Below are 57671 nucleotides of genomic sequence, written 5' to 3' on the forward strand. Positions count from 1 at the left end.
GCATCTTCTCCTGCGATCTCGACTCGTTCGACTTCAAGGCCAGGAATGCGCAGGCGGTGATCGACGTCACCTTCAAGAAGCTCGACAAGCTCGGCAAGGGCATCATCCTGATGCACGACTTCCACAAGCATACCGCCGAAGCCCTGCCCGAGATGCTGCGCCGCCTGAAGGCCGGCGGCTACAAGGTGGTCGCGATGCGGGCCAAGTCGCCGGTGCAGTCGCTGCCGCAATATGACGAGCAGCTCGCCAAGGTCGCGAAGCTGCCGACGGTGAGCCAAAGGCCGGTCTCGAGCGTTGTGACGACAGTGTCCGAATGATCGAGGATTGCTTTCGTCAGTGACCAGGCTTCGTATCGAGGGTTACGTCATCGTGTCGGCCGACGGGAAGTTGGCCGACTCCCACAATCTGATGCCGCCGGTCCTGAAATTTCCCGGCGACGCCGCATTCTTTTCCCAGGCGCTCGACAGCGCCGATCTGATCGTCCACGGCCGCAATTCCTACGAGGACCAGCCGAACTCGCCGAAGCGCCGGCGGATCGTCGTGACCGGCAAGGTGGCGGGGTTGGCGCCTGACACGGAGAAGCCGCTCTCCACCCTATGGAACCCGGCGGGTGCCTCGTTCGAGGCCGCCTGCGAAGCCGCTGGTGTGACGACCGGGACGGTGGCCGTGATCGGCGGTCCGGTCGTGTTCGAGATGTTCTTGGACCGTTACGACACCTTCTTCCTGTCGCTCGCGCCCCACGTCTTGCTGCCCGACGGCGCCCCGTGCTTTCCCGGCGTCGGTCCCGGCCGGTCGCCGCAGCAGGTGCTGACGACGCACGGCTACACGCCCGCCAATCAGCTGATGCTCGATCCCGCCGATGACGTCAGCGTCACCGCCTGGAAACGCGCCAGCTAGCAAAGCCGTCAGATGTCGCCATAGGCGTTCTGCTCGGGCGCCTTCGGGCCCTTGCCGTAGCCGAAGATCATGAACAGCGCGCCGATGATCGAGAGATTCTTCAGTGCGTCGATCAGGGTCTTGGCGTTGTCGGGCGGGGTCTGGTTCCAGAAGTCGTGGAAATAGAAGATCGTCGCGCCGACGAAGATGATCATCAGCGCTGCAAAGAATCGCCCCAGAAAGTTCAGCGCGATCATGACGCCCGCGAGAATCTCGAAAGCGCCGGCTGCAATCGCCAGGATCTGCGGCATCGGCATTTTTGCCGCGGCCTCCAGCTGCGCCGCATAGGGTGCAAGCATCGTGGGAATCGTGACCTTGGCGGCGATGAGATCGGCGGTCGCCGGAATGCCGAACAGCTTGGTCGCGCCCGTGTAGATGAAGATCACGGCGAACAGAACGCGCCCGAACGTAATGAAACCCGGCATTCTCGCCCTCACGGATCAACTTCAAACGATGTGTCGCGCCGGCCCATCGGGCCGGATATGTGACGTCGCGAACGCTTTTCAACAATAAAGGCGGACGGAATACGACCGAAACCGGACGAATTCCGCCACACTTCGATCACGCCGACCAGCTCACGCGAACAGCGTCGGCTGCGCCCTCCCCGCCCGCTCCTGAGCCTCGACGGCGGCCACGGCCGTCATGTTGAGAATGCCACGCGCGGTCACCGACGGCGTCAGGATGTGCGCCGGCCGTGCCGGTCCGATCAGGATCGGCCCCACGGGCACCGCATCCGCGAGCACCTTGATCATCTGATAGGCGACGTTGGCGGCATCGAGGTTCGGCATGATCAGGACGTTGGCCGAGCCTTCGAGATCGGAATGCGGCAGGATCGCCTTGCGCGCGGTTGCCGACAGCGCGGTGTCGCCCTGCATCTCGCCGTCCGCCTCGAGGTCCGGCCGATGCTGCTTCAGCAGCGCAGTCGCCTGCCGCATCTTGCGCGACGAGTCGGTGTCGTAGCCGCCGAAATCAGAGTGCGAGACGAAGGCGATCTTCGGCTTGATGTTGAAGCGTGTGACGTGATTGGCCGCCAGCGAGGCCATCTCGGCGAGCTCCTCGGCGGTCGGGTTCGGCCGCACCTGGGTGTCGCCGATGAAATACGCGCCCTTGCTGGTGATGGTGAGCGCCAGCGCGGCGAAGTCGCTGACCCCCGGCATGAAGCCGATGATCTCGCGGACATGACGCAGATGGCTCATGTAGCGGCCCTCGACGCCGCAGATCATCGCATCCGCCTCGCCCCTGACGACGGCCAGCGCCGCGATCACGGTGGCGTTGGTGCGCACCACGGTGCGTGCCGCATCCGGCGTGACGCCGCGGCGGCCGGCGATCTCGATGTAGCTCTGCACATAGGAGCGGTAGCGCGGATCGTCCTCGGGGTTGACGAGATCGAAATCGGTGCCGGCCTTGATCGACAGGCCGAAGCGCTTGATACGCGCTTCCACCACGCTCGGACGGCCCACCAGAATCGGCCGCGCCAGCTTCTCCTCGAGCACGACCTGCGTCGCGCGCAGCACGCGCTCATCCTCGCCTTCAGCATAGATCACGCGCACCGGCTGCGCCTTCGCCTTCGCGAACACCGGCTTCATGATCAGGCCGGAGCGGAACGCGAAACGCTCGAGCAGCGCGGTGTATTCGTCGAAATTCTTGATCGGCCGCGTCGCGACGCCGGAGTCCATCGCGGCCTTCGCCACTGCGGGTGCGATGCGCAGGATCAGCCGCGGATCGAATGGCGAGGGGATCAGCGAGCCCGGACCAAAACCCTGCGTCTCGCCGGTGTCGAAGCCGCGGGACACCGCATCCGACGGCGGGTCCTGGGCGAGCTGTGCGATCGCGTCGACCGCCGCCTGCTTCATCGCCTCGTTGATCGCGGTGGCGCCGACGTCGAGCGCACCGCGGAAGATGAACGGGAAGCAGAGCACGTTGTTGACCTGGTTCGGGAAGTCCGAACGTCCCGTGCAGATCATCGCGTCCGGCCGCGCCGCGCGCGCCTCCTCCGGCATGATCTCAGGGTTGGGATTGGCGAGCGCCATCACCAGCGGCTTGTCGGCCATCTGTTTGACCATGTCGGGCTTCAGCACGCCGCCGGCGGAGACGCCCAGGAAGATGTCGGCGCCGCCGATCACCTCGGCCAAGGTGCGCTTGTCGGTGTTCTGCGCATAGACCGCCTTCCACGGGTCCATCAGCGTGTTGCGGCCCTCATGGACGACGCCGTCGATGTCGGTGACCCAGATGTTCTTGCGCTGCGCGCCCATCGAGACCAGCAGATTGAGGCAGGCGATCGCGGCCGCGCCCGCGCCCGACGTCACGATCTTGACCTCGGACAGCTGCTTGCCGGCCAGCGACAGCGCATTCTTGATCGCCGCGCCGACGATGATCGCAGTGCCATGCTGGTCGTCATGGAAGACCGGGATCTTCATGCGCTCCTTCAGGCGCGCCTCGATCTCAAAACACTCCGGACCCTTGATGTCCTCGAGGTTGATGCCGCCGAAAGTCGGCTCCAGCGCCGCCACCGTCTCGACCACCCGGTCGATCGTCTCGGCGTTGATCTCGATGTCGAACACGTCGATGCCGGCGAATTTCTTGAACAGAACCGCCTTGCCCTCCATGACCGGTTTGGAGGCGAGCGGGCCGATATTGCCGAGGCCGAGCACGGCGGTGCCGTTGGAAACGACGGCGACCAGGTTGGCGCGCGCGGTCAGCGTCGCCGCTTCGGCGGGGTTGTTGGCGATCTCGGTGCACGCTGCAGCAACGCCCGGCGAATAGGCGAGCGCGAGGTCGCGCTGGTTGGCGAGCGGCTTGGAGGCCTGGATCTCCAGCTTGCCGGGCCGCGGCAGGCGGTGATAGGCCAGGGCTGCGGAACGAAGATCTTCAGAATAGGACGACGACATACGTGCTCCAGCGTTTCCGACCCGGATTTTTGGTCTCTTGAGTCTCGGTCAGACGTCGGTTTTTCCGGCCGGTGGAAGCGCATGTGATGCACGTTGGGCGGCTTTCATGCAACATCCGAAACCATGTTCGCCGGCATCCCGGACCAGCGATTCCCCTGTTCGCAGAAGCACATCCCTACTCCATCGATTTCATTGAGACCATCATCCCTTGCTGCCTAAGCCTTGGGCGGAGCACATCAAATGACCCGTGTCCTGATCGGAATACTCACAGTATTAGCCCTCGGCATTGCCGGCTTCATCGGCGCCCCCTGGTACGCCCAGAATCGTGCCGAGCGCGAAGTCGACGCCAGCTTCGCCCAGATCCGGCAGAACGGCGCCACCGCAAGCCACGGCAAGGTCGCCTTCGACCTGTGGAGTCGCAAGTTGACAATCGCCGATGTCAAGGTCGAGTCGGCCGCCCAGCCGCCGGCGAGCGTCACGTTCGGCACCTTCACCGCGACCGGGCTGAGCCAGCCTGATTCCGAGCATGTCACGGCCGCCAGCATCGAGCTCGGCGACGTCACGATGACGGGCCAGATGCCCGGCCCCTCGCCGCTCCGCCTCAGCTACAAGCTGCCGCAACTGGTGGTGAAGGATTATGCCGGCCCGATCCGGTTCACCGCGCTTCCCGCCGGCGCCGGCATGCTGGAGACCTACCGGGCCCTCGCCCAGCAGTTCGTCGCGATCAGCGCCTCGTCGATCAGCGTGCCGCGCACCACCGGCACGATGGAGGGCGGCCCCTCCGCGGCCCCGGCCGAATTTACATATTCCGGGCTCACCTTCGACACCATCAAGGCCGGCCGGATCGCGAGCTACAAGCTCGACGAGGTCGCGTTCACGATGAGCCTGCAGCAGCCGGCCAGCAAATTCGCGGCGACCGCACAGCAGCCGACCGGCAAGATCGAGAAGATGCAGGGCCGCATCGTCGGCATCGTTCACCAGGACATCGACGCCAATGCGATCCTGGCCGTGCTCAATCCGGAGGCCGCCAAGGACGACCATACCTATCGGGTCTATGGCCGGGTCACGACCGGTGCCTACGAGATCAACTCCGACGCCGGCGTGCGCATGCGCATGGAGGGCCTCTCCGCCGACGAGTTCAGCGTGCGGCCATCGCGCCTGCAATTGCCGGCGCTGATCGCAGCCCTGCCCGCATCGACGGCGGCGCAGCCCACGCCCGAAGAAACACGCGAGCTCATGGAGAAGGTCGCGGGCATCTATGAAGGCATGGCGATCAAGAACGCCGAGATGCGCGGCCTCTCGATCGAGACCCCGCAGGGGCCGGTCAAGCTGGCGGCGCTGCGCTTCGACCTGCGCGAGGGCAAAGGTGACATCGCGATCGAAGGTTTTGATGGCCGCGCGCCGAACGGCCCGGTCAAGCTCGGCCGCTTCGCGCTCAAGGGCTTCGATTTCGCCAATCTGATGCATTTCGCCGCCAAATATGCCGCGACGGGCGCGAAGCCCGCCCCGACTGATGCGGTGGTGCTGTTCAAGCTGCTCGACGGCATCGAGCTGAAAGGGCTGACCGCGCCCTATAAGGCCGGCGACAAGCCGGTGCAGATCGACAATATCAGCCTCGACTGGGGCCAGTTCGTCGGCCCGATCCCGACCCAGGCGCGCCTGGTGGCCAAGATGGCCGGACCGCTCGATCCCTCCAACCCGGCGCTGCTGCCGCTCCTGGTCGCCGGCATCGACACCGCCGCCTTCGATGCCGATCTCGGCCTCGGCTGGACGGAAAGCTCCGGTGCGTTCGCGCTTCAACCCTTCAAGCTCGAGGTCAGCAACCTGCTCGCGGCGTCCGCCAACGTCTCGCTTGCGCGCGTGCCGCGCGAGGTGTTCACGATCGACCTGCAGCAGGCGACGACCGCCGCGGGGCAGATCGAGGCCGCCGGGCTGGAATTCACCTTGCGCGATCTCGGCGCGATCGACGTGCTCGTCGCCAACTACGCCCGCGGCCACAGCATCCCCCGCGACGCCGCGCGCAAGGCGCTGGTCGACAGCATCAAGGCCATCGGCTCGCAAGTCGCGGCCGACAATGCCGACGTCGTCGGCGCGGTCGATGCGATCAGCCGCTTCGTCGAGCGGCCGCGCCAGACCTTCACCCTGAAGCTCTCGCCGCGCGCCAAGGTGCCGGCCATGCAGCTCGCCCAGCTCATCGCCATCGACCCACCGAGCGCGCTGGCGCAGTTCAAGATCGAGGCCCAGACGGCGCCGTGAGCTTGGCGGGCACGCTCGGACACCTCTCTCTCCTCCGCCATTCCGGGGCGCGCAAAGCGCGGCAGTGGGATCGGATTGCGATGATATCCACTCCCGCTACACGCACAGTGCGCTCCCTCTCCCCGTTCTTCACGGGGCCACGACGAGCTTCGCTCGCGCGCCCGCATCCGCCTTCGCTCTTCGAGCTACGGCGGACAAGAGCGGGGCGAGGTGCACCGAGCAAGTCGCAGCACCCCGACACAAAACTTCGATTCCGTACTTCTCGAACCGTCGTCGATCTGCGCGGAGTCGTTGGCGTTGCCTGATGATTTTCACGATGAGATTCTCGCGAGCTAAGGGACGCGTCTCCACGATCCCGCGGCTGAAGCGCCCGAGTTGTTCCGGTCGTTCGGCCCTCTACAATCGAAGAGGGCGCAGGGAATGCCGGGTGCTGGCCGCAACCCATGGCCCGCCTGCGAAAAAAAATGCAGGCGGCAGGTACCACAGGTGCTGCCGTCAACCGGCATTCCCTGCGCGATGGGCTTTTCGGCTGCTTCGCGCTCTCCTCGGGGACCGGCTTGTTTGCCCCCGTCATCCACGCGACGCCCGAAGGCATCGGCGCGAACTTGACACCAGCATCGGGGTGTCAGGACCACACGACTTGACCGCCTGCAGCCTGCCTTTCGTCCACGCGACACGCGCGTTGCGACAGACTGCAGCCACCGCCTCCCCACCTCACGTCTCGTGACGACCGCGAACCGTCCCTCTTCATCGAGGCGGGATGGCCGGAAATGTGGAGGTGATTTGCCCGACGAGGCAAGCGAAAAAACTGCGACAGACTAACACGACGGGCAGTTTGCGCATGGTTGAAATGCAGATATTGCCCGTCGGGCAGACCCTGGGTCGACTACGCTCGACGTGATCAGGCTTGGACTAACAGCATTCGCTATTTCCCTCGCCGTCATTGCGGACCGCCCTTGCGCCAAGCCATCAGGAGCGCCGCTTCACCCTGATGCTTCCCTGCGGCCTGCACCGGATTCTCAGCTCGGCGCGGACCGATGAATTGCCGCCAATTCAACTCAAGTTCTAACGAAGCGCATAACTACTCACATCGACTCTCCCACGCGTTGCATCGAGCGGAAGCATCGCACACGCCAGGGCTGCATTATCCGGATACAGTAAGCTTTGCTTAACCCGATACCCTCTATCGTGGAAACTACGGGAAACAATCTGCAACACAGCTCGGGCCCTGTTCTGGACGACAGTCGAGGCCGATCCCGGGGACGCTGAGACGGCCAACGCCGCCAAACGAGGGTGAGGGGTCATGCTGCACGGCCTGGTGCTTCGCTATGCACGGGATCGGAAGGCCAACGTTGCGGTCATCTTCGCCCTGATGATGGTGCCCACGATCTATCTGTTGGGCATGGCGCTCGACTACACGCAGAAGCAGCGCAGACAGAACCAGCTCGATGCGGCGGCAGATGCCGCGGCGATTGCGGCCGTCAGGCCGGCGATGCTGACTGAGACCAACGCCGACGTCGTCAAGGCGACTGCGGCAGCCGTGTTTGCGGCCAAGGCCGCGCTTCCCGGCCTGACGGCGGTGCCGACACCGACGATCACCGTCGATGATTCCGGACTGCAGCGGACGATCACCGTCTCCTACGTCGCCCAATCCATCAACAATTTCCCCTCGGTGCTCGGCAGCCCGTCATGGCAGGTCTGGGGCTCGTCCAAGGCGCAGGCCTCCAGCGCGCCGAACATGAATTTCTATCTGCTGCTGGACGACTCGCCGTCGATGGCGATCGCCGCGACCCAGACCGATATCGACAACCTGATCTCCAAAACGAGCGGCCAGCCGTCCGGGTCGAAGAATTGCGGGTTTGCCTGCCACGAGACGCACCCCAACCTCGACAGCGGGGCGAACTCGTCGACCAAGGACAATCTCAGCATCGCACGTACGAACAACGTGACCCTGCGGATCGACCTCGTGGTGAACGCCGTCAAACAACTGCTCGTCGGCCCCTGGTCCTGCCTGCAGGCGGGCGTCTCCGGCGGGGTCATGCAGTGCATGTCGGCGATCAACAACACCACGTACAAGGCAGCGATCTACACGTTCGACTATAATCTGAACACGGTCCAGACGCTGACAAGTCCCTCGACCGCCGGCACACAGATCTCCAACATCCAGCTGCTGACGGTCGACCACCAGAATTGCGTCACGACCTCGGTCTGCAACACCGACTTCGGCACCGACATCTCGGGCGCGCTCACCAGCCTCAACAACATCATGCCCAACCCGGGCAGCGGCACCAATCAGTCGGGCGATACGCCGCAGGAGGTGATCTTCCTGGTGACCGACGGGGTCGAGGACAAGCTCATCGCGAAGTCGGCAAGCTGCGACCCCAACGCAACCACTCCGCTCCCGGCCGCAGGCACGCAAGTGCGCTGCCAGCAGCCGCTCAACACCGCGATATGCGACACGATCAAGGCCAAGAAAGTCCGCATCGCGATCCTCTACACCGAGTATCTGCAGCTGACGTCGGACGGCTGGTACAACAGCCGCATCGCCCAGTTCAACCTCCCGTCCTCCTCGACCGGCACGATCGCACAGCGATTGAAATCCTGCGCCTCCCCTGGCCTGTTCGCGAACGTTCAGACGGGCGGCGACATTTCGACGGCACTGACCAATCTGTTCCTGAAGGTCGCGTCGAGCACCGCCAGCCTCGTGCAGTAAGGCCCCCGTCATGATCGGAGCACGAGCAGCATCACCGGCCGGGCACCGCAACGCCTGCCGGGCCTTCGTCAGCGACAACAGAGCTGCCACCGCCGTCGAGTTCGCGCTCGTGGCTGCGCCGTTTCTGGCGCTCATCATCGCGCTCATCCAGACGTTTCTCGTGTTCTTTGCGCAGCAGCTGCTCGAATCGGTGGTCCAGCAGTCGGCCCGCATGGTCATGACCGGGCAAGTGCAGGCCCAGACCCTGACTCAGGATGCGTTCAAGCAGCAGGTCGTCTGCAAGAAGATCCTCATCTTCTTCGACTGCAACGGAGTGATGATCGACCTGCAGGTGGCCAATGCGTGGTCCTCCGCCAACACGGCGATGCCGACGCTGACGTTCGACAGCAAGGGAACCGTCACCAACACCTGGCAATACAACCCCGGAAACGCCGGCGATATCGTCGTTCTTCGGGTGATGTATGTGTGGCCCGTCGTGCTGGGACCGCTCGGCTTCAATCTGTCGAACGTCTCGAACGGCAACCGGCTGATGATGGGCTCGGCCGCCTTCCAGAATGAGCCGTCCTCTTAGAAGGAGAAAGACATGCTTGCCGGCTTTCCGCTGCACGCACGCAGGCTGTGGACCGACGTCGACGCAGTGGCCGCAACCGAGTTCGCGATCGTGCTGCCGTTCATGCTGACGCTCTATCTGGGCGGTGTGGAGCTTGGCAACGGCCTCGCCATCAGCGTCAAGGTCAGCGAAACCTCGCACAGCGTCGCCGACATGGTTTCGCAGAACACGCAGGTGACTGCGGCCCAGATGCAGAGCATTCTTCTGGCATCGACGTCGATCATGGCCCCCTATGCGGTCAAGGACGACAACGGCAACTCGCTCATCACCGTCACCGTGTCGGAAGTCTCGACCGACAAGAATGGCAATGCCACGGTGCAATGGAGCCAGTCGACCAACTCGACAGCCGCGAGGCCGGTCGGCCAGAGAATGACGTTGTCGTCCTTCACCGGCACGGGCACCACCAACGCCAACATCTCGCTGATTCTGGGCGAGGTGTCCTACAACTATAAACCCAATCTCGGATCGGGGGTCACCGGCCCGATGACGATCTCGGACAGCTACTACCTGTTTCCGCGCTGCTCGACCAACAGCCCGACCACCTCGAGCTTCCCCTTCTACGACGTGAAGTATCCGGCGTCCGCGACCTGCACCTGCATCCAGCATCTGCGACAGAAGAGCTGCTAGCGCGGTCGGAACAGACTGTTCTCGATACAAACAGCCTCGGCCCTTCCCCACATACTTTCCGAAGTTCGCAATGCGGAGCGGCGGGCGCTTCATCTCGTCACGCACGGCCTCTCGCGAGGACGCACAGCGCAAGGGAACATCAGACGACGCCGTCGAGCAGCCCTCGGCAAATATCGCTCACCGGATTACTTCCCGGTCTGCGCTACTCCAAGAAATTGCAGCAAGGAGAGGCGCGTCGGCGCGGGGCGTGCCAGCGGCCGCGCATTGACGGGGGCAAGCGACTTGGGCACTCGCGGCTTCGGCCAGCGCACGACATCGAGGCGCACGTTCGCGAGACCCGAGTCGACCATGTCCAGCGCTGCTGCGGCGGCATAGGACAAGTCGACCACACGGCCGTCGACATAGGGGCCGCGGTCGTTGATCCGCACCGTCACGGCGCGCCCGGTGTCGAGCCGCGTCACGCGCAGGCGCGTGCCGAACGGCAGGCTGCGATGCGCGGCGGTCATGGCCGTGGTGTCGAACACCTCGCCATTGGCGGTCGGCTGCGGCGCCGTGTAGTAGCTGGCGAGGCCGCGCGGCACGTAACGCGGGCGACGCGGCGGAGCGCTCGCGACCGGTGGAACGGTCGTCTGCGGGATGGGGCTTGCCTGCGGAGCCGGCTGGGCCGGTGCAGTCTGCGTCAGCGCGGCCTGCTGGCCTGCAGCACCCTTGGCGAGGCCACCGCCGACATCCGGCGACCGCGCGCAGGCGGTGAGCGTGGCGGCGAACATCGCGGCGACGAGCCGGCGGACCAGCACGGTGCCGCCTGCGGCATCGTCGGTGCGCTGATGCGACCACGACGCACCGGCCGCGTTCGCAACGCCCAATGCACGTCCGCGGCGGGTTTCCGCCATGTCTCCTCCTCCCGCACCCCAGCGAGAGAAGTCGACTAGGCAAAATCGGCCTGTTGGCGACGGAACCGTGACGACGACGGTTCAAGTCGGTGGTGCTCCGGCGATGCAATACCGGCAGCACCGCGCAACGCAGCCGCTTGCAGCTCCACTGCTGCAGCTTGGTGTTGGCACAGGTGGGCGTTGTGATAGCTAAGCATGCGGCGGTACCGTGATGGGTAGGTACCTTGTCGTGAGCGCGCGGGCGGGGCGGCAACCTCGGCGGCTGTGCCTGCCACGCCCGCGCCTCGCGCCTCATTCCAGCTCGATCGCCTGGTAGGTGCCGGTCTCGTCGAGCGAGGTGCCCCAGATCTTGTGCGAGGCCTGGTGCTCGGCGCGTCCGAAGGAGAGCGTGCTGCCGAGGCCGAGATCGATGCTCTGCATCGACTCCAGCGTGTCGACCAGCCGTTCGGTCTCGAGCGGCGTCGTCTGCTTCAGCGCCTGGATCAGGATGCTCGCCGAGATGAAGCCTTCGAGCGAGGTGTAGTCCGGCGCTTCGCCGGGGAAGTACTTCTCCAGCGCGGTCTTGTAGTCGAGCACGAGGCTCGAATAGCCGGCCACCGACGGGACGCCCTGGGTGACGATGACGCCATTGGTGTATTTGGCCCCGAGCAGCTTCAACTCGGCCGCCAGCGACGACGAGCCGACGGCGGAGATGTTGGCGTAGATCAACCCCGGAACCGCCTCGTGGGTCTTTTCGATGAACTTCGCGGCCGCGCGGTCGGTTGCGATCATGATCACGGCCTTGATCGCCGGCTTGGTCTGCGCCTTCAGCTTGCCGACGGCCTCGTCGACATCCAGCGTGCCGCGCGGAAAGCCGTAGCGGATGATCGGATCGTTGATGCCGAGCGAGCGGAACGCCTTGGCGACGCCGTTGGCGCCGTCATCGCCATAGGCATCGTTCTGCGCGAACACGGCGATCTGCTTGGCCGGGATCCGCTTCACCTTCATCAGGTAACGCACGATCGCGGCGGTTTCTTCCGCATAGCTCGCACGATAGTTGAACACGTAACGGTCGGGCGGATCGCGGCGGACGACGGCGGAGCCGCTATAGGGCGCAAAGAACAGCGCGCGGCGCTCCAGCGCATAGGGAATCGCGATCGCGTTGTTCGCCGTCCCCATGTTGCCGATGAAGCCGAACACCTGGTCCTTCTCGTAGAGCTGGGTCATTGCGCCAAGCGTCCGGGTGGGATCATAGCCGTCGTCGGCCGCAATCAGCCGCAGCTTGCGGCCGTTGATGCCGCCGGCGTCATTGGCGCGGGCGAACGCGGTCTCGATCCCGAGCTTCATCTGGCGCGCCGGCTCCTTGCGAACGCCGGAAAAGGGAATGACGGTGCCGAAGCGGATCTCGGTGTCGCTGACGCCATGCGCGAGCGGGGGCGGCAGGTTGGCGGTGGGCTGTGTCGCCGCGGCCGCAGTCGAGGGCGCCAGCGCCAGGGACAGCGTGGGAGCTGACGACTGCTGCTGGCTGAGCGACCGCTCGAGCTCCGCCAATTGGCGTTCCGCGGTCTGGCAGTTCACCTGCGAGGACGCGACCCGGCCGCGCCCCTCGGCGATGAAGCTGTTGAAGCTGCGGATCAGCCCATCGCGCTCGCCGCCATTCGAAGAGCCCTGGCGGATCACTTCGCTGAACTGATCGATGATGGTCTGGACACGTCCCTGGGCAATCTCGCGGCAGGTCGCGGCCTGGCCGACGACAGGGCCGACACGGGAGGCGAGATCACGAACGACATCGGGGGAAATGGGAGCGGCGGAAGCGGCAGGTAGGAAGAAGCAAGTTCCGAGAAGGAGCGCACACCAGCGAACGGTCATTTTGAACTATCCGTCTTCTTTTGATTGGTTGGCTATGTTCACTACATGAGTCAGACAGGTTTTCTATTAAGGACAGGTTGCATGACACCGCAACCTCCATTCGGCCGAGCCTTCTCGCTCCGCGTTTGCTGCGCGCAGCGTCGCGCCCTTGTTCGAGCTGCGTCCTACAAGACTCCGAACTAACAACGGGTGCTATCGATTGATATTCAGAATCAACGCTTTGCCGTGCTGTTCCCGGACCTGCCCCGCGTGCGCTTCAGCGACATGCGCGCGATGATCCGACGCATGCGGGCCTGCTCGCACGCGGTCAGACGACGGGCATGAAGTTATCTGCAGACTTAATCAGCGTTGACGGGAGAAGATAGAATGCGCGGGAACGCCTTGAAGGCTGGATCACCTTGCGCTGGAACCATCGCGAGGTCGGCCATTGGCCGCCCGTTCGCAGCAGCCGGCCGCGTCGCGGTGCGACGAGCCGTAGCCCGGATGAGCGAAGCGATATCCGGGGCCTCACGAGCCGTGGGGGTGAACCCGGATGTCGCTTCGCTCATCCGGGCTACGGGTCGAAGGCGCCTGCCGAACTACTTGTTCGGCAGGTTGGTCTTGATGTGCAGCTCGCGGAGCTGCTTGGTCGAGGCTTCCGACGGCGCGCCCATCAGCAGGTCCATGGCCTGCTGGTTCATCGGGAACAGCGAGATCTCGCGCAGATTGGTGGTGCCGCAGAGCAGCATGACGATGCGGTCAACGCCCGCGGCCATGCCGCCATGCGGCGGGGCGCCGTACTGGAAGGCACGGTACATGCCGCCGAAACGGTCGACGACCTCCTGCTCGCCGTAGCCGGCGATCTCGAACGCCTTCACCATCGCTTCCGGCTTGTGGTTGCGGATGCCGCCCGAGGCGATCTCGTAGCCGTTGCAGGTGATGTCGTACTGGAACGCCTTGATGGTCAGCGGGTCCTGGGTCTGCAGCGCCTCCAGGCCACCTTGCGGCATCGAGAACGGGTTGTGCGAGAAGTCGACCTTCTTGTCGTCCTCATTGTACTCATACATCGGGAAGTCGACGATCCAGGCGAGCTTGAACTGATCCTTGTCGGCGAGGTTCAGCTCATCCGAGACCTTGTTGCGGGCGAGGCCTGCGAACTTCCAGAACTTGTCAGGATCGCCGGCGACGAAGAAGGCCGCATCACCTTCCTTGGTGCCGATCTGGCTGCGGATCGCAGCGGTGCGCTCCGGACCGATGTTGTTGGCGAGCGGACCCGCGCCCTCGCCGCCCTCGCGCCACATGATGTAGCCGAGGCCGGGCTGGCCTTCGCCCTGCGCCCAGGAGTTCATGCGGTCGCAGAACGCACGTGAGCCGCCACCCGGTGCCGGGATCGCCCAGACCTGGTTCTTGGGGTCCTCGAGCATGCGCGCGAACACCTTGAAGCCGGAGCCGCGGAAGTGCTCGGAGACATCGGCCATCTCGATCGGGTTGCGCAAATCGGGCTTGTCGGAGCCGTATTTGCGGATCGCCTCGGCGAACGGGATGCGGGCCCAGTTCTTGGTCACCGGCTTGCCCTTGGCGAAATCCTCGAACACGCCGGTGATGACCGGCTCCATCGCCGCGAACACGTCCTCCTGGGTGACGAAGCTCATCTCGACGTCGAGCTGATAGAACTCGCCCGGCAGGCGGTCGGCGCGCGGGTCCTCGTCGCGGAAGCACGGCGCAATCTGGAAGTAGCGGTCGAAGCCCGACATCATCAAGAGCTGCTTGTACTGCTGCGGCGCCTGCGGCAGCGCGTAGAACTTGCCGGGATGGATGCGCGACGGCACCAGGAAGTCGCGCGCCCCCTCGGGCGAGGACGCGGTCAGGATCGGCGTCTGGAATTCGAAGAAGCCCTGCTCCTTCATCCGCCGGCGCATCGAATCGATGATGGCGCCGCGGGTCATGATGTTCTGGTGCAGCTTCTCACGGCGCAAATCGAGGAAGCGGTACTTCAGCCGGATGTCCTCAGGGTACTCCTGCTCGCCGAACACCGGCAGCGGCAGCTCCGCGGCGGGGCCCAGCACCTCGATGTCGGCGACGTAGAGCTCGACCTGCCCGGTCGGCAGCTCGGCATTGTCAGTGCCTTCGGGGCGGTGACGCACCTTGCCTTCCATGCGCACGACCCATTCCGAGCGCAGCTTCTCGGCGAGGCTGAACGCCTTGGAGTCGGGATCGACCACGCATTGGGTGATGCCGTAATGGTCGCGCAGATCGACGAACAGCACGCCGCCATGGTCGCGGATGCGATGGCACCAGCCGGACAGCCGGACCGTCTCTCCGATGTTGCTGTCGCGGAGCGCGCCGCAGGTATGGGTCCGGTAGCGATGCATGGTCGTCCTGAAACTAGATTTGAAAAGGGAATCGGCGCACGTTTGGATGGAGCTGCCTGCGCGTCCGTTTAGCCGAGCCACTTGCACACGGCAACCAACTGTCTGGGGTCAAATCGACTGAAGTCACGCTAACCTCTCAGGTTTCGACGATGTTCACAGAAAACATACCAAATGTAGTACCTTCGGGTCACAGAATGCCTTATTCAACCCAACCTGCGTCAGAATCTGAGTCTTGAGTAACCGTGCAGATCGGCGTAAATATGTTCGCCATTTGTTCTAAACCTGAGCACGGGATAGCACCCATGGAACTACACTCTTCCGATGCAATCACTATCGATGCATTCTGCGCAGCATTTGTTTCTGCGCTAGTGGCGAACGGCATTACTTCGATCAGGCCTAGAAGCGGCTCTGCCCGCCGCGGCTTCCAAGCCGTCTTGAACAAACTTGACAAAATAATTGCTGAAACTAACGATAAAGATACATTGTACGATTTGCTTAAGATACGTACCTCGCTCGCCCCAGGGCTAAGCGGGTCTTACGATAATTTCGAAGCTCATCTTCGTGGGCTTCAGACCAGCATGGTGTCCTCCCCAAATCCTGCGTTTGCTGACCTCCGTTTCAACGTCTCTCCATCATATGCTCAAAGCGCGTTAGATCGTCTCGACAAGAGATGGTCCGAGCTTGCAAAATCAGCTGCAAAAGAATTTGAAATGTTAGGGAAAGAAATGTCGGCGTCCGATGAAAGACAATACGGACTTTCCAGCACTTGATACATTCCTGGAGATCGAGAGGCTTCTCTTTCTGGGCAAGGCCCCAGAGGGGCTGCTTGATTTCGAAAAGGGGTTAAATTCCGCTTTTGATCGCTTAGGTTTCACGGACTCATACGTCACGTCTCAAACAGACAGATTTGATGATCCCAGATGGCCGGATCACGCAACCGTTGAAAAGCAAGCCGCTCATGTTTCGAAAGTAGTCAAAGATATAATTTGGGGAATGATCGAACTCGATCGTACCACAGTAGCGATCTTAGATTCACCTATACTACAGCGCCTCCGATACATTCGCCAAAACGGCTTTACATACCTTGTTTATCCGTCAGCTTCCCACGCGAGACTTGAACACTCGCTGGGTGTGCATGCGGTTGTATCAAAATACATTGCCAGCATAAACGCGAGCACGAAGCAACCGAGGCAATTTTCCGACGGACTAACGTCGCATGAGATTTGCGAAACTTTATCGCTCGATCTCAAGCATGCCGCCATTCTGCACGATATCGGGCACTTTCCTCTATCACACGTCCTGGAAAAGATCTTCGAGTCCGAGCCCATCAAGTTCCAAATCGGCGGCAGTTCGATCAGAGACTTCGAAATTTGCCTTATGAAAAAGCTCCCCAACAGCGACTCTCAACTCAGCGAGAAGCTTAGTATTGCCATATTGCTCTCACCACGATTTAAGCGATTCTACACCGCGCTCCGGAAAGACAAATGGGCCTACCTGCGAGTAGCTTGCCTAATATCTGGCACACCACTCGATCCAAACCTTCCAGGCTACAGCCAATTAATTTCAGGCTCGGTGGATTGCGACAAGGTCGACTATCTGCTGCGCGACTCGACTATGTGCAACGTTCCGGTCGCCATTGACCAAACCCGTCTTTTCCTAAGCTCGACACTGATTGAATGCACCGGAACTACAACTCAGAAACTCGCAGATAGAGGAGTATTGAATCTTCAAGACGCAGATCTTGATCGTCCAGCCCGCATACTTGTTCTTAACAGCGCTGGAGTCGATACTATCGAGGAAATCGCTTTTGCGAGAGCCACTCTCTACGAGAGAGTTTATAGACATCCGGTGACACGCAATGCAGAACGAATGCTTGCAGTGGCAATATTCAACGCAGCAATCGAGACGGAGGACGAGGATTGGAGTGAAGTCCTCACTTCGTTTACCGAAACCGACGATACGCTTTTAGACAGACTCCTCAAAACAAAATGCACGTCTGCCCAGCAGCTAGCTCAAAAACTGAGAGGACGAAACCTACCAAAGCGGGCCTTTGCATTTTCTCCAGACTTCTACGCTCCGATAGTACCGTACGTTAGCATATTTTCTGGATTGAGCGCAGCAGACGCCGCGCCATTTTATCACCACGAAGTCACTTCCAAGGACCCGTTTCACGAAATAGTACAGGGGCTAAAAGAGAAATCTAAAACATTTAGGTCCAGCAAAATCCATTTGGAACTCGAACAACGCATTGCCCACGAAGCTCTGATCATTGCAAGCGAACTAAGCAAAAAGGGAACTGCCACGCCTGTGGGCACCCCAATTGTTTTCTTCATCCCCCTCCCCGACCACAGCTCAACGCCAACTTCCTGCGCTATATTTACTCACGAAGGCGAACTCGAAAGCTCTGGAGACTACTCGCGAGCCCAGCAGTTGATTAGCGCGAAGGAAATTGGTCGCTCAATCGGCTTTGTAAACTGCTCTCCCGACTGGGCCGAAATCGTATTTCTCGCTGCCCAGCGCGTTTTGTATGACTATTTTGGAAACGATATCGGGCAAATGGATATAGATCTGCGATTCGGAAAAATCTCCGATAGCTCGCACGCGCGACTTGTCCAAGTCCGAGTTCTAAAGCGATTTTACATTGCGGAGAGCTTAGCAGCTCGCCGCTGCCGACTTGATCGCAAGACTTTAACGTCCTATCGTGAAAAGCTTTCCAAAACGGGGTACTACGACAAGAAGCCTCGTTTAGCGGTCCCAGAGAGACGCACGACGAATATCGAGGATATTGCCGATCGCTTCAAAGAGTTTTCTGGGCAGTACAATTGGCAGGTAACCGTCGAAACAGTTCGCCAGTTTTTGAATCAGTTCCCACCAAGATTCCGGGAGGATGCCCGCAGACTTTTGGCTTCTCTTAGTTTTCTCAATCGGGAGACCGCGAGCGCCTTGCTACAAGAAGCGGTTGAAAAGACAATACAAGCCATTCGTCAAGACGACGAAGCCCAAACGATTCATTTAGTTCCGCTTGCAGGCACCAGCGCTCATATGGCGCTCGAGCTTCTTAAGCAGGAATTTCGGCAAGACCTGCGCCTCATCGGAATTAGAATTCACAAGTCTGTCCATGAGATGCTCGGCGTTGCCAAGCCCGGAGAGAATGTCATATTTGTTGATGACAATATTAGTTCCGGCACGCAGTTTTCGGCGCAACTGCTCAGGTGGCTCGGCCTACAAGACAAGAGCGATAAGGCCGAGGTCCGCAAAGAAGCAGGCATCGAGTTTTTCGAGCTTGATGATAATGCCAAATCTCGGCTGCGAGAGCTGAAAGTTAGACTATGCACTTGCGTAGGTAAGGATGATAGTTACGGCAATGTAGAACGACACTTAGCTTTTGTTGACGCTGGCCTGAAATTTCTGGGACTGTCCTACGGGAGAGCATTGGCAGCTGACCCGCTTAGTCCGACTGAAATTGCCCCAGCTTTCTTGGATTTCTTACGTCACGTTGGAGAGGAATGTATTCGCTCGGTTTCCGAACTCCCAGTCATTGACGACGTCTGTCGATCCAAAGCTCTCGGCTATGGAAACACTCAAGGTCGAACCGTTACGCTTTGGAACGTGCCAACTTCGACATTTACTGCGCTGTGGTGCCCTGGGATTGTGGATGATGAACCTTGGTTTCCCTTATTTGTAAGACGCGGCTATGCGGATAGGCTGGTGGTTGCATAACATAGCTTCAGCCGTGTCAAAATAGCACTCTAAGGGTATCGAAAAGCACGCCCATGTGCTTATTTGCCATCGATGACTGTGCATTTCCCCTTCCAGAACTCCTACGCCGCGCTGCCGGACAATTTCTTTGCCCGGGTGGCGCCGACCCCCGTCGCCGCGCCCCGGCTGATCAAGCTCAATCGGCCGCTGGCCGAGGAGCTCGGGCTCGATCCGAAACAGCTGGAGACGGCCGAGGGGGCCGAGATCCTGGCCGGCAAGACCGTGCCCGAGGGGGCCGAGCCGATCGCGATGGCCTATGCCGGACACCAGTTCGGACATTTCGTGCCGCAGCTCGGCGACGGCCGGGCGATCCTGCTCGGCGAGGTCGTCGACCGCAACGGCGTCCGCCGCGACATCCAGCTCAAGGGCTCCGGCCCCACCCCGTTCTCCCGCCGCGGCGATGGCCGCGCGGCGCTGGGACCGGTGCTGCGCGAATACATCGTCAGCGAGGCGATGGCCGCGCTGGGCATCCCGACCACCCGCTCGCTGGCGGCCGTCGTGACCGGCGAGCAGGTCAACCGCGGCATCGCCCTGCCCGGCGCCGTGCTGACGCGGGTCGCCACCAGCCATATCCGGGTCGGCACCTTCCAGTATTTCGCGGCGCGCCAGGATACCGAGGCGGTGCGCCGGCTCGCCGACCACGTCATCAGCCGGCACTATCCGGATCTCGCCGGCACCGAGCGGCCGTATCACGCTTTGCTCGACGCGGTGATCGCGCGGCAGGCCAAGCTGATCGCGGACTGGCTGCTGATCGGCTTCATCCATGGCGTCATGAACACCGACAACACGTCGGTCTCGGGCGAGACCATCGATTACGGCCCATGCGCCTTCATGGACAGCTATGATCCGAAGCAGGTGTTCTCCTCGATCGACGAGTTCGGCCGCTACGCCTTCGCCAATCAGCCGCGCATCGCGATGTGGAACCTGACCCGGCTGGCCGAATGCCTGCTGCCGCTGTTCTCCGACGACAAGGATCAGGCGATCAAGGACGCCGAAGCCGCGCTCGACGGTTTTGCCACTGATTTCACCGATGCGCATCAGGCGGGGCTGCGCCGCAAGCTCGGCCTGTTCACGCAACGCGAGGGCGATCAGCCGCTGGCGCAGGCGCTGTTCGACGCGATGGCCAACGCCAAGGCCGACTTCACCCTGACCTTCCGCCGCCTCAGCGATGCCGCCGGCAGCGGTGATCTCAGCGAGGTCCGCGCCCTGTTCGAGGATCCCGCAGGCTTCGACGAATGGGCACAGCGCTGGCGGCAGCGGCTTGCCGAGGAGCCGCAGACCCCGGCCGAGCGGCGCGAGGCCATGCGCAAGGTCAATCCGGCCTTCATCCCGCGCAACCATCGCATCGAGGCGGTGATCACGGCAGCGGTCGAGAACGACGACTACAGGCCGTTCGAGGAGCTGCATGCCGTGCTGGCCAAGCCCTATGACGACCAGCCGGCATTCGCGACCTACACCGAGCCGCCCCAGCCGGAGGAGCGCGTGCTGCAGACCTTCTGCGGCACCTGACACGCAGTCTTAACCTCGCGTCCACCATCGCCTGTACCGCGCCCGGGTCGTTAAGAAACGCTCAACGCAGCCCCGACAAGTTGAAGCAACAGGTCGGGGAGGTCGCGAACGTGGACGCGCTGGTGTTCGAATTCATGGGTCTGGCGATGATCGCCTTGTGCCTGATCGTGCTCGCCGTGCCCTCGGCGCGTCGGCCCTCGGGCCGGGTCAGGCATCACTGAACAGCGTTCTCGGCCGGGCGGCGGCAGGCCCCGCGTCAACCATAGAGCGATCAGCCGACGCTTCGGCGCTTGCCTTCGCGCCCGATTGGGCCGACAAGCGCAACGAATTTATTCCCCGCCCTTTGCCGACACCCTTGACTTGTCAGCGTTTTCGGACGACGGCGTAAGAGCCTCGTCATGGATCGTTCATGGACTTGATCACCACCACCGCGGACCTCGCAGCCGCCTGCGCCCGCCTCGCCCAGCACCCGGTCATCACCGTCGATACCGAGTTCCTGCGGGAAACCACCTACTACCCCCTGCTCTGCGTCGTGCAGCTGGCCAGCCCGGACGAGGCCGTGGTGATCGACGCCCTCGCCGACGGCATCGATCTCAAATCGTTCTTCGAGCTGATGGCCAATGAGAAGGTCCTCAAGGTCTTCCACGCTGCGCGGCAGGACATCGAGATCATCTGGCACCGTGCCGGCATCGTGCCGCATCCGATCTTCGACACCCAGGTCGCCGCAATGGTGCTGGGGTACGGCGACAGCATCGCCTATGACCAGCTGGTCGAGCGCATCACCGGACACCGCCCCGACAAGACCCACCGCTTCACCGACTGGTCGCGCCGGCCGCTGACCAAGGAGCAGGCGCATTACGCCGAGGCCGACGTCACCCATCTGCGCGACGTGTTCGCCGCACTCGACGCCGATCTGAAGAAGCGCGGCCGCAGCGACTGGGTCAGCGAGGAGATGGAGATCCTGACCTCGCCCAAGACCTATGATTTCCATCCCGAGCGCGCCTGGGAGCGGCTGAAGACGCGGGTCCGCAAGCCCAAGGAGCTCGCGGTGCTGATCGAGGTCGCAGCCTGGCGCGAGCAGGAGGCGCAGAGCCGCGACGTGCCACGCAGCCGCGTCATGAAGGACGACGCGGTCGGCGACATCGCCACCCACGCCCCGACCTCGATCGAGAAGCTCGGCAATCTGCGCTCGCTGCCCAAGGGCTTCGAGCGCTCGAAATGGGGCTCCGACATCGTCGCCGCCGTGCAGCGCGGCCTGGCCCGCGATCTCGCGGCGCTGCCCAAGCTGGAAAAGCCGCGCAACAACTCCAATGGCGCTGCGATCGTCGAGCTGCTCAAGGTGCTGCTGCGCATGACCTCGGAGCGCCACGCAGTGGCGAGCAAGGTCATCGCCACCGTCGATGATCTCGAGCAGATCGCCGGCGACGACAATGCCGAAGTTGCTGCGCTGCAGGGCTGGCGCCGCGAGCTGTTCGGCGAGGCCGCGCTGGCGCTGAAGCACGGCAAGCTCGCGCTCGCGATCGAAAAGGGCCGCGTCGTCCGGGTCGACCGCCCCTGACGCACGGGCCGCCACGATCGGCCGCGTCTCAGGGAGTTGACTCAGTTGATTGCGGAGCGCACCACACGCTGTGGTGGTGCCGCAGATCATTCGGGGCTGGCCTGCCCCCTCAACTCCGCCTCTATTGTCTGAGACACCTCAACCAGAGCCATCGACAAAATGTAGACGCTCGTCGGCAGGTCGAGCTGACGCGCCCTCGCGATGGCCGCCCGGAGGTTGCTCGCCAGCTCTCTGAGCTCTTCCTCTCGGGTCATGTCGCGTTCTCGTTCCTGGAGCTGCCGCGTGAGCAAAGACGATTGCGAACCGCCGGAACAGAAGCTGTTGCGCCTGCTCAGCGAGAATCCCGTCGACCTGCCCGTCGTCGAGGCCCTGCGCCTCGTCGTGGCTTTCAACAAGATCAGCAATCCGGCCGACCGACGCATGGTCATCGATCTGGCCGAACGACTCGCCGCAGGATGATACCGCTAATCAGTGGCGCGGTCACACCGCGAGCCGGCCGCTGGCACCAATAAGCTCAGCGCTGTCGAGAACACCGGCGAAATTGCTGATCACCTTGGTGACGACCAGCTTGTAGGAGGCGACGTCGCCGACGCAGGCCTGGCGGCAGGCCACCGCATCGGCGATCACCTGATAACGGTGGCTGCGGTGGAAGCCGTCGACGACCGTGGAGAGGACCGTCTCGTCGAGCGAGAAGCCGAGCAGGACGCAACGCATGCTGCGCATGTTCGACATGTACTCGGCAAACCGCGCCGAGCTGTAGGCCGACGGCAGCGGGTGCTCGAACGCGAGCTCACCCGGCCTGGGTTTGAAGTCGTCGAGCCAGTTGGTCAGGTTCGAGGCCGGATTGAACCAGGCCGCCTGCGCGATCCGCTTGAGATGGATGACCGGCCAGAGATTGTCGCGCCAGAGCGCGATCAACTGCCGGCACCGTGCCATGATGACGTCGCCATCGGCGATCAGGTGCTTGCGCCCTTCCGCGAGATATTCGCACTGCAGATCCGCGCACACCAGAACCGGCGGATCCGCCTCGGTCACACCGAACAGATCGCGGCTCGACATCACGGTCTCGCTGCAGCGAAGTCACGCAGCGGCGAGGACGCCGGCCGGCCGGCAGAGAGATCGAGCACACCCGGCCGATCCCAATCGCCTTCGGGACGGATGATCAGATAGGGATCGCTGTCCAGCGTGATCGCGTCGTCGCACGGCGCGAGGTCCAGCACCATCTCGGTATAGGAGAAATCGGAGAAGGTGAGCTTGCGATTGTGACCCAGCGGCTTCGCGCCGAAATGCGCCCAGAAGTCGATCAGGCGATCCTGGGCATGACCGTACGCCTTCTTGAAGCCCTTGCGGCGGCAATAATCGAGCGCCTCGCGGACCAGCTTGAACGACAGCCGCGAGCGCCGATATTGATGGCGCACGGCAAGCCGCTCGACCTTGGCGAAGTCGCCGAAGAAGCGCACGCGCACGCATCCTGCCGGTTCCCTGCCGACAAATCCGATGAAGTGCGCCGCAACCAGATCGTTGCCGTCGAACTCTTCCTCCATCGGGCAGTCCTGCTCGGTGAGATAGACTGCCGACCGGATCGCAGTGACGAGCATGAGATCGTTCGGATCGCGCGCGATGCGCACCGTGATCGCGCGTGGATTCGATTTTGCCGCTCTGGCCGAACTAATGCCCTGCATCCGCAACACTCCTTTGTGCAAAATTCCCGACCGACTGGATCGACGGCGCAATCACCGCCGGCAGCCTGTTCCATGGCCGCTGGTAGCGCCAGAGATCCGGCTGAAAGCTTGGAACCGGCTCGAATCCGAGTGCTCCGAGCAACGCGCGCCCTTGCGGACTGGACGGTTGCGCGTAGTAATCGGCTGCATGAAACCGCGGCCCGCGCAGCACCTGCGCGACGTTGCCGAGCCCGATCGCTCCGCGTCCCTGCGCGACCAGCGCCCAGACGTAGATCGCCGCAGCCGGCTCGTCCGGCCGCGCCAGATATTTGCGCGGAGGATCGTTCAAATTGAACTCTTCCAGAAGCAGCGCGTCGAGACCCGCACAATTCAGGTAGAGAAAGGCGATGCCGCCGAGCAGCTTCCCGCCGCGGCAGAGCACGAAAATCGAGTTCGGATCGTGCCGCAAGAACTCCGCGAGCTCGCGTTCCGACGCCCGCACGCCCGGTATTTCGCGCCTCGCCATCGCCGCAAGCTCGCCGAGTTTCTCGGGCGTGACCGCCCCCACCGTAATCAGATCAGTCCGCGGCAATGCGTCCAGCTGATGTCGCAGTGTGAATTCTGTGCTTCCGCGCTGCGGTTTCTGCATCTATGTTTCCAGCTTGGCTTTGATGACGTCATCATACTTGTCGGGGCTGGAGTGTATGCGGCAACATTTGCATCGGGGTGCTGCATCTACGCAGCGCAGGAAATCTGACGAAACGCTTAATGCCTCGTGGGAAGATTTAAGAGCATTTCTCCTTTGTACGCGGCACCAGAGCTTCAGGAATGCAGCGGACGTTCTCGGGCTGACCGGCACGACGCTGATGCGCAAGATCGACCGGCTCGAGGACGAGCTCGGTTGCAAGCTCTTCATCCGCGATCAATCCGGCCTGTCGCTCAGCGACGAGGGACGATCGCTGCTGTTCGACGTGGAGCAGATGGAGCGACTGAGCTTCAACATCTTCCGGCGCGCCTCGCTCTCGACCGACACGCAAGGATCGGTGCGTGTCGCCGTGACCGAAGGCCCCGGCAATTTCTGGATCCTGCCGCGGCTGATCGACTTTCAGAAGACCTATCGCAGGATCACGGTCGACCTGAGCTGCGCGATGCAGCAGGCCGATGTCTCGCGCCTCGAGGCCGACATCTCGATCCAGTTCGAACGGCCGACCAACCCGGAGGTGATCGTCACAAAGCTCGGCCGACTGCACATCTATGGCTTCGTTTCAGAGGCCTATCGTGACGCGCATGGCCTGCCGACGTCGCTGGCGGATCTCAGGAACCATCGGATCATCAAGCAGCACGGCGTGCAGCTCGACGAGACCGGCTATGCGCGCATCCTCGGTCTGGAGTCGCTCGAAGGCATCGTCGGCATTTCCACCAATTCGAGCGTGGCCGTGCTCTATGCCGTCGAACGTGGCGCCGGCATCGGCTTTCTGCCGACATCGGCGATCGCGCTTGGCGCGCCGCTCGTTCCCGTCGATCTCGGCATCAACTACCACATGGATCTGTGGCTGACCTATCACAAGGAATTCCGCAGCTCCGACCGTCACAAGGTGGTCATCGACTGGCTGAAGCGCATCTTCGATCCGAAGGTCCACGCCTGCTTCCGCGACGAGTTCATCCATCCCGTCGATCTGGTGCCGCTGATGGCGGAGACGCGCGACATCGTCGGCTTCAACGGTTACGTCGCGCCGAAACCGGTCTGACGACTACCACTTGAGCTCGAAGCCGAGCGTGCCCTGATGCGACTGCAGCGCCGAGCGCAATTTCGCATCGTAGTTCAGATAGACGCGCGCCGTGCCGCTCAGGGACAGTGACAGCGCAGCCCCGGTGTCGGCGCCATGGCGTCCCTCGCCGAGCCCTTGCAGCGTGATGTTCTGCGTGCCGAGGCTGACGGTCACCGCGCCGAGATTCTGCGCAAAATTATCGACGAACTTGCCGTAGGCCGAGACGTCGAGGATCCTGCCATCGACGACGAAGTAGTGGCCGATCTCGGCGCCGGCAAGAACGCGGCCGCGCTCCAGCGACGTGCCGCTGACCGACAGCGGATCGAGACCGCCCGCCTCCTGGAACGCCGCAGTCGTCGCGCGCGCATATTCGAAGGCGAGCTTCGGGACCACCCGGCTTTCGCCGAAGCTCCAGTAGTAATCGAGCTCGCTGAGCACGCCGGTGATATGGGCGCCATAGGCCGACGTCGTGGCACCAAGGCTGGTCTCGCGCCGCGCGTTGACGCCGCCAAAGCCGTGGACGATGGCGATCGCCCAGGTCCAGGGGCCCTGGTCGACCGAAGCGTTGAAGCCGAGCTGGGTCAGATCGAGCGTTGCCGATTGCAGCGCCAGCGGCACGTCGACGCGAGTCCTGCTCTGGTCGACGGACAGCCCGACATTCACACCGGGCACAAGGCGCATGCCGATACCGGCGACACCGCCCCATGTCGTTCTCTTGTCGCCGACGAAATCGCCCTGTGCGCTGGAGCGGGCCGTCACACCATAGGTTTCGCCCCAGCTGCGGAAGCGAGGTTGCTCCGCGGCCTCGGGGGCACCGCCACCGCCGGGGTTGCTCCGCAACAGCCGGCTGCTGCCTTGGGTGGCATCGCGGCCCAGCCGCTGCAGGAACTGGGATCCGAGATCCAACACGGATCGGCCGGTCGAGAGATCGGAATTGATCGCGCCCGGAACCGGGCTTGGCAATGGACTTGGCGATGGACTCGGCGTGGGCGTCGGGCTCGCAGTCACGATCGGCAGACTAGCGGCCTGCGCCGCGCACGGTGCGGGAACGAAGGCAACACCAAAGGCCCCGACGAGCAGCATCGCACCGCACGCATCGGTGCATGATCGCCCGCCCAGCCTGGCTCGAGATGACCCACGCATCGATGCCCGCCCGCCGCCCGCTCAAATTCGCCTAAAATATTGCCGCAACGATTTGCCCGCAGTTCCCGTTTGCGGTCAATCAAGATCGCGACTGCGGCGGCCGCCGTGCAAGCATTTGTGGTTCCACCGCCACAACCTCGCAACTGCAGCAGCAGTGCCAGCCGCGACTCCGCGACGCGTTCTCATCAGTTTGCCAAACTTGATATCGCCAGAAAATCGTGGTGCAATCCCCTGACAATCGGATTGGCCGTTCGACTGTGCGTTTCGTGACTTCGAAAATTGAGCAGATCCCGGGAAGCCGTTTGTGGCGTGGCACGCGATGAGCGTGGCCGCGTCTTTTTTTCGTCTAGACGAGGAGACAGCTATGCCGACCTACAAAGGCAGCGTGAAATGGTTCAACCCGACCAAAGGATATGGGTTCATCAAACCGGCCGGCAGTGACAAGGACGTTTTCGTCCACATCTCGGCTGTCGAGCGCGCGGGGTTGACGACCCTCAACGAAAACCAGGCCGTGGAATACGATCTGGTCGAGAGTCGCGGCAAGGCGTCGGCCGAGAACCTGAAGCTCTCGTGAGCCTGATCCAGGCGGGATGCGCCGCTATGCGCGCGTTCCGAAGCAACCAACGAGACCCGCGCAACGCTCGCGCGCCGCGGATGACCAGACTTCGTCAGCCTTGATGTGCCCCCGGCTTCGCCGGGGATTTTTTTGTGCCGCTGGAACTACGAGACCATCGGCCAGATCAGAGAGTGATCGGCCCGCTCCACCGACGACGTCCGGCAGAGACCGTCTTCTAGCCGCACGAGGTCCTTGGCCAACAGCTTCAGCGCCTCGGGATAGATGCGATGCTCGACGCCGAGAATGCGCGTCGACAGCGTGTCGGGCGTGTCGTTGTCCCTGACCACGACGGCGCCCTGCATCACGATCGGACCCGCGTCGGTCTCTGGAATGACGAAATGCACGGTCGCGCCCGAAAGCTTGACGCCGGCACGGAGCGCCTGGCCATGCGGATCAAGCCCCGGAAACGACGGCAGCAGCGAGGGATGAATGTTCAGCATCCGGCCATACCAGCGCTGCACGAACTCCGCCGTGAACAGGCGCATGAATCCGGCCAGGCAGATGATCTCGATGCCGCGCGCATCGAGCGCCTGCTGCAATTTGGCTTCGAACCCGGCGCGGTCCTTGCCGAACGGCTTGCTCTCGATGATTTCGACCGCGACGCCGCTCTCCTGCGCTTTCTGCAGCCCGGCCGCATCGGCACGGTTCGAGATCACGACCGCGATCTCGGCCGGAAAATCCGGCTGCATCGCCGCGCGCAGCAGCGCGGCCATGTTCGACCCACGGCCGGAAATCAGGATCGCGACGCGGCGCTTCATCGGTTCACTCGTCTTAGAGGGCGAGATCGAGGGCGCCGCTATAGAGCACGCGCTGATCGCCGCTCGCGGGGACGACTTCGCCAAGCCGCGCGACGTGTTCACCACTCGCGGTGAGCACCTCGGTGACAGCCTCGACCGCGTCGGCCTTGACGATCGCGATCATGCCGATCCCGCAATTGAACGTCCGCAACAGCTCGAGTTCGGCAATGCCGCCCTGCTCGGCCAGCCATTTGAACACCGGCAGCACGGGCAGATGCGTGAGGTCGATCGAGACACCGAGATGTTTCGGCAGCACGCGCGGGATGTTGTCGGTGAAGCCGCCGCCCGTGATGTGCGCCAGCCCCTTCACCGCGCCGGTCTCGCGGATCGCACGCAGGCACGACTTCACATAGAGCCGCGTCGGTGTCAGCAGCGCTGCACCCAGGGTCAGGACCGGCGCGAACGGCGCCGGCGCCTCGAAGCCCAGGCCCGACTGCGCCACGATCTTGCGCACCAGCGAATACCCATTGGAGTGCACACCGGACGAGGCGAGCCCCAGCACGACGTCACCGGGCGCGATGTCGGGCGACGGCAACAGCGTGCCGCGCTCGGCCGCGCCGACCGCGAAGCCGGCGAGATCGTAATCGCCATCCTTGTACAGGCCCGGCATTTCCGCCGTCTCGCCACCGATCAGGGCACAGCCGGACTCGCGGCAGCCTTCCGCGACGCCTGCGACGATCGAGGCGGTGGCCTCAGGGTCGAGCTTGCCGCAGGCAAAGTAGTCGAGGAAGAACAGCGGCTCGGCACCCTGCACCACGAGGTCGTTGACCGACATGGCGACCAGATCGATGCCGATGCCGGCGTGCAGCCCGGTCTCGATCGCGATCTTGACCTTGGTCCCAACGCCGTCGGTGGCCGCGACCAGGACCGGATCCTTGAAGCCGGCGGCCTTGAGGTCGAACAGCCCGCCAAAGCCGCCGATCTCGGCGTCGGCGCCGGCGCGGGCGGTGGCGCGCACCATCGGCTTGATCAGATCGACCAGACGGTTTCCGGCATCGATATCGACGCCCGAATCTGCATAAGTGAGCCCGTTCTTGCGCTCGGTCATGGTAAAAACCCCTAATCTGGCCGCTGGTTACGTCGGAATCCGGCCGTGCGCAATGGCTCGCAAGGGGCTCGTCCCCATACTATCTAGGAACAGGACCGGTTCACCCCGCTTCGGAATCGGATCGGAATTTGATCGAATTGTCGTCGGGACGTGCTGCGTGACCATTCCCCACAGTATCCCCAATCTGATTACACTTGGCCGAATCCTGCTGGTTCCGATCGTCGTCTGGGCCATCGCCGCCGGCGAGATGGAAATCGCGTTCCTGGTCTTCGTCGTTGCCGGCGTGAGCGATGCCGTGGACGGCTTCCTGGCCAAGCGCTTCAACCTGCGCTCGGAGCTTGGCGCGCTGCTCGATCCGCTCGCCGACAAGGCCCTGCTGGTGTCGATCTTCGTCACGCTCGGCATCTGGGGCGCGATCCCGCGCTGGATCGTGATCCTGGTGGTCTCGCGCGACATCATGATCGTCGCCGCCGTGATCGTGTCCTGGCTGTTCGACCGGCCGGTCGCGATGAAGCCATTGATGGTCTCCAAGCTGAACACGGCCGCCCAGGTGGGATTCGCAGCGCTGGTGCTCGCGTCGCTCAGCTTCGGCTTCGAGCCGAAACCTTATGACGTCGTGCTGATGGTGCTGGTCACAGCCTTTACCCTCGTATCGGTCGGACTTTATCTGGTCGAATGGGTGCGCCACATGAACACCATCGAAGTTCGGTGAGCCGTCGGGCTAACCCTGCGCCTTCACGCGCGATACCATACGGAGCACATCAAACTTGGCCGGCCACATTCCCCCACGTCAATTGGCCCTCGCGCTGCCGCACGCGGAAAGCCTGACGCGGGACAATTTCCTCGAAGGCCCAGGCAACGCGGCCGGGCTGGCCCTGGTCGACGCCTGGCCGGAATGGCCGGCGCGGACGATGTTCGTGGTCGGTCCCGACGGATCCGGCAAGAGCCATCTGGCCGCGATCTGGGCCGAACGCTCCGGCGCCCGCTCGCTGTCGGCACATGCCCTCGAGGCAAACGCCGTTCCCGGAGCGCTCGCCACCGGCGCGCTGGTGCTCGAGGATCTCACGGCGGCCGATCTCGACGAACGGGCGCTGTTTCACCTGCTGAACCTGGCCCGCCAGGACGAAGCCTTCGTGCTGATCACCGCGCGCGAGACCCCGGTCGCCCTGCCGATCGCGCTGGCCGATCTGCGGTCACGGCTGCGTGCGGTCCCCGTGGTCACGCTGCTGCCGCCGGATGACCAGCTGTTCCGCGCGCTGATCGTCAAGCTGGCCGCGGACCGGCAATTGGCGATCGACGAGACGGTCGTCAGCTACCTCGCCACCCGCATCGAACGCTCCTACGCTGCGGCACGTGAGACCATCGCGCTGCTGGACAACGAGTCCCTGAGGCTGGGACGGCCGGTCACTCGGGCGCTCGCGGCCGAGCTGCTCCGCATGGCGTGAGCCGGCGGGACCGCTGCCATCTTGACGCCGAATGCCGGCGGAACCCCAATGGTGCCGGCAACGTCATCCCTTGGTTATCGAGATTGGGCTACGGTCGGCCATCGCGACCTGATTGATATGGATCGAATTCTTATGGATACCGAGCAAGTTACTGAGATTTCAGAGAAAGAATCGATCGCGGTGCCGTCGAGCGAGATCGCCTCGAGCCCGGAGCGATTCATCAACCGGGAACTGTCCTGGCTGCATTTCAATCGTCGCGTGCTGGAGGAATCCGTCAATCCGCGCCATCCGGCGCTCGAGCGGGTGCGCTTCCTGTCGATTTCCGCCAACAACCTTGATGAATTCTTCATGGTGCGCGTTGCCGGCATCCGCGCCCAGGTCCGCGAGGGCATCGCCGAGCGCAGCCCCGACGGGCTGACGCCGACCGAGCAGCTGAAACTGATCAACGAGACGGTGTCGCAGCTCGCCATCGACCAGCAGGCGATCTGGCGCGACCTGCGAAAATTTCTCGGCGAGCTCGGCATCGTGCTGGTCGACGGCCAGGACGTCACCAAGAGCGAGCGCGCCTGGATCGAGGACCACTTCCTCGCCAACATCTTCCCGCTGCTGACGCCGCTCGCGATCGATCCGGCCCATCCCTTCCCGTTCATCCCGAGCCTCGGCTTCACCGTGGCGCTGCAGCTGATCCGCTCCGCCGACGGGCGTCCAATGAACGCCCTGATCCGCATGCCCGGCAAGATCGACCGCTTCATCCGCTTCCCCGGCTCCAAGGACGGCGTGATCCGCGTCATCACCCTGGAGCAGGCGACCGGCCTGTTCATCGGCCGGCTGTTTCCGGGCTACACGGTGAAGGGCCAGGGCGCCTTCCGGATCATCCGCGACTCCGAAATCGAGATCGAGGAAGAAGCCGAAGACCTGGTGCGGCTGTTCGAAACGGCGCTGAAGCGGCGGCGCCGCGGCTCGGTGATCCGGCTCGAGATCGAGGCCAACATGCCGGAGGAGCTGCGCCGCTTCGTGCAGAATGCGCTGTCCACGACCGACGACGAGGTGTTCCTGGTCGACGGCGTGCTGGCGATGAACGAGCTGTCGCAGCTGACCCGGGTCGACCGTCCCGACCTCGAATTCGCGCCCTACGTGCCGCGTCATCCCGAGCGCGTCCGCGACCATGGTGGCGACATCTTCGCCGCCATCCGGCAGAAGGACCTGATCGTCCATCATCCTTACGAATCGTTCGACGTCGTCGTGCAGTTCCTGCAGCAGGCGGCGCGCGATCCCGACGTGGTCGCGATCAAGCAGACGCTGTACCGCACCTCCAACAACTCGCCGATCGTGCGCACGCTTGTGGAAGCGGCCGAGGCCGGCAAGTCGGTGACGGCGCAGGTCGAGCTCAAGGCGCGCTTCGACGAGGAGGCCAACATCCGCTGGGCGCGCGACCTGGAGCGCGCCGGCGTGCAGGTGGTCTACGGCTTCCTGGAGCTGAAGACCCATGCCAAGCTGTCGATGGTCGTGCGCCGCGAGGGCGGCAGCCTGACGACCTACGTCCACACCGGCACCGGCAACTATCACCCGGTGACGGCGCGCATCTACACCGACCTGTCCTACTTCACCTCCGATCCCGTGATCGGGCGCGACGTGACGCGGGTGTTCAACTACATCACCGGCTATGCCGAGCCGATCGACATCGAGAAGATGGCGGTGTCGCCGCTCACGCTTCGCAAGCGCATGATCGAGCACATTCACGGCGAGACCAGTTTTGCCCGCCAGGGCAAGCCGGCCGTGATCTGGATGAAGATGAACTCGCTGGTCGATCCGGACATCATCGACGCGCTGTATGAGGCCTCGCAGGCCGGCGTCTCGATCGACCTGATCGTGCGCGGCATCTGCTGCCTGCGTCCCGGTCTGCCTGGACTGTCGGAGAATATTCGCGTCAAATCGGTGATCGGGCGCTTCCTCGAGCATGGCCGCATCTACTGCTTTGGTATGGGTCAGGGCCTGCCGAGCGCCAAGGCCGCGGTCTACATCTCCTCGGCCGACATGATGCCGCGCAATCTCGACCGCCGCGTCGAGGTGCTGTGTCCCCTGCAGAATCCGACGGTGCATCAGCAGGTTCTGGAGCAGATCATGGTCGCGAACCTGAAGGACACCGAGCAGAGCTGGCAATTGTTGCCGGATGGGTCGTCAACGCGTATGAAGGCCGCGAAGGGCGAGGAGCCGTTCAACCTGCACAATTACTTCATGACGAATCCGAGTCTGTCCGGCCGTGGAAAGTCGCTCAAGGAATCATCGCCGCGCCGGCTCACGCGCCGGAATGAACGCAATCCTTCGTCGTAGCGGCGCCCCTCATCAGGGGACGACACGGTGAAACGGCCTGCTCCGAGGGCCGCCAGCGTTGGCGTCATCGACATCGGCTCGAACTCCGTCCGTCTTGTCGTCTATCAGGCGATGGAGCGCAGCCTCGTCACCGTGTTCAACGAGAAGGCGCTGTGCGGTCTCGGCCGCGAGGTCCAGACCACCGGCCTGCTTGCAACCGATGCCGTCGACAAGGCGCTGACCGCGCTGAAGCGGTTCCGTGCGCTGTGCAAGGTGCAGAAGGTCGGCGAGGTCCACGCCATCGCGACGGCCGCCTGCCGCGACGCCTCGAACGGCCCGGACTTCATCGCCAGGGCCGAGAAGATCTGCGGCGCGCCGATCCAGATCCTCACCGGCCCCGAGGAGGCACGCTATTCGGCGCTCGGCGTCATCTCCGGCATCCACAAGCCGGACGGCATCGTCGGTGATCTCGGCGGCGGCTCGCTCGAGCTGATCGACGTCCGCGGCCACCAGGTGCGCAGCGGCGTCACCCTGCCGCTCGGCAGCCTGGCGCTGCAGGATCTCGCCGAGAAGTCGCTCAAGAAGGCGCAGCGGATCGCCAGCGAGGCGCTGACAGACCTGCCGCAATTGCTGGCCGGCCAGAACCGCACCTTCTATGCGGTCGGCGGCACCTGGCGCGCGCTGGCGCGCATCCACATCATCCAGAGCGGCTATCCGCTCGGCGTCATGCACGGCTATGCGATCCCCGCCACCGACGCGCTGGCCTTCGTCCGCCGGCTGCGCCGGCTCGTCGCCGCCGACATGCTGGCCGACATCGAAGCCGTGGCTGAGGCGCGCCGTCCCCTGCTCGCCTACGCCGCGCTGGTGCTGGAGCACGTCATCCGCGTCGCCAAGCCGACCACGGTGGTGTTCTCCACCTTCGGGGTACGCGAGGGCTTGCTCTACTCCAAGCTGCCCGATGCCGAACGGGCCCAGGACGGGCTGCTGTGCGCGGCCCAGGGTCTCAACGAGCTGCTGTCGCGCTCGGCCCAGCATGCCCGCGAACTGATGGAGTGGACCGACCGCCTGTTTCGCGTGGTGCATATCCGCGAGACCGAGGAGGAGCGCCGGCTGCGTCACGCCGCCTGCCTGATGTCCGACATCGGCTGGCGCATGCACCCCGACCATCGCGGCGAGCAGACCTACGGCATCATCCTCAACGGCAATTTCGGCTCGATCAGCCATGAGGGCCGCATCTTCGCCGCGCTGTCGGTGTTCTTCCGCTACGAGGGATTGGGCAACGAGGCGAAGCCGCCTGCCCTCACCGAGCAGCTGAGCCCGGCCCAGATCGATCGCGCGCGCCTCCTGGGCACCGCGTTTCGCGTCGCGCATCTGATCTCGGCCGCGCGGCCGGGCGTGCTGCCCGCCACCCATTTCCGCACCCAGGACCGCAAGCTGATGCTGGTGTTCGAGCATCAGATGGTCGACCTCGTCGCCGATCGCGTCGGCGGCCGCTTCAAGCAGCTCGCGCGGCTGGTCGGACGCTCAGGCTCGATCGTGCGGAGCTGACAGCGCCGGCGGCGCTAATTCGGCAAGGGACTCTGCGCTGGCGGATACTGCATCAGCAGCGCTTCGCCGAGCACGTTCTGCTCGTCCTTCGGAATCGCGAACCGGATGCTGAAGCCGTCGGGGGTCGCAAGCGTGATGATGCGCTGGGTCTGGTCGGTCGATTGCTCGATGCTCCACGACGCCAACGGATAGGCATAGCGCAGCGCCTGATCGCCGTAACGTGTGCGCAAGGCCAGCTCCAGAAGGCCCGGCAGCGTCATGACCAGCGCGCCGGCCTGGCTGACCGACAGGCTGAGCGCGGCCGGTCGTCCGGCGGCGTCCTCGAACCCCAGCGAGATCGTCTCGCCGTCGTCGACGACCTCGCAGATCGTCAGCGCCTTGGCCCGCAACTCCATCGCGCACTCCGCATCAATTCACCGTTATTTCCACATAACTATATCGAAAATCGCGGCCGCGTCCAGCGCGTCGGCAGCGAGGCGGTAATGGCGCTGCTATATTTATCGTGATATAGCTTTGCATATAACGTGGCCGAAGCGCCGCATTTTGCAGGGAGAGCGATACCCATGAGCGACTATCATCTTCTCATCGGCGGCACGCTGGTGCCGGGCGACACGACCATGCCGGTGCTCAATCCGGCCACCGAGGAGGTGCTGGCGCAGTGCCCGCGCGCCTCCAAGGAACAGCTTGATCAGGCGGTCGCCGCCGCCAAGGCCGCCTTCCCCACCTGGGCCGCGACGCCGATCGAGGAGCGGCGCCGGCTGATTGGCAAGATGGCCGACATGATCGAGGCCAATTCGGGCGAGCTGGCGCGAATCCTGACCAGCGAACAGGGCAAGCCGCTGGCAGACGCCACCGGCGAGGTGCTCGGCATGGCTGCATTCTTCCGCTATCTCGCCTCGCTCGAATTGCCGATGCGGGTGATCGAGAGTTCGGGCGACCGGCAGGTCGAAGCCTATCGTCGTCCCCTCGGCGTGGTCGGCGCCATCATCCCCTGGAACTATCCGCTGCTGATCCTGGGCTTCAAGCTGCCGCCGGCCCTGCTCGCCGGCAACACGCTGGTAGTCAAGCCGGCACCGACGACCCCGCTCTCGACCCTGAAGTTCGCCGAGCTCGTCAAGGACGTGCTGCCGACGGGCGTGCTCAACGTCGTCACCGACGCCAACGATCTCGGCGACGCCATGACGAGACACCCCGACATCCGCAAGATCTCCTTCACCGGCTCGACCGTGACCGGGCAGAAGGTGATGGCGAGCGCTGCCCAGACCCTGAAGCGGATCACCTTGGAGCTCGGCGGCAACGATGCCGGCATCGTCCTCGACGACGTCGACCCGAAGAAGGTCGCGCCCGGCATCTTCGAAGGCGCCTTCCAGAACTCCGGACAGGTCTGCCTCGCGATCAAGCGGCTCTATGTTCATGAGAGCGTCTATGACGACATCTGCAACGAGCTGGTGGCAATCGCCAAGAACACCGTGGTCGACGACGGCTCGAAACAGGGCACCAAGCTCGGGCCGCTGCAGAACAAGATGCAGTACGAGAAGGTGAAGACGTTCCTCGACGACGCCCACAAGAACGGCAAGGTCATCGCCGGCGGCGCGGCGATGGATCGTCCCGGCTATTTCATCGAGCCGACGATCGTGCGCGACATCAAGGAAGGCTCCAGGCTGGTCGACGAGGAGCAGTTCGGGCCGGTGCTGCCAGTGATCAAATACTCCAATCCCGACGACGTGATCCGCCGCGCCAACGGCACCAGCTACGGCCTCGGCGCTTCGGTCTGGTCGTCCGATCCGAAGCGCGCACACGACATCGCCACGCAGATCGACGCCGGCACGGTCTGGATCAACAAGCATCTCGACATGGCGCCGCACATCCCGTTCGGCGGCGCCAAGCAGTCAGGCATCGGCACCGAATTCGCCGAGGAAGGGCTCGCCGAGTTCACCCAGCTGCAGATCATCAACGGACCGGGCGCGACGGCCTGAGCCAAGGGAGGCCGCAGGCTGGCGTCCGCGGTCTCCTCCACCGAACGTGGTCCGCCGCGATTTGACCTGGGAGCGCACGATGTTCGATGCCGAATGTGATCTTGCCGCTCTGGTCTATGGCCACGGCGATGACCCAGACATCGTCTTGGGCAACTTTGCCGCGGCGCTCCAGGCCCGCGGCGTGCGCGTCGTCGGCCTCGTGCAGCGGGTGCGGAGATGCCTCGACGAGCACGAGATTGCAGCAACGCTGGTGCACAGCGGCGCCGAGATTCCGCTGCTGCAGCAACTCGGACGCCACGCCGGCGGCTGCCGTCTCGACGTCGGCCAGTTGCTCCAGGCTGGCTCAGCGGTCTCGGGAGCACTGAACGAAGGCGCCGATCTTCTGATCATCAATCGCTTCGGCCGACAGGAAAGCGAAGGCAAGGGCCTGACCTACCTGATCGAGCAAGCGCTGAGCGCAGACATTCCCGTCGTCATTGCCGTCCCCCGCTTCAGATTTGCGGACTGGATCAGGTTTGCGCAAGGCATGAGCGTCCGCCTGTCCTGTGACCGGCATGCACTGGACGATTGGTGGCGGAGCGTATCTCGGCGGTACGCTGCATTCGACGAGGTCCGACCGACCGTCTGCGAGGTTTTCAAGTAGTCACGACGATCGTTCTGACCATGCGAGGCCCCGCCTCATCCCGCCCGAAATACCGACTGTCGCTCTGGCACCTTGGCGAAGAGGCTTGCCGCCACAACGTCTGCCCAATTTTCGAGCAGCCCTCCTAAATCGCACCGGAAGCTATATTAGATACGATATAGCTAGTTGAGTTATATGGAGAATTTCCGGGATAGCGATTGACGCCCGGCGACGGAGCGATAAATGTCGCCGCGCGCCAACGCGACGGAAGCAGCCCCCTCCGAGCCTGTGGCGCCACGAACAGGCGTGCGTTTCACGGATCGCCCGCGATCGATGGCCGGAATTGAGCTCACGGCTACGGAATCCAGGGAACGGTCAAGAGGCAGCGGGCAAGCCCGCCTTGCGCGGCTGTACTGTTATCGACGAACAAAAAGGATCATTCGCAATGGCAACCACGACGGCCGAGCTGGAGGTGCTGTTGATGCAGCGCTCGCTCACCGACCCCCAATTGATCGCGGCGGCGGAGACAGCAGCTGACTTCCGCATCCTTCCCGATGCCACCGTGATCAAGATCGGCGGCCAGAGCATGATCGACCGCGGCCGCGCCGCCGTCTATCCGCTGGTCGACGAGATCGTCGCCGCCCGCAAGACGCACAAGATGCTGATCGGGACCGGGGCCGGCACCCGCGCCCGCCACCTCTATTCGATCGCCGCTGGCCTGAACCTGCCCGCCGGCGTGCTGTCGCAGCTCGGTGCCTCCGTCGCCGACCAGAACGCGGCCATGCTCGGACAGCTGCTCGCCAAGCACGGCATCTCGGCGGTGGAAGGCGCTGGCCTCTCCGCCGTACCGCTGTATCTCGCCGAAGTGAACGCAGTCGTCTTCAGCGGCATGCCGCCCTACGGCCTGTGGATGCGCCCGTCTGCCGACGGCGTCATCCCGCCCTACCGCACCGATGCCGGCTGCTTCCTGGTCGCCGAGCAGTTCGGCTGCAAGGCGATGATCTATGTGAAGGACGAGAACGGGCTCTACACTGCCAATCCGAAGACTGAGAAAAACGCCACTTTCATCCCGAAGATCTCGGTCGCCGAGATGAAGGCGAAGGGTCTCGCCGATTCCATCCTCGAATTTCCGATGCTCGACCTCTTGGAAGCCGCGCGCCACGTGCGCGAGGTGCAGATCGTCAACGGCCTCGTCCCCGGCAATCTGACCCGCGCGCTCGCCGGCGAGCACGTCGGCACCATCATCACCGCGAGCTGAGAGACCGATCGCCATGGCTGAGACCACCAACACCATCAAGCACGTCGCCTCGCCGCTCGCGCGCCAGACCCTGCTCGACAACAAGCTCACCCGTCCCGTCGCCGGCAAGCGCCCAATCGCGCTCCTCCCCTGGCTGCAGGTCGTCAAGATCGGCGGCCGCGCGATCATGGACCGCGGCGCCGAGGCTATCCTGCCGCTGGTCGAGGAGATCAGGAAGCTCCTGCCCGAGCACCGCCTGCTGATCCTGACCGGCGCCGGCATCCGCGCCCGCCACCTCTATGGCGTCGGCCTCGATCTCGGCCTGCCCGTGGGCTCGCTCGCGCCGCTGGCAGCCAGCGAGGCCGGCCAGAATGGCCACATCCTGGCCGCGCTGCTGGCGTCGGAAGGCGTCTCCTACATCGAGCATCCGACGATCGCGAACCAGCTCGCGATCCATCTCACCGCGGCGCGTGCGGTGATCGGCAGCGCCTTCCCACCCTATCACCACCACGAATTCCCGACCTCGCGCATTCCAATGCATCGGGCCGACACCGGCGCCTTCCTCATCGCCGATGCGCTCGGCGCTGCGGGATTGACGATCGTCGAGGACGTGGATGGCGTCTACACCGCCGACCCGAAGGGACAGGACGCGGCCAAGGCGAAGCTGCTGGGCGAGACCAGCTTCGAAGCCCTCGCCAAGCAGGAGGGCACGCTGCCGTTCGACCGCGCGCTGGTCGAGGTGATGGCCAACGCCCGTCACATCTCCCGCGTCCAGGTCATCAACGGCCTGGTGCCCGGCCGGCTCACCGCCGCGCTGCGCGGCCATCACGTCGGCTCGATCATCACCACCGGCGCCAAGGCTGATTGATCAGCCGGAGCATGCGGGCGGCTGCTGATGCATCATCGCAGCCGTCCGCGTGAGTTGCCCGTGTCGGATCACACCGCGAGGTTCATCCAGACGGCCTTCGGCTCGGTGAAATTGGCCAGCGCGGCCGTTCCGTGCTCGCGGCCCAGTCCGGAGTCGCGATCGCCGCCCCAGGGCAGCCGGACATCGGTGTAGCCGTAGGTGTTGATCCACACCGTGCCCGCGCGCAGGCGCTTGGCGAAGCGCTGGACGCGGCCGAAGTCGCTGCTCCAGACGCCGGCGGCCAGGCTGTAGGCCGTGCCGTTGGCCATGCGCAGCGCATCGGCCTCGTCCTTGAACTTGATCACGCTGACCACGGGTCCGAAGATCTCCTCCTGCGAGATCCGCATGTCGTGCGTGACGCCGGCGAAGACGGCAGGGCTGATGAAATAACCGCGGGCCGCCGCGCGCTGGCCGCCGGTAACGAGCGTGGCGCCTTCGTTGCGTCCGATGTCGACGTAGTCGAGGATCGATTTCATCTGCCGTTCTGAAATGACGGGTCCGAGCGAGGTGGCACGATCGAGTGGATCGCCGATCCGCAGCGCCCGTGCGCGCTCGGTCAGGCGCTCGACCACCTCGTCATAGACACGCTCCTGCACCAGCACGCGCGAGCCGGCCGAGCACACCTGCCCGGTGTTGAAGAAGATGCCGCTGGCCGCGGCTTTCGACGCCGCCTCGATGTTCGCGTCGTCGAAGATGATGTTGGCAGACTTGCCGCCGAGCTCGAGCGAGACGCGTTTGAAGTTGCCGGCCGCGCCCTTCATGATGCCGCGGCCGACGCCGGGCGAGCCGGTGAACGTGACCTTGTCGACGTCGGGATGATTGACCAGCGCCTCGCCGACCGTGCGCCCGGGACCGGTCACGATGTTGAGAACGCCGGGCGGCAGACCGGCTTCGAGTGCAAGCTCGCCGATCCGCAGCGCCGAGATCGACGTCAGCTCGGCGGGCTTCATCACCACGGTGCAGCCGCACGCCAGCGCCGGTGCGAGCTTCCACATCCCGATCATCAGCGGGAAGTTCCACGGCACGATCGCGGCGACCACGCCGACCGGCTCGCGCACCGTGTAGGTCAGGGCATCATCGCGCGTGGAGACGACTTCACCGCTGATCTTGTCGGCCCATCCGGCGTAATAGGTGAGCGTATCGATGGCGGCGGGAAGATCCTGGCGCAGGATCGCGGACACGGGCTTGCCGGCATCGAGGCTTTCGAGCTCGATGATCTCGTCGGCATGGTCGCGCAACAGCTGCGCCCATTTCAGCAGGATCGTGCCACGCTCCGCTGCACGCATCGTCCGCCACGGCCCTTCGAAGGCCTTGCGGGCCGCAGCGACCGCGAAATCGACATCCTCGGCATTGCCCTCCGCGACCGTCGCAATCGCCTGCTCGGTTGCAGGATTGAGCGACGTGAAGGTGCGTCCCGAAACCGAGGGAACATGCCGGCCGCCGATCAGGAGCTGCAACGGCTTCGTGAGATAAGACGTCGTCCTCGAGCCGCGCTCGTAGTCATATGCAATCGACATCATATTTCCTCCGTTTGTTGTATACCAATGAAGGTAAGAACAAATATCTGTTCGTAAATATGATATCTGTTGCCTATGGCCGGCGATCATATGAAGCCGACTTCACAAGCAGGCCCTGATGTTGCGGATCGCGATCGAACCTGTCTGGCGCTTCTACAAGGACGACGACCCGCAGAGCATCGTCGTGATGCTCCGCGTGCTCAGCGAAATCAGGAGGACGGGTAAGATCACCAGCGCGGCCAACGACGCCCATCTCTCGTATCGCCACGTCTGGAATCTGATCGAGCAATGGTCGGCATTTTTCGGCGTGCCGTTGGTGGAAACCCAGCGCGGCAAAGGATCGAAGCTCACCGCGTTCGGAGACAAGCTGGTCTGGGCCGGCGAGCGCATGCACGCCCGTCTCGGCCCGCAATTGGACAATCTGGCGCAGGAGCTCGTGACGGAGATCAAGCCGTTCCTGCAGCCGCATCCCAGCGTGATCCGCGTTCACGCCAGCCATGGTTTTGCCGTCGCCAAGCTGCGCGAGCTGTTGGATCGCGAGCCGGGTGTCGGCGTCGATGTCCGCTATGTCAGCAGCCAGCACTCGCTGGCCTCGCTGGCGCAAGGCGAATGCGACCTGTCGGGGCTGCATCTGCCGCGCGGCGAGCTGCGTGCCCAGAACATCCAGGCCTGCCGCGATTGGCTCGATCCCAAACAGGACTGCGTCATCAGCTTCGTGACCCGCGAAATGGGGCTGATGGTCGGTCGCGGCAATCCGCTGTCCATCCGCTCATTGGCCGATCTCGCCGACGGCAGGGCGCGCTTCGTCAATCGCGATCATGATTCCGGCACCCGCCTGTTGTTCGATCAGTTGCTCGCGTCACAAGGCATCGACGAAGCCAGCATCAATGGCGCGCAGCAGATCGAGTTCACCCACGCCGCCGTCGCGGCCTATGTCGCGAGCGGCATGGCCGACGCCTGTTTCGGCGTCGAGGCCGCCGCGCGGCAGTTCGGACTCGACTTCATCCGCATCCTCACCGAGGACTATTTCTTCGCCTGCCATAAGTCGTTTCTGGAAACCGACCCGATGCGGCGGGTGCTCGAGGTGATGAAGGGCGACGAATTCCATCGCGCCGTCGCAGCCCTGCCCGGCTACCAGCCTGCCGCCACGGGATCGGTCCACACCGTTCGCGAATTCCTCGATCGGCTGGACGCGGAGTCCTGACGGTCAACTACGGCAGATCGACGCCGCGCGCAGGCACCGGTTCCAGCTCGCCCTCGGCCTGGCGCTGCAGCGCGCGGCCGCGCCAGATCGAGCCGGCGACCAGCACCACGCCAGCGCCGAGCAGCGACATCAGCGTTTCCATGACGTCGACATGAGTTGCGAGGTTGGTCTTGCCGGCGAACAGGCCCGAGGCCGCCTCGATGTTGATGACGACGGTGCCGTCGAGGAGATGGTGCAGCAGCGGCTCGATCGCGGGGTCGGTCGCGATAACCTCGCCGGCCACCCAGCCGAGCAGCATGGCGCCGAGCCAGACCAGCAGCGGGAAGCGGTCGAGCACGAGCATGATCAGGGCTGCGCCCGCGATGATCAGCGGGATGCTCATGGCAAGGCCGATGATCAGCAGCGAGGCCTGTCCGTTGGCTGCGGCAGCGACTGCGATCACGTTGTCGAGGCTCATCACGAGATCGGCGAGCGCGACGATGCGGACGGCATGCCACAACGTCGTGCCGGCCGCGATCTCGTCGTTCTCGTCCTCGGGAACCAGCAGCTTGGCGGCGATCACGAGCAGCGCCAGCCCGCCGACCAGCTTCAGATAGGGCAGCGCCATCAAGGTGGCGACGATGCCGGTGAAGGCGATGCGCAGCGCGACCGCGATGCCGGAGCCGGCGACCATGCCCCAAAAACGATGCTTGCCGTGCAGGCCGCGGCAGGCAAGCGCGATCACCAGCGCATTGTCGCCGGACAACAGCACGTTGATCCAGATGATCTTGCCGAGCGCGAGCCAGAAGCCCGGGCTCTGCAGGTCGGCCTCGAATTGAGCGAGCATATGACCGAAGCTGGCGGAATCAGCGAGCTGCGTTAGCCAGTTCACGGCCGGACCTTTCAGACAAGTTCAGCGTCTAGCACGAGCGTCGTGCGGCGGAGGTCGCCCTTCGCCGCACGAGGATTGATCAGCCGACGATCTCGTTGCCGGAGAAGAACTGCGCGATCTCGATCGCGGCGGTCTCGGCCGCGTCCGAGCCGTGCACCGAGTTCTCGCCGATCGACTTCGCATGCGCCTTGCGGATGGTGCCTTCGGCCGCCTTGGACGGATCGGTCGCGCCCATCACGTCGCGATACTTCAGAATGGCGCCTTCGCCCTCCAGCACCTGGACCACGACGGGCCCGGAAATCATGAAGTCGACGAGTTCGCCGAAGAACGGCCGCGCCTTGTGCACGGCATAGAAGGTCTCGGCCTGCTCGCGGGTCATGCGGATGCGCTTCTGGGCCACGATGCGCAGGCCGGCTTTCTCGATCAGCGCGTTGACCGCACCGGTGAGATTACGCTCGGTCGCGTCGGGCTTGATGATCGAAAAGGTGCGCTCAATCGCCATGATATCGTCCTTGGAGGTGCGGGATTTGGAGGAGTTGCGGGCTTATATCGACGCGATCGGTCGACGGCAAGCGACCGAGATCCAACCGGCGGCGCGACGCCTTACGACAATTTCACGATTATGAACATAGTCTGAAGGGACCGTGCCACCATCGTTCAGCTCCCATGCCCTAGGATGATTGGTACCGGGCGAGGACGAGCCAGCAGCTTAACCGGTGGCCGCCTTCTCCCAGCCTCATCCGTCGGACAATTTCGGCGCCACAAGCGCTGTCATCCAGGAGACGAACATGTTGCGCAAACTCTCGCTCATCGCCGCGGCCACCGTTGCCCTGGGCGCAGCCGCCCTCGCCCCGACCGCCGCCTCGGCTCATTGGCACGGCGGCTGGCATGGAGGTGGTTGGCATGGCGGCTATGGTGGCTGGCATCGTCCGTTCTACGGTCCGCGCTTCTTCGTCGGCGGCCCGGCCTACGGATACGGCTACGGCGGCTGCTACGTGCGGCGCGTGGTTCCGACCCCCTGGGGCCCGCGCTGGCGCTTGATCAACCGCTGCTACTGACGAGCTTCTGATACGAGCCTCGGTGCGGCATCCGCCCCCCGCCACACCGAACTCGCATCGCCCCGGCGTTTCCCCCACGCCGGGGCTTTTTTCACGCAATTTCAACTAAATCCCACGCATTTCGGCCGCTGCCGGAAACAAATCGGCCCGCCACGACTTGTCACGGCATCATATTGAACATGCCCGTGGAATTCCGTCATGACAGGCCGCACCGCCGATTTCAGCGAGGCGCTCGATCGCAAGACCAGCCGATCGATCTGCGACGCCGTGGGCGAAAGGCTGCAGCGCAGCCTGCCCCCCGACGGCTCCCATCTGCCCGATCCGCTGGCGCAGCTCATGAACGAGTTGCGCAGACGAGACGAGCAGTTTGTCCGGCTCGAGTAGAGCTCGGCCGCCTGTGGCCGCGATAAAGCGGTTGCGTTTGGCCGCGCGCGCGGTGACAAGGCGCGCATGCTTTCCATCACCGACATCTCGATCCGCCTCGCCGGACGGCTTCTCATCGACCAGAGTTCGGTGCAGATCCCGCCCGGCGCGCGCGTCGGCCTGGTTGGCCGGAACGGAACCGGCAAATCGACCCTGTTCAAGGCGATCCGCGGCGAACTGTCGCTGGAGAGCGGCAGCATCAGCCTGCCACCGCGATGGCGCGTCGGCAGCCTGGCGCAGGAAGCCCCGAGCGGCCCCGAAAGCCTGATCGAGGTGGTGCTGCGGGCCGACCTCGAGCGCGACGCGCTGCTGCGCGAGTCCGACACCGCCGTCGATCCGGACCGCATCGCCGAAATCCAGACCCGGCTGGTCGACATCGACGCCCATTCAGCGCCGGCGCGCGCCGCGGCGATCCTCAGCGGCCTCGGCTTCTCCGCCACCGACCAGGCGCGCGCATGTTCGGAGTTCTCCGGCGGCTGGCGTATGCGGGTGGCGCTCGCAGCCACCTTGTTCGCCGCGCCCGATTTGCTGCTCCTGGACGAGCCGACCAACTATCTCGACCTTGAAGGCACGCTGTGGCTCGAGGATCATCTGGCGCACTATCCGCGCACGGTGATCGTGATCAGCCATGACCGCGATCTCCTGGAGACCTCGGTCGACCAGATCCTGCATCTTGACCGCGGCAAGCTGACCCTCTACCGCGGCGGCTATTCGTCGTTCGAGGAGCAGCGCGCCACCCGCGAGATGCTCGACGCCAAGGCGGTCAAGCGCCAGGAGGCCGAGCGCGCCCGGTTGCAGGCCTTCGTCGAACGCTTCAAGGCCAAGGCGTCGAAGGCGCGCCAGGCGCAATCCCGCGTCAAGATGCTGGAGCGGATGAAGCCGATCACCGCGCTCGTGACCCAGGACGTGCGCGAGATCAGCTTTCCCGCGCCGGAGAAACTGCTGTCGCCGCCGATCATCGCCGTCGACAACGCCTCGGTCGGCTACGATCCGGCGCAGCCTGTGCTCAACCGCGTCACCTTGCGGATCGACAATGACGACCGCGTCGCGCTGCTCGGCTCCAATGGCAACGGCAAGTCGACGCTGGTGAAGCTGCTGGCCGGCCGGCTCGCGCCGTTCTCCGGCAAGGTCACGCGCGCGGACAAGCTGTCGATCGCCTATTTCGCCCAGCACCAGCTCGACGAGCTCGACGAAGCCGGCTCGCCCTACAGTCACGTGCGCAAATTGATGGGCGATGCGCCGGAGTCGAAGGTGCGCGCGCGCGCCGGCGCGATCGGATTCTCGGGCAAGGCCGCCGATACGCTGGTGAAGAGTCTGTCGGGCGGCGAGAAGGCGCGGCTGCTGCTCGGGCTCGCGACCTTTTACGGCCCGAACATGATCATCCTGGACGAGCCGACCAACCATCTCGACATCGACAGCCGCGCTGCGCTCGCCGAGGCGATCAACGAATTTCCCGGCGCCGTGATCATGGTGTCGCACGACCGCTACCTGATCGAGTCCTGCGCCGACCGGCTGTGGGTCGTGGCCGATCGCGCCGTCAAGACCTATGACGGTGATCTCGACGACTACCGGCGCATGGTGCTGTCATCGCGCAGCGGCACACCGGCGCGCGATCCCGAACGTGCTCCGACGAGCGAGAAGACGGAGCGGCCGCGCGGCGACAACAAGCGAAGCGCACTGAAGCAGAAGATCTCGGCAGCCGAGGCCGAGATTGCGCGCATCACCGAGATCATCACCAAGATCGACGATGCGCTGACACTGCCGGACATCTTCACGCGCGATCCGAAGCAGGCGGCGCAGCTGTCGAAAGCGCGGGCGAATGCCGCCGACGCGCTGGCGCGCGCCGAAGAGCAATGGCTCGAAGCCAGCACGCTCTACGACGAGGTGAGCGGCTGACACCGATGTTCGGGATGCGCCCGGCAGTTCGCTGCGCGAAGCAGCGGGCTCAGCTCGCCCGCTTCTTTGCCTTGGAGGGCTTGGCCATCTTCGGCGCCGGACCCGGATCAGGCGCGCGCTCGACCGAGGTCAGGCGGCCGGCGCTGAACGTGTAGACGCCGGCGCGCGCGCCGCGCAGCCACGTCACGGTTGCGACGCGATCACCGCCATTGTTTCCGATGTTGACGCTGTCCGGCGCGCCGATGCCGCGCACGACGTCGCATTCGGTATGGCCGAGCGCAACGGTGCCGCCGGCGGCTGGCGGCGGTGCAGCGGCTGGATCATTCGCCAGCGCATTCGCGCCCGCAGGCGCCATGCCCGGGCATGCGCCTTCGGCGCTGACGAGATCCTCGGCCGTGACGGGCTTGTCCGGGGACAGCGGCGGCGCGTCGATCGAGATGCTCTTGATGAACAGGCGCTGCGGCCGGTTGAACCATTCCGTGTCCTTGGACAGGAAATCGGGCGCGCCCGAGCATCCGGTGATGACCGGGGCAAGCAGAAGGAACGCCAGAGCGCGCGTCAGTTGTTTGTTGTGGTCTCGCACGATGAACCTTGCTGAATTGCAACCTGTGGACACTCTAACGTGTTGTCCCAACATCACTTTGCGGCACGTTCGTGGCTTTGCCAACGCTCTGCCGGCAAATCGGCAGATTATCATTAATCGCGCGGCGCTGCCATCATCGGCACTTCACGGGCTTACGCAACGGGGCTTACGCATCATTGCCGGCGTTGCCAACGCCCCCGCTCATCGGCCTGCCAGTATGTGACCTCGAATCCGCGCGTTTTGCAATCGGTCCAGGCCGATCGCGCTGCAGCGAGTGCGTCCGTGTCGTCACCGTTGAAGACGAGCACCATGCGCTCATAGGTGTGCGAGTCGGTCGGCAGCGGCGCGTTATCCACCAGGAATCTGACGTTCGCTCCGTTCGGATTGCCCTCCTCCACCGCGAGGACGATCGGCTGATCGGCCACATCGGCCACGCGCCAGGTGGCATGCGGCAGAAACGAATCATCACGATACGTCCACAGATGCGCATCGAGCGCATCTGCACGTTCCTCCGAGGTCGACTGCACCACCACGCGCCAACCGCGCTCGAGCGACTTCTCGAGCAGCGGCGGCAGCACGCCTTCCACGGTCATGTTCTGCAGATGATAGAACAGGACTTCGGTCATCCGCCTGATCGCCCGTTACGCTTTCGCTTCGTAGGAATCCCACACCAGCCTGTCGAGCAGCCGAACGCCATAACCGGATCCCCAGCTCTGGTTGATCTCCGATTTTGGCGCGCCCATCGCGGTGCCGGCGATGTCGAGATGCGCCCAGGGCGTGTCGTTGACGAAGCGCTGCAGGAACTGCGCGGCTGTGATCGAGCCGCCGTGGCGGCCGCCGGTGTTCTTCATGTCGGCGAACTGCGAATCGACAAGCTTGTCGTATTCGGGACCGAGCGGCATGCGCCAGACCTTTTCGCCGGTCTCCTGCCCCGCCTTGAGCAGCTTGTCGGCGAGATCGTCATTGTTGGAGAACAGTCCGGCATGCTCGGTGCCGAGCGCGACCATGATCGCTCCGGTCAAGGTCGCCAGATCGATCATGAATTTGGGCTTGAACTTGGTCGCGACGTACCAGAGCACGTCGGCGAGCACGAGGCGACCCTCCGCGTCGGTGTTGATGATCTCGATGGTCTGCCCGGACATCGACGTGACGATGTCGCCCGGGCGCTGCGCATTGCCGTCCGGCATGTTCTCGACCAGGCCGATCGCGCCGATCACGTTGACCTTGGCCTTGCGCGCCGACAGCGCGTGCATCAGGCCGACCACGCAGGCGGCGCCGCCCATGTCGCCCTTCATGTCCTCCATCGAGCCGGCCGGCTTGATCGAGATGCCACCGGTGTCGAAGCAGACGCCCTTGCCGATGAAGGCCACCGGCTGCTCGCCCTTCTTGCCGCCATTGTAGCGCATCACGACGGTGCGGCTCGGGCGCGCCGAGCCCTGGCCGACGCCGAGCAGCGCCCCCATGCCGAGCTTCGTCATGGCGGCAACGTCGAGAATCTCGACGGTGACGCCGAGCTTGCGCAGGGCGGCGGCGCGCTTGGCGAACTCTTCCGGGTACAACACGTTCGGCGGCTCGTTCACGAGATCGCGCGCCAGAATCACGCCGTCCGTGACATGAGCGCGCGGCGCGAACGCCTTCTTGGCGGCTGCGACGTCCGCCACGGCGATCGACAGGTTGGCGCTGACGCCACCTTCCTCGTCCTTCTTCTTGGTCTTGTAGCGGTCGAATCGATAGGCCCGCAGCCGGACACCCGCGGCCAGCGAGCTGACCTGATCCGGGCTCAGCGGCCCGGCGGGCAACTCGGCGAGCACCGTCACCGCTTCAGTCCCGGCGTTCAGCTTTCCGGCTAAAGTCCCGCCATATTTGAGGAAATCCTTGTCGTGCAGATCCTTACCCTTGCCGGTTCCGACCACGATCAAGCGCTGAATCTTGATTCCCTCAGGAGCCAGCAGATCGAGCACCGCGCCATCCTTGCCCTTGAAGCGGGCGGCGGACGCGGCGCGCTTGATCAGGTCCGAGGCTCCCCCGAGCGCCTTCTCGGTTGCGACGCCAAGCCGCAGCGTCTCATCACAAAAGGCCACCATGATACCGCGCGGAGCGGTCGACAGCGGAACGAAGCCGACCTTGACGGTGTCGGACATCAAGCAATCCTCCAAATTTCGACGTGAGAGCCGCCGCGACCGGCCAAAATCCGAGCGGACAGGCGGGGATGGCGGCAGTTCGGAACCCAACTTGGCAACAGTATGACCCGCCTTGGCCGGAGCTGCCAAGCCTTCCCGTGGCGAGGCAGCCACATCAGTGAAATTTTAACCGTATTTTCGTGGCGCCACGCCACAGCCATTTTGTCGACGGATCAAAGGGATGGTAAAGATATTCACTGCACTTGGAACGTGACGGCGACGGCAGCCTGGGGGACCCGCTTCAAGGGTGGCTGCAGCGCTCGTTCCGGGACGGCTGATTGGGGATCGAGCACACACGATGGGGTCCATCGACAGGTACATCTTTCGCACGACGCTCGCGTCGTTCGCGTTGGTGCTGGTCAGCCTCACCGGCGTGATCTGGATTACCCAGGCCTTGCGCGGCATCGACCTGATGACCAGCCAGGGCCAGACCATCCTGACCTTCCTCGGCATCACCGGGCTCGTGATTCCCTCCCTGCTGGGCGTGATCGCGCCGATCGCGCTGATGATCGCGGTCTCGCACACGCTGAACAAGCTCGCGACCGATTCGGAAATCATCGTGATGAATGCGGCCGGCATGTCGCCCTTCCGGCTGTTCGTCCCGTTCGGCTATGCCACCTGCGCCGTCGCAGTGCTGGTGACCTTGATCGCGTCCTTTTTCGCTCCCGATGGCCTGCGCCGGATCAAGCAATGGGATGCCGAGATCACCGCCGACGTGCTCGCCAACATCCTGCAGCCCGGACGCTTCGCCCAACTCGACCAGAATCTCACCATCCGGATTCGCGAGCGCCAGCCCGGCGGCGATCTGTCGGGCATCCTGATCGACGATCGCCGCGCCCCCAAGGAGCGGGTCACGATCATCGCCGAAAAGGGCACCGTCGTGAAGAATGCCGACGGCTCCTTCCTGGTGCTCGAGGACGGCAATCTGGAGCGCTTCGAACTGGGCAAGCGCGAGCCGGCGATGGTCGCGTTCGCCCGCTACGCATTCGACATGTCGAAATTCTCGAATCAGGGCCGCGACGTCACTCTCGGCATCCGCGAGCGCTATCTGTGGGAGCTGATGGCGCCGGCCGAGGACGATCCGATCTACAAGCAGATTCCGGGTCAGTTCCGGCAGGAACTGCATGACCGCTTCCTCGCCCCGATCTATCCGTTTGCCTTCGCCGCCCTCACCTTCGCGTTTCTGGGCGCGCCGCGCACGACGCGGCAGAGCCGCAACTTCTCGTTCGGCAGCGCGATCCTCGCCGTGTTCGGCGTGCGCATGGCCGGCTTTGCCTGTTCGGTCATGACGGTAAAAACGCCGATTGCGGCGCTGGTGCAGTACCTGATGCTGTTCGGCGTTCTCGGCCTCAGCATCTGGATCATCATCGGCGGCGTGGTCGTCGAGCCGCCGGCGCGGCTGATGGAAGCCATCAACCGCTCGAATGCGCGAATCGCGCGGCTGTTCAGAAGGCCGGCCACCGCATGAGCATGGTCACCAACACGCTTGGGCGCTACTTCGCCGGCCGCTTCCTGGTCTCGGCGGTGGGCGTGTTCGCGAGCATCTTCATCCTGCTCGTGCTCGTCGATTACATCGAGATGGTGCGCAAGACCTCGGGCCTTGCTTCCGCATCGGCGCTGATGGTGGCGGAAACCTCGCTGTTCCGCGTGCCGCAGCTGCTCGAGAAGATGATGCCGTTCTGCGTGCTGATCGGCGCCATGACCTGCTACCTCGCGCTGTCGCGGCGGCTCGAGCTCGTGGTGGCCCGCGCCGCCGGCGTCTCGGCCTGGCAGTTCATTGCGCCGGCGCTCGCCAGCGCGATCGTGCTCGGCCTGATGGCCACAACGCTCTACAACCCGATGTCGGCCAATCTCCGCGAGCTCTCCAAGCGCATGGAAGCCGAGCTGTTCGGCTCCGCGCCCGGCGGCGGCGTGCAGGATGCCTCAGGCTTCTGGCTCAACCAGATCAACCCCGATGGTGCGGTCATCATCAACGCCGCCCGCAGCGAGCAGCAGGGCGTGCGGCTGACCGGACTGACGCTGTTTCGTTTTGATGCAGACAAGCACTTCAAGGACCGAATCGAGGCGCGCGAGGCGACGCTCGAAGAAGGCCAATGGGTTTTCAAGTCGGTGCGCCGATTCTCCCTCGACGCCCCGCCGGTGGACGAACCGACGTTCATCTTGCCCACCACTCTAACGCCAGCGCAGGTCCGAAACAGCTTCTCCACCCCCGAAACTGTGTCGTTTTGGCAACTGCCGACCTACATCCGTTCGTCGGAGAGTTCAGGGTTCGCGACCGCGGGGTACCGGCTGCAGTATCATAAGCTGATCGCACAGCCATTTTTGCTGGCTGCGATGGTCATGCTGGCTGCGTCCGTGTCCCTCAGGTTCTTCCGTATGGGTGGCGTTCAAAAAATGGTTTTGAGTGGCGTGGGCGCCGGCTTTCTGCTCTACGTGCTGTCGAAAGTAACGGAAGATTTGAGCAAGGCTGCGTTGATGAATCCGATCGCTGCGGCGTGGCTGCCGGTGTTCGTCGGCGGCCTCACCGGTTTTATGGCTTTGCTCTACCAGGAGGACGGCTAGTGTCGTTCGTTGCCGTCCGTCAGACAGCGCTCGCCGCGCTCCGGCTGCATGCCGTTGCGCGCGGTCTGCGTTCGCGCGCCCGTTGCGCCGGGTCTGCCGTACTCGCATGCGTGTTTGCGCTGACGCTCGGCCTCGTGCTCGCCGCGACCGTTGACGCGGCGTTGTCCCCTGCGGCTGCCCAGAGCTTCACCTACAATCCGCGCCCGCCCAAGCCGCCGCCGCCGCGTGTGGCCAACGACAACCAGATGCTGGTTCAGGCGACCGAGGTCGACTACGACTACAACAACTCGCGCGTGTCGGCGGTCGGCAACGTGCAGCTGTTCTACAACGGCACGTCGGTCGAAGCCGACCGGGTGATCTACGACCAGAAGACCAAGCGCCTGCATGCGGAAGGCAACATCCGCATGACCGACGCCGACGGCAAGATCACCTACGCCAACAGCCTCGATCTGTCGGACGATTATCGCGACGGCTTCGTCGATTCGCTGCGCGTCGAGACCGAGGATCAGACGCGGATGGCGGCGACCCGCGCCGACCGCTCGAAGGGCAATTACACCGTCTTCGAGAACGGCGTGTACACGGCCTGCGCGCCCTGTAAGGACGACCCGAAGAAGCCGCCGCTGTGGCAGGTCAAGGGTGCGCGCATCATCCACGACCAGAACGAGAAGATGCTCTATTTCGAGAACGCCCAGCTCGAATTCTTCGGCGTTCCGATGGCCTACATCCCGTATTTCTCGACGCCCGACCCGACCGTGAAGCGCAAGAGCGGCTTCCTGATGCCGGGCGTCACCCAGACCGGCGGCTACGGCTTCGGCGTCGACATCCCCTATTACTGGGCGATCGCGCCGGATTACGACGCGACGTTCACGCCGCGCATCACCTCCAAGCAGGGCGTGCTGGTGCAGGCCGAATTCCGCCAGCGCCTGAGCAATGGCGCCTATCAGGTGCGCCTCTACGGCATCGACCAGCTCGACCCCAACGCCTTCGCCGGCCAACCGGGCAACCGCCAGTTCCGCGGCGGCGTCGACACCAAGGGCCAGTTCTCGATCAACGACAAGTGGGTGTTCGGCTGGGACGGCATCCTGCTGTCCGACTACATGTTCCTGTCGGATTACCGGCTTGCGCAGTACCGCGACCCGTTCAACTCGTTCATGAGCCTGCCGACGGAAGCGATCTCGCAGCTGTATCTGACCGGCGTCGGCAGCCGCAGCTTCTTCGACATCAGGGCGATCCACTATCTGAGCTTCTCGGGCAACCAGCAGACCGTGCCGGTGGTCTATCCGGTGCTGGATTACTCGAACGTGCTGAACTACCCGGTGTTCGGCGGCGAGGTCAGCTACAAGACCAACTTCGTCAATCTGAGCCGCGAACAGGCGGTGTTCGATCCGATCACCACCCAGGCCAATACCGCCGGCCTGTGCACGACCACATCGGCGGACCCGAACGCGCGCCTGCCCACGCAGTGCCTGCTGCGCGCCGCGCCTGGAACCTATACGCGCCTGACCGCACAGGCGGAGTGGCGGCGCTCCTTCACCGATCCGTTGGGCCAGATCTGGACGCCGTTTGCGATCCTGCGGGCGGACGCGATCAACGCCAACGTGTCGGCCCAGCCCGGCGTCGGCAACTTCCTGCCGACCGGCGACACCCAGGCGCTGCGCCTGATGCCGACCGTCGGCCTGGAATATCGCTATCCGTTCATCAACGTCCAGCCGTGGGGAACCACGACGATCGAGCCGATCGCGCAGGTGATCATCCGGCCGAACGAGAGCTATGCCGGCCGGCTGCCGAACGAGGACGCGCAGAGCATGGTGTTCGACGCCAGCAACCTGTTCAGCGTCGACAAGTTCTCCGGCTACGACCGTGTCGAAGGCGGCGGCCGCGCCAATGTCGGCGTCCAGGCCACGACGCAGTTCGACCGCGGCGGCACCATCAACGTGCTGTTCGGCCAGTCCTACCAGCTGTTCGGCATGAACTCGTTCGCAGTGCAGGACGCGAACAACACTGCCATCGGATCCGGCCTGGACAAGACCGTGTCGGACTACGTGGCGCGGGTGGATTACTCGCCGAACCGGACCTACACGTTCAGCATGCGCAGCCGGTTCGACCAGCAGACCTTGAACGTCCAGCGCTTCGAGGCGGAAGCCAAGGCCAACTTCGACCGCTGGTCGATGGCGCTGACCTACGGCAATTATGCCGCGGATCCGGCGCTCGGCTACCTCGCCCGACGTGAAGGCATTCTGGGCAGCGGCTCGGTGAAGGTTGCGCCGAACTGGGTCGTGACCGGTGCAGCGCGCTGGGATCTGGCCGCCAACAAGATCAACCAGTATGTGATCGGCGCCGGCTATGTGGACGATTGTTTCGTACTGGCCGCCAACTATGTAACGTCGTATAGTTATACGGCAGGTACCACCCCACCCGTTCTGAGCCATGCCTATATGCTCCAGATCGGACTCCGGACACTTGCCAACTCCTCGTCGACGGGAAGTGCGGCCGGGGGCCTTCAGTAGCGCAGCGCCAGTCTCCGACTGGTGCTCTTGGGTTCGAAGGGCCCGCGTCCTGAGCCATGCAGCAAAGGCCTGGGCGGCGTTTCCAGTTGGATTCATTGCGAACAGCGAAGCTTGGTCATGACGATCGCGTTCCTTTCTCGTCTCCGGACCCCCGCCATCTGCGCTCTCACAGCGCTGGTCTGCGGCGCCGGCATGATGTCGGCTCAGGCACAGAGCATTGTCGTCATGGTGAATGGTGATCCCATCACCGACTACGACGTCGAGCAGCGGACCAAGCTGAACTTCCTGAGCACGCGCAAGCAGCAGAGCCGCCAGGAAGTCATCAACGAGCTGATCGACGACAAGGTGAAGATCAAGGAAGGCAAGAAGTACGGCGTCGAACCGACCTCCTCCGATGTCGACCAGTCGTTTGCCGGCATGGGTTCTCGCATGCGGCTCAACGCCGAGCAGCTGGCGAAATCGCTCGAAAGCCAGGGCGTGCGGGCGGAGACGCTCAAGTCCCGCATCAAGGCAGAGATCGTCTGGACCAGCCTGGTGCGCGGCCGCTACAAGGAACGCCTGATCGTCTCCGACAAGGACGTGGCCGCAGCCGTCGCAGCGGCCGGCGGCGATTCCGACCAGCAGGGACAGGCGTTCGAATACAAGATGCAGCCGATCGTCCTGATCGTCTCGAATTCGTCCAATCAGGGCGCCATGGAAATTCGGCAGAAGGAAGCAGAGGCCCTGCGCACGCGGGTGCAGAGCTGCGCCGACGCCAACACCGTCTTCAAGACCACGGCCAATGCCGTCATCAAGGAGATCGTGGTCAAGACCTCCGCAGACATTCCGCCCAACCTGCGCAAGCTGCTCGACGACACCCCGATCGGCCATCTCACTCCGCCCGAAGCGACCAAGCAGGGCATCCAGATGGTCGCGCTCTGCGCGCGCACGCCGACCACGATCGACACGCCGAAGAAGCGCGAGATCAAGGAGCAGATGTACGCGAAGAAATACGAGGCCACCTCGAAGGCCTATCTGCAGGAAGTCCGCAAGGCGGCGATGATCGAATACCGCTGATGACGAAGCCCCTCGCGCTGACCCTGGGGGAGCCGGCAGGCATCGGACCCGACATCACGCTGCAGGCCTGGCTGCGCCGTACCGCGCTGGAGCTTCCGCCGTTCTACGTGCTCGGTGATCCCGCCTTTGTGGCGCACCGCGCCAAGCTGCTGGGACTGCAGATTGCCGTGGCCGAGGTGCAGCCCGAGCAGGCCGCGCACGCGTTTGCGACGGCGCTGCCGGTGGTCTCCACCGGGCACCGTGTCACCGCCCTGCCCGGTCGCCCCGATCCGACCAGCGCCGAAGCCGCCATCGGCTCGATCCGCCAGGCCGTCGCCGACGTCCAGGCCGGACGCGCCAGCGCCGTCGTGACCAACCCGATCGCCAAGGCCGTCCTCTACCGCGCCGGCTTCTCGCATCCCGGCCATACCGAATTTCTCGCCGAGCTCGCCGCCGAAGGCGGAGCGACGCCGCAGCCGGTCATGATGCTGTGGTCGCCCGTCCTCGCCGTGGTGCCCGTGACCATCCACGTCGCGTTGCGCGACGCGATCGAGCAGCTGACGAGTCCGCTGATTACGTCGACCACCCGCATCGTCGCGGCGAGCCTGCGTCGCTATTTCGGCGTGGCGCGGCCGCGCATCGCCATGTCGGGACTCAATCCGCATGCGGGCGAGGACGGCACGCTCGGCGGCGAGGAGGACACGATCATCGCGCCGGCAATCGCGACCTTGCGCAACGCCGGCCTCGACGTGAAGGGACCGCTGCCGGCGGACACGATGTTTCATGAAGCCGCGCGCCAGACCTATGACTGCGCCATCTGCATGTACCACGACCAGGCGCTGATCCCGATCAAGACGCTGGCGTTCGACGAGGGCGTCAACGTGACGCTCGGCCTGCCCTTCATCCGCACCTCGCCCGACCACGGCACGGCCTTCGACATCGCCGGCAAGGGCAGCGCGAATCCGGCGAGCCTGATCGCGGCGCTCCAGCTTGCCGCGCGCATGGCCAGCCGGTCGTCATGAGCGCGATCGACGACCTCCCGCCGCTGCGCGAGGTCATTCGCGAACATCAGCTGTCGGCGCGCAAGGCGCTCGGTCAGAACTTCCTGCTCGATCTCAATCTCACCGCCCGTATCACGCGAGCCGCAGGCCCCCTCGAGGACGCCACCGTGGTGGAGATCGGCCCGGGTCCGGGCGGCCTGACGCGCGCCCTGCTCGCGCTCGGCGCCCGCCACGTCATCGCGGTCGAGCACGACGAGCGCGCGATCCCCGCGCTGCAGGCCATCGCCCACCGCTATCCCGGACGGCTCGAGATCGTCTGCACCGACGCCCGCACCTTCGATGTCAGACCCTATCTCGGCGCCGGCAAAGCGAAGATCGTCGCCAACCTGCCCTACAACATCGCGACCCACCTGCTGGTCGGCTGGCTCTCGGCCGAGCCGTGGCCACCCTGGTACGACATGATGGTGCTGATGTTCCAGCGCGAGGTCGCCGAACGTATCGTCGCGCGCGAGAACGAGGAGGCCTATGGCCGGCTCGGCGTGCTCGCCAACTGGCGCTGCGAGACCAAGATCCTGTTCGACATCTCGCCTTCGGCCTTCGTGCCGCCGCCGAAGGTCACGTCGTCGGTGGTGCGGCTGGTGCCGCGCGCCGCGCCCGAGCCGTGCGACCGGCGCGCGCTCGAGCAGGTCGCCGCGGCCGCCTTCGGCCAGCGCCGCAAGATGCTGCGGCAGAGCCTGAAGTCGCTGCCGGCCGATCCCGCGCGTCTGGCTGCCGCGGCCGGGGTCGATTCCACCCGCCGCGCCGAGACCATCCCGGTGTCGGGCTTTGTTGCCATGGCCCGTGAATTGACCAATAGTCGTAGCGAAGCCCAATCCTAATCAACAAGCATTTCAGGGAGATTCATCATGGCGTTGATGCGCCGTCAGTCGCTCGTCAAGTTCGATGCGCCGCTCTGTGAAACCATCGTCGAGACGCCGAAGCCGCAAGGCCGGGAAGTGCTCGTCCGCATCGAGCGGTGCGGCCTGTGCCACTCGGACCTGCACATCCAGGACGGCTATGCCGATCTCGGCGGCGGCAAGCGCCTGGACACGACGCGCGGCATGACGCTGCCGTTCACGCTCGGACACGAGATCGCCGGCGTCGTCGACGAAGTCGGCACCGACGTGCCGAAGGAGCTGATCGGCGCACGGCGCGCGGTGTTTCCGTGGATCGGCTGCGGCCAGTGCCGCGACTGCGCCAATGGCGATGAGAACCTGTGCACCAAACAGCGCTTCCTCGGCGTCTCGATCGACGGCGGCTTCGCCACGCATGTGCTGGTGCCCGACGCGAAATATCTGCTGGAATATGATCCGCTGCCGGTCAATCAGGCGGCGACCCTGATGTGCTCGGGCGTGACCGCCTATGGCGCGCTGAAGCGCCTGGTCGATCGGCCGCGCCAGCGCAATCTGCTGCTGATCGGGCTCGGCGGCGTCGGCATGATGGGCCTGTCGTTCGCGCAGGCCATGTTCAAGCAGCCGATCTCGGTCGCAGACCTCTCGGCCGCCGCGCGCGACACGGCGCTGCAGAATGGCGCCACGACCGCCTATGATCCGTCCGAGCCGGACGTGATCAAGCGCATTCTCAAGGAGACGGGCGGCGGCTTCGACGAGGTCGTCGACTTCGCCGGCAACGAGAAGTCGATGGCGTTTGCGGTCGCCGTCGTCGCACGCGGCGGCAAGATCGTGGTGTCCGGACTGATGGGCGGCCAGTTCACCTTGCCGATGGTTCAGTGGGTGTACAAGCGCATGACCATCGAGGGCTTCATGGT

At 64.1% G+C, this 57671-nt stretch carries 51 protein-coding genes (2 of these 51 running past the window's edge); 32 read left to right on the forward strand and 19 right to left on the reverse strand.

Translation table 11 applies throughout. The features are described 5' to 3' along the window. Both S58_RS20165 and S58_RS20170 read left to right on the forward strand, forming a co-directional pair. Nucleotides 1–317, forward strand: the 3' end of a protein-coding gene (locus S58_RS20165; RefSeq protein ID WP_042339985.1) for a polysaccharide deacetylase family protein. Its footprint begins 643 nt before the window's first position; only the last 317 of its 960 coding nucleotides appear in the window; its start codon lies off the left edge, out of view; it ends in the stop codon at nt 315–317. A gap of 19 nt (nt 318–336) precedes the next feature. Beyond that, complete coding sequence (locus S58_RS20170; protein ID WP_015667216.1) at nt 337–897, forward strand: dihydrofolate reductase family protein; 561 nt, start codon at nt 337–339, stop codon at nt 895–897. 8 nt (nt 898–905) lie between these two features. Here S58_RS20170 and S58_RS20175 read toward each other — a convergent pair whose 3' ends face one another. Beyond that, complete coding sequence (locus S58_RS20175) at nt 906–1361, reverse strand: DoxX family protein (protein ID WP_015667217.1); 456 nt, start codon at nt 1359–1361, stop codon at nt 906–908. Nucleotides 1362–1511: 150 nt separating this feature from the next. Continuing rightward, a complete protein-coding gene (locus S58_RS20180) occupies nt 1512–3824 on the reverse strand; it encodes an NADP-dependent malic enzyme (protein ID WP_015667218.1) in 2313 nt (770 codons plus the stop codon). Between the two features lie 240 nt (nt 3825–4064). Here S58_RS20180 and S58_RS20185 point away from each other — a divergent pair, with 240 nt between their 5' ends. The 4 genes from S58_RS20185 to S58_RS20200 all read left to right on the forward strand — a co-directional run bounded on the left by S58_RS20185 (nt 4065) and on the right by S58_RS20200 (nt 10030). Beyond that, nucleotides 4065–6080 carry a hypothetical protein gene (locus tag S58_RS20185; protein ID WP_015667219.1) on the forward strand — a complete coding sequence of 672 codons (2016 nt, stop codon included), beginning with the start codon at nt 4065–4067 and terminating at the stop codon, nt 6078–6080. Nucleotides 6081–7383: 1303 nt separating this feature from the next. Beyond that, nucleotides 7384–8793: a TadE/TadG family type IV pilus assembly protein gene (locus tag S58_RS20190; protein WP_015667220.1), complete on the forward strand. Its 1410-nt coding sequence runs from the start codon at nt 7384–7386 to the stop codon at nt 8791–8793. 10 nt (nt 8794–8803) lie between these two features. Then, on the forward strand, nt 8804–9364 hold the full coding sequence (locus S58_RS20195) for a TadE/TadG family type IV pilus assembly protein (protein WP_015667221.1): 561 nt from the start codon (nt 8804–8806) through the stop codon (nt 9362–9364). Between the two features lie 12 nt (nt 9365–9376). After that, nucleotides 9377–10030: a TadE/TadG family type IV pilus assembly protein gene (locus S58_RS20200; protein WP_015667222.1), complete on the forward strand. Its 654-nt coding sequence runs from the start codon at nt 9377–9379 to the stop codon at nt 10028–10030. A gap of 185 nt (nt 10031–10215) precedes the next feature. Here the strand turns inward: S58_RS20200 and S58_RS20205 are convergent, their stop codons facing one another. From S58_RS20205 to aspS, 3 genes are all read right to left on the reverse strand, one after another. Continuing rightward, entirely contained in the window at nt 10216–10923 is a 708-nt protein-coding gene (locus S58_RS20205) for a septal ring lytic transglycosylase RlpA family protein (RefSeq protein ID WP_015667223.1), read from the reverse strand. Between the two features lie 291 nt (nt 10924–11214). Further along, nucleotides 11215–12771 carry an ABC transporter substrate-binding protein gene (locus tag S58_RS20210; protein ID WP_015667224.1) on the reverse strand — a complete coding sequence of 519 codons (1557 nt, stop codon included), beginning with the start codon at nt 12769–12771 and terminating at the stop codon, nt 11215–11217. Between the two features lie 578 nt (nt 12772–13349). Further along, nucleotides 13350–15122 (reverse strand): aspartate--tRNA ligase, encoded by a 1773-nt coding sequence (gene aspS, locus S58_RS20215; protein WP_015667225.1) that lies wholly within the window; start codon nt 15120–15122, stop codon nt 13350–13352. 302 nt (nt 15123–15424) lie between these two features. Between aspS and S58_RS37650 the strand changes: the two genes are divergently transcribed. The 4 genes from S58_RS37650 to rnd all read left to right on the forward strand — a co-directional run bounded on the left by S58_RS37650 (nt 15425) and on the right by rnd (nt 21948). Beyond that, nucleotides 15425–15892, forward strand: coding sequence for a hypothetical protein (locus tag S58_RS37650; protein ID WP_015667226.1), 468 nt, complete (start codon nt 15425–15427; stop codon nt 15890–15892). Beyond that, the gene (locus S58_RS37655) at nt 15861–18842 is read left to right on the forward strand and encodes a phosphoribosyltransferase-like protein (protein ID WP_144058354.1); all 2982 of its coding nucleotides are present in this window, start codon (nt 15861–15863) and stop codon (nt 18840–18842) included. The genes S58_RS37650 and S58_RS37655 overlap by 32 nt, the downstream gene beginning before the upstream one ends. Before the next feature lie 72 nt (nt 18843–18914). After that, nucleotides 18915–20390 (forward strand): protein adenylyltransferase SelO, encoded by a 1476-nt coding sequence (locus S58_RS20220; protein ID WP_015667228.1) that lies wholly within the window; start codon nt 18915–18917, stop codon nt 20388–20390. Between the two features lie 409 nt (nt 20391–20799). After that, nucleotides 20800–21948 carry a ribonuclease D gene (rnd, locus tag S58_RS20225; protein WP_015667229.1) on the forward strand — a complete coding sequence of 383 codons (1149 nt, stop codon included), beginning with the start codon at nt 20800–20802 and terminating at the stop codon, nt 21946–21948. Nucleotides 21949–22034: 86 nt separating this feature from the next. On the opposite strand, the gene S58_RS38665 is transcribed toward rnd, so the two are convergent. Further along, nucleotides 22035–22202 carry a hypothetical protein gene (locus S58_RS38665; protein ID WP_015667230.1) on the reverse strand — a complete coding sequence of 56 codons (168 nt, stop codon included), beginning with the start codon at nt 22200–22202 and terminating at the stop codon, nt 22035–22037. 28 nt (nt 22203–22230) lie between these two features. Between S58_RS38665 and S58_RS38670 the strand changes: the two genes are divergently transcribed. Then, nucleotides 22231–22407, forward strand: a complete 177-nt coding sequence (locus tag S58_RS38670; RefSeq protein ID WP_015667231.1) for a hypothetical protein — start codon at nt 22231–22233, stop codon at nt 22405–22407. A 21-nt stretch (nt 22408–22428) separates the two neighbouring features. On the opposite strand, the gene S58_RS20235 is transcribed toward S58_RS38670, so the two are convergent. Genes S58_RS20235 through S58_RS20245 form a run of 3 tightly spaced genes read right to left on the reverse strand, consistent with a single transcriptional unit; the run spans nt 22429 to nt 24258 of the window. After that, nucleotides 22429–23007, reverse strand: coding sequence for an isochorismatase family protein (locus S58_RS20235; protein ID WP_015667232.1), 579 nt, complete (start codon nt 23005–23007; stop codon nt 22429–22431). Then, nucleotides 23007–23630 carry a GNAT family N-acetyltransferase gene (locus tag S58_RS20240; protein ID WP_015667233.1) on the reverse strand — a complete coding sequence of 208 codons (624 nt, stop codon included), beginning with the start codon at nt 23628–23630 and terminating at the stop codon, nt 23007–23009. The genes S58_RS20235 and S58_RS20240 overlap by 1 nt, the downstream gene beginning before the upstream one ends. Continuing rightward, complete coding sequence (locus S58_RS20245) at nt 23617–24258, reverse strand: hypothetical protein (RefSeq protein ID WP_015667234.1); 642 nt, start codon at nt 24256–24258, stop codon at nt 23617–23619. Before S58_RS20245 ends, S58_RS20240 begins: the two co-directional genes overlap by 14 nt. Before the next feature lie 55 nt (nt 24259–24313). On the opposite strand from S58_RS20245, the gene S58_RS20250 reads away from it, so the two are divergent. Continuing rightward, the gene (locus tag S58_RS20250; RefSeq protein ID WP_042339991.1) at nt 24314–25357 is read left to right on the forward strand and encodes a LysR family transcriptional regulator; all 1044 of its coding nucleotides are present in this window, start codon (nt 24314–24316) and stop codon (nt 25355–25357) included. 3 nt (nt 25358–25360) lie between these two features. On the opposite strand, the gene S58_RS20255 is transcribed toward S58_RS20250, so the two are convergent. Beyond that, nucleotides 25361–26461: an autotransporter outer membrane beta-barrel domain-containing protein gene (locus tag S58_RS20255; RefSeq protein ID WP_015667236.1), complete on the reverse strand. Its 1101-nt coding sequence runs from the start codon at nt 26459–26461 to the stop codon at nt 25361–25363. Between the two features lie 424 nt (nt 26462–26885). Between S58_RS20255 and S58_RS20260 the strand changes: the two genes are divergently transcribed. After that, a complete protein-coding gene (locus tag S58_RS20260) occupies nt 26886–27095 on the forward strand; it encodes a cold-shock protein (RefSeq protein ID WP_015667237.1) in 210 nt (69 codons plus the stop codon). A 146-nt stretch (nt 27096–27241) separates the two neighbouring features. Here S58_RS20260 and purN read toward each other — a convergent pair whose 3' ends face one another. Together purN and purM are read right to left on the reverse strand one after the other, a co-directional pair. After that, on the reverse strand, nt 27242–27895 hold the full coding sequence (gene purN / locus S58_RS20265; protein WP_015667238.1) for a phosphoribosylglycinamide formyltransferase: 654 nt from the start codon (nt 27893–27895) through the stop codon (nt 27242–27244). A gap of 13 nt (nt 27896–27908) precedes the next feature. Beyond that, nucleotides 27909–28982, reverse strand: a complete 1074-nt coding sequence (gene purM, locus S58_RS20270) for a phosphoribosylformylglycinamidine cyclo-ligase (RefSeq protein ID WP_015667239.1) — start codon at nt 28980–28982, stop codon at nt 27909–27911. Between the two features lie 157 nt (nt 28983–29139). Between purM and S58_RS20275 the strand changes: the two genes are divergently transcribed. From S58_RS20275 to ppx, 4 genes are all read left to right on the forward strand, one after another. Then, entirely contained in the window at nt 29140–29694 is a 555-nt protein-coding gene (locus S58_RS20275; RefSeq protein WP_015667240.1) for a CDP-alcohol phosphatidyltransferase family protein, read from the forward strand. Between the two features lie 55 nt (nt 29695–29749). Further along, nucleotides 29750–30427: a P-loop NTPase family protein gene (locus S58_RS20280; protein WP_015667241.1), complete on the forward strand. Its 678-nt coding sequence runs from the start codon at nt 29750–29752 to the stop codon at nt 30425–30427. A gap of 132 nt (nt 30428–30559) precedes the next feature. Beyond that, nucleotides 30560–32758, forward strand: a complete 2199-nt coding sequence (locus S58_RS20285) for an RNA degradosome polyphosphate kinase (RefSeq protein WP_015667242.1) — start codon at nt 30560–30562, stop codon at nt 32756–32758. 27 nt (nt 32759–32785) lie between these two features. After that, on the forward strand, nt 32786–34285 hold the full coding sequence (gene ppx / locus S58_RS20290) for an exopolyphosphatase (RefSeq protein WP_015667243.1): 1500 nt from the start codon (nt 32786–32788) through the stop codon (nt 34283–34285). A 14-nt stretch (nt 34286–34299) separates the two neighbouring features. Here ppx and S58_RS20295 read toward each other — a convergent pair whose 3' ends face one another. Further along, nucleotides 34300–34680, reverse strand: coding sequence for a hypothetical protein (locus tag S58_RS20295; RefSeq protein WP_015667244.1), 381 nt, complete (start codon nt 34678–34680; stop codon nt 34300–34302). A 168-nt stretch (nt 34681–34848) separates the two neighbouring features. Here S58_RS20295 and S58_RS20300 point away from each other — a divergent pair, with 168 nt between their 5' ends. The 4 genes from S58_RS20300 to S58_RS20315 all read left to right on the forward strand — a co-directional run bounded on the left by S58_RS20300 (nt 34849) and on the right by S58_RS20315 (nt 38988). Next, nucleotides 34849–36261, forward strand: a complete 1413-nt coding sequence (locus tag S58_RS20300) for an aldehyde dehydrogenase family protein (RefSeq protein WP_015667245.1) — start codon at nt 34849–34851, stop codon at nt 36259–36261. 79 nt (nt 36262–36340) lie between these two features. Then, nucleotides 36341–36904 carry a DUF2478 domain-containing protein gene (locus S58_RS20305; protein WP_015667246.1) on the forward strand — a complete coding sequence of 188 codons (564 nt, stop codon included), beginning with the start codon at nt 36341–36343 and terminating at the stop codon, nt 36902–36904. 424 nt (nt 36905–37328) lie between these two features. Beyond that, nucleotides 37329–38141, forward strand: a complete 813-nt coding sequence (locus S58_RS20310; RefSeq protein ID WP_015667247.1) for an amino acid kinase family protein — start codon at nt 37329–37331, stop codon at nt 38139–38141. Between the two features lie 13 nt (nt 38142–38154). Then, nucleotides 38155–38988 carry an amino acid kinase family protein gene (locus S58_RS20315; protein ID WP_015667248.1) on the forward strand — a complete coding sequence of 278 codons (834 nt, stop codon included), beginning with the start codon at nt 38155–38157 and terminating at the stop codon, nt 38986–38988. Between the two features lie 68 nt (nt 38989–39056). On the opposite strand, the gene S58_RS20320 is transcribed toward S58_RS20315, so the two are convergent. Continuing rightward, nucleotides 39057–40544 carry an aldehyde dehydrogenase family protein gene (locus tag S58_RS20320; protein ID WP_015667249.1) on the reverse strand — a complete coding sequence of 496 codons (1488 nt, stop codon included), beginning with the start codon at nt 40542–40544 and terminating at the stop codon, nt 39057–39059. A gap of 118 nt (nt 40545–40662) precedes the next feature. Between S58_RS20320 and S58_RS20325 the strand changes: the two genes are divergently transcribed. Then, nucleotides 40663–41748, forward strand: coding sequence for a substrate-binding domain-containing protein (locus S58_RS20325; RefSeq protein WP_015667250.1), 1086 nt, complete (start codon nt 40663–40665; stop codon nt 41746–41748). Between the two features lie 7 nt (nt 41749–41755). Here the strand turns inward: S58_RS20325 and S58_RS20330 are convergent, their stop codons facing one another. Together S58_RS20330 and ndk are read right to left on the reverse strand one after the other, a co-directional pair. After that, a complete protein-coding gene (locus S58_RS20330; RefSeq protein WP_015667251.1) occupies nt 41756–42619 on the reverse strand; it encodes a TerC family protein in 864 nt (287 codons plus the stop codon). 79 nt (nt 42620–42698) lie between these two features. Further along, a complete protein-coding gene (gene ndk, locus S58_RS20335; RefSeq protein ID WP_015667252.1) occupies nt 42699–43121 on the reverse strand; it encodes a nucleoside-diphosphate kinase in 423 nt (140 codons plus the stop codon). Nucleotides 43122–43407: 286 nt separating this feature from the next. Here ndk and S58_RS20340 point away from each other — a divergent pair, with 286 nt between their 5' ends. The 3 genes from S58_RS20340 to S58_RS20350 all read left to right on the forward strand — a co-directional run bounded on the left by S58_RS20340 (nt 43408) and on the right by S58_RS20350 (nt 45996). After that, complete coding sequence (locus tag S58_RS20340; RefSeq protein WP_015667253.1) at nt 43408–43677, forward strand: hypothetical protein; 270 nt, start codon at nt 43408–43410, stop codon at nt 43675–43677. A 198-nt stretch (nt 43678–43875) separates the two neighbouring features. Continuing rightward, nucleotides 43876–44061: a hypothetical protein gene (locus S58_RS20345; RefSeq protein ID WP_015667254.1), complete on the forward strand. Its 186-nt coding sequence runs from the start codon at nt 43876–43878 to the stop codon at nt 44059–44061. Nucleotides 44062–44127: 66 nt separating this feature from the next. Then, nucleotides 44128–45996, forward strand: coding sequence for an ABC-F family ATP-binding cassette domain-containing protein (locus tag S58_RS20350; protein WP_015667255.1), 1869 nt, complete (start codon nt 44128–44130; stop codon nt 45994–45996). 49 nt (nt 45997–46045) lie between these two features. Here S58_RS20350 and S58_RS20355 read toward each other — a convergent pair whose 3' ends face one another. From S58_RS20355 to S58_RS20365, 3 genes are all read right to left on the reverse strand, one after another. Then, the gene (locus S58_RS20355) at nt 46046–46534 is read right to left on the reverse strand and encodes a hypothetical protein (RefSeq protein ID WP_042340827.1); all 489 of its coding nucleotides are present in this window, start codon (nt 46532–46534) and stop codon (nt 46046–46048) included. Nucleotides 46535–46752: 218 nt separating this feature from the next. Continuing rightward, entirely contained in the window at nt 46753–47205 is a 453-nt protein-coding gene (locus S58_RS20360) for a DNA polymerase III subunit chi (protein WP_015667257.1), read from the reverse strand. Nucleotides 47206–47220: 15 nt separating this feature from the next. Continuing rightward, on the reverse strand, nt 47221–48720 hold the full coding sequence (locus S58_RS20365) for a leucyl aminopeptidase (protein ID WP_015667258.1): 1500 nt from the start codon (nt 48718–48720) through the stop codon (nt 47221–47223). Nucleotides 48721–49057: 337 nt separating this feature from the next. Between S58_RS20365 and lptF the strand changes: the two genes are divergently transcribed. The 7 genes from lptF to S58_RS20400 form a co-directional block, all read left to right on the forward strand. Further along, on the forward strand, nt 49058–50227 hold the full coding sequence (gene lptF, locus S58_RS20370) for an LPS export ABC transporter permease LptF (protein ID WP_015667259.1): 1170 nt from the start codon (nt 49058–49060) through the stop codon (nt 50225–50227). Continuing rightward, nucleotides 50224–51321, forward strand: a complete 1098-nt coding sequence (gene lptG / locus S58_RS20375) for an LPS export ABC transporter permease LptG (RefSeq protein WP_015667260.1) — start codon at nt 50224–50226, stop codon at nt 51319–51321. The genes lptF and lptG overlap by 4 nt, the downstream gene beginning before the upstream one ends. After that, complete coding sequence (locus S58_RS20380; RefSeq protein ID WP_015667261.1) at nt 51321–53828, forward strand: LPS-assembly protein LptD; 2508 nt, start codon at nt 51321–51323, stop codon at nt 53826–53828. Before lptG ends, S58_RS20380 begins: the two co-directional genes overlap by 1 nt. A 117-nt stretch (nt 53829–53945) precedes the next feature. Continuing rightward, entirely contained in the window at nt 53946–54884 is a 939-nt protein-coding gene (locus S58_RS20385) for a SurA N-terminal domain-containing protein (protein ID WP_015667262.1), read from the forward strand. Continuing rightward, a complete protein-coding gene (gene pdxA / locus S58_RS20390) occupies nt 54884–55885 on the forward strand; it encodes a 4-hydroxythreonine-4-phosphate dehydrogenase PdxA (protein ID WP_015667263.1) in 1002 nt (333 codons plus the stop codon). Before S58_RS20385 ends, pdxA begins: the two co-directional genes overlap by 1 nt. After that, the gene (gene rsmA, locus S58_RS20395) at nt 55882–56742 is read left to right on the forward strand and encodes a 16S rRNA (adenine(1518)-N(6)/adenine(1519)-N(6))-dimethyltransferase RsmA (protein WP_015667264.1); all 861 of its coding nucleotides are present in this window, start codon (nt 55882–55884) and stop codon (nt 56740–56742) included. The genes pdxA and rsmA overlap by 4 nt, the downstream gene beginning before the upstream one ends. A 27-nt stretch (nt 56743–56769) precedes the next feature. After that, nucleotides 56770–57671, forward strand: the 5' portion of a protein-coding gene (locus S58_RS20400; protein ID WP_015667265.1) for an alcohol dehydrogenase. 157 nt of this gene lie beyond the right edge of the window; the window shows 902 of its 1059 coding nt (coding positions 1–902); the start codon lies at nt 56770–56772; its stop codon lies beyond the right edge, outside the window.

Source organism: Bradyrhizobium oligotrophicum S58 (assembly GCF_000344805.1).
GTDB lineage: Bacteria > Pseudomonadota > Alphaproteobacteria > Rhizobiales > Xanthobacteraceae > Bradyrhizobium > Bradyrhizobium oligotrophicum.

What these genes read in the sequence shown, in the direction of transcription:
- S58_RS20175 (WP_015667217.1), bottom strand. Translation starts at nt 1,361, where the DNA reads ATGCCGGGTTTCATTACGTTCGGGCGCGTTCTGTTCGCCGTGATCTTC.
- S58_RS20180 (WP_015667218.1), bottom strand. Translation starts at nt 3,824, where the DNA reads ATGTCGTCGTCCTATTCTGAAGATCTTCGTTCCGCAGCCCTGGCCTAT.
- S58_RS20185 (WP_015667219.1), top strand. Translation starts at nt 4,065, where the DNA reads ATGACCCGTGTCCTGATCGGAATACTCACAGTATTAGCCCTCGGCATT.
- S58_RS20190 (WP_015667220.1), top strand. Translation starts at nt 7,384, where the DNA reads ATGCTGCACGGCCTGGTGCTTCGCTATGCACGGGATCGGAAGGCCAAC.
- S58_RS20195 (WP_015667221.1), top strand. Translation starts at nt 8,804, where the DNA reads ATGATCGGAGCACGAGCAGCATCACCGGCCGGGCACCGCAACGCCTGC.
- S58_RS20200 (WP_015667222.1), top strand. Translation starts at nt 9,377, where the DNA reads ATGCTTGCCGGCTTTCCGCTGCACGCACGCAGGCTGTGGACCGACGTC.
- S58_RS20205 (WP_015667223.1), bottom strand. Translation starts at nt 10,923, where the DNA reads ATGGCGGAAACCCGCCGCGGACGTGCATTGGGCGTTGCGAACGCGGCC.
- S58_RS20210 (WP_015667224.1), bottom strand. Translation starts at nt 12,771, where the DNA reads ATGACCGTTCGCTGGTGTGCGCTCCTTCTCGGAACTTGCTTCTTCCTA.
- aspS (WP_015667225.1), bottom strand. Translation starts at nt 15,122, where the DNA reads ATGCATCGCTACCGGACCCATACCTGCGGCGCGCTCCGCGACAGCAAC.
- S58_RS37650 (WP_015667226.1), top strand. Translation starts at nt 15,425, where the DNA reads ATGGAACTACACTCTTCCGATGCAATCACTATCGATGCATTCTGCGCA.
- S58_RS37655 (WP_144058354.1), top strand. Translation starts at nt 15,861, where the DNA reads ATGAAAGACAATACGGACTTTCCAGCACTTGATACATTCCTGGAGATC.
- S58_RS20220 (WP_015667228.1), top strand. Translation starts at nt 18,915, where the DNA reads ATGACTGTGCATTTCCCCTTCCAGAACTCCTACGCCGCGCTGCCGGAC.
- rnd (WP_015667229.1), top strand. Translation starts at nt 20,800, where the DNA reads ATGGACTTGATCACCACCACCGCGGACCTCGCAGCCGCCTGCGCCCGC.
- S58_RS38665 (WP_015667230.1), bottom strand. Translation starts at nt 22,202, where the DNA reads ATGACCCGAGAGGAAGAGCTCAGAGAGCTGGCGAGCAACCTCCGGGCG.
- S58_RS20235 (WP_015667232.1), bottom strand. Translation starts at nt 23,007, where the DNA reads ATGTCGAGCCGCGATCTGTTCGGTGTGACCGAGGCGGATCCGCCGGTT.
- S58_RS20240 (WP_015667233.1), bottom strand. Translation starts at nt 23,630, where the DNA reads ATGCAGGGCATTAGTTCGGCCAGAGCGGCAAAATCGAATCCACGCGCG.
- S58_RS20245 (WP_015667234.1), bottom strand. Translation starts at nt 24,258, where the DNA reads ATGCAGAAACCGCAGCGCGGAAGCACAGAATTCACACTGCGACATCAG.
- S58_RS20250 (WP_042339991.1), top strand. Translation starts at nt 24,314, where the DNA reads ATGCGGCAACATTTGCATCGGGGTGCTGCATCTACGCAGCGCAGGAAA.
- S58_RS20255 (WP_015667236.1), bottom strand. Translation starts at nt 26,461, where the DNA reads ATGCTGCTCGTCGGGGCCTTTGGTGTTGCCTTCGTTCCCGCACCGTGC.
- S58_RS20260 (WP_015667237.1), top strand. Translation starts at nt 26,886, where the DNA reads ATGCCGACCTACAAAGGCAGCGTGAAATGGTTCAACCCGACCAAAGGA.
- purN (WP_015667238.1), bottom strand. Translation starts at nt 27,895, where the DNA reads ATGAAGCGCCGCGTCGCGATCCTGATTTCCGGCCGTGGGTCGAACATG.
- purM (WP_015667239.1), bottom strand. Translation starts at nt 28,982, where the DNA reads ATGACCGAGCGCAAGAACGGGCTCACTTATGCAGATTCGGGCGTCGAT.
- S58_RS20285 (WP_015667242.1), top strand. Translation starts at nt 30,560, where the DNA reads ATGGATACCGAGCAAGTTACTGAGATTTCAGAGAAAGAATCGATCGCG.
- S58_RS20295 (WP_015667244.1), bottom strand. Translation starts at nt 34,680, where the DNA reads ATGGAGTTGCGGGCCAAGGCGCTGACGATCTGCGAGGTCGTCGACGAC.
- S58_RS20300 (WP_015667245.1), top strand. Translation starts at nt 34,849, where the DNA reads ATGAGCGACTATCATCTTCTCATCGGCGGCACGCTGGTGCCGGGCGAC.
- S58_RS20305 (WP_015667246.1), top strand. Translation starts at nt 36,341, where the DNA reads ATGTTCGATGCCGAATGTGATCTTGCCGCTCTGGTCTATGGCCACGGC.
- S58_RS20310 (WP_015667247.1), top strand. Translation starts at nt 37,329, where the DNA reads ATGGCAACCACGACGGCCGAGCTGGAGGTGCTGTTGATGCAGCGCTCG.
- S58_RS20315 (WP_015667248.1), top strand. Translation starts at nt 38,155, where the DNA reads ATGGCTGAGACCACCAACACCATCAAGCACGTCGCCTCGCCGCTCGCG.
- S58_RS20320 (WP_015667249.1), bottom strand. Translation starts at nt 40,544, where the DNA reads ATGTCGATTGCATATGACTACGAGCGCGGCTCGAGGACGACGTCTTAT.
- S58_RS20325 (WP_015667250.1), top strand. Translation starts at nt 40,663, where the DNA reads ATGTTGCGGATCGCGATCGAACCTGTCTGGCGCTTCTACAAGGACGAC.
- ndk (WP_015667252.1), bottom strand. Translation starts at nt 43,121, where the DNA reads ATGGCGATTGAGCGCACCTTTTCGATCATCAAGCCCGACGCGACCGAG.
- S58_RS20340 (WP_015667253.1), top strand. Translation starts at nt 43,408, where the DNA reads ATGTTGCGCAAACTCTCGCTCATCGCCGCGGCCACCGTTGCCCTGGGC.
- S58_RS20345 (WP_015667254.1), top strand. Translation starts at nt 43,876, where the DNA reads ATGACAGGCCGCACCGCCGATTTCAGCGAGGCGCTCGATCGCAAGACC.
- S58_RS20350 (WP_015667255.1), top strand. Translation starts at nt 44,128, where the DNA reads ATGCTTTCCATCACCGACATCTCGATCCGCCTCGCCGGACGGCTTCTC.
- S58_RS20360 (WP_015667257.1), bottom strand. Translation starts at nt 47,205, where the DNA reads ATGACCGAAGTCCTGTTCTATCATCTGCAGAACATGACCGTGGAAGGC.
- S58_RS20365 (WP_015667258.1), bottom strand. Translation starts at nt 48,720, where the DNA reads ATGTCCGACACCGTCAAGGTCGGCTTCGTTCCGCTGTCGACCGCTCCG.
- lptF (WP_015667259.1), top strand. Translation starts at nt 49,058, where the DNA reads ATGGGGTCCATCGACAGGTACATCTTTCGCACGACGCTCGCGTCGTTC.
- lptG (WP_015667260.1), top strand. Translation starts at nt 50,224, where the DNA reads ATGAGCATGGTCACCAACACGCTTGGGCGCTACTTCGCCGGCCGCTTC.
- S58_RS20385 (WP_015667262.1), top strand. Translation starts at nt 53,946, where the DNA reads ATGACGATCGCGTTCCTTTCTCGTCTCCGGACCCCCGCCATCTGCGCT.
- pdxA (WP_015667263.1), top strand. Translation starts at nt 54,884, where the DNA reads ATGACGAAGCCCCTCGCGCTGACCCTGGGGGAGCCGGCAGGCATCGGA.
- rsmA (WP_015667264.1), top strand. Translation starts at nt 55,882, where the DNA reads ATGAGCGCGATCGACGACCTCCCGCCGCTGCGCGAGGTCATTCGCGAA.